The following is a 49,014-nucleotide window of genomic DNA, read 5'->3' as shown; positions in this document are numbered from 1 at the left end:
AGATCACCACGCCCGTGGTCAGCGACTCGACACCCACCACACCATCGTCAAGACCCCCCGACCAGCACAAACAGGATGAGACAAGCTCCGTGAAAGTGTCGCTCCGGGACCCGGACCCGGGGGGGGCGTGCTCCTCCCGAGGGCGGGCGCACGGTGGCCCCCGATGGGCACGCTTTCCGGGAAAGCGGGCGCATGGGGACGCCGATGGGCACGCTTTCCGTGAAAGCGGGCGCATGGGGACGCCGATGGGGACGCTTTCCGTGGAAGCGGTGGGTGGGTCGGGTGGATGGCGGGCCGGCGGGGTGGGCGATCGGATCGGGTCCGGTGCTGTCGGCGTACGGCGACCGGTCGCCCTCTACGGTGGGGTCCTGCGGACCGGCGGGCGCCGGGCGGCGGCTCCCGGGTGTGCGCCCGGATCCCGCCGGACCCGGCCGGCCCGGTCCCGGGATGACCGCCGTCCAGCACGACGAGGGACATGATGACCGCCACCGCCGCGCCCCGACCGGTTCGGGTCCTGCTCGCCGACGACCAGCCGCTGCTGCGGGCCGGGTTCCGGATGGTGCTCGGGGTCGAGGACGACCTGGACATCGTGGGTGAGGCGGGCGACGGCGTGGAGGCGGTGGAGCTGTCCCGGCGGCTGCTGCCCGACGTGGTGCTGATGGACATCCGGATGCCGCGGATGGACGGGGTGGCCGCGACCCGGGCGATCGTGGACGCCCGGCTGCCGGTGCGGGTGCTGGTGCTGACCACGTTCGAGCTGGACGAGTACGTGGTGGGCGCGTTGCGCGCCGGGGCGAGCGGCTTCCTGGCCAAGGACGTCCCGGCGGAGGATCTGGTGACCGCGATCCGCACGGTGGCGGCCGGGGAGGCGGTGGTGGCGCCGCGGATCCTGCGCCGGCTGCTGGACCGCTTCGCCGACGTGCTGCCGGACCCGGCGGCCACCCCGCCCCGGGTGCTGGACCCGCTGACCGACCGGGAGCGGGAGGTGCTGGTGCAGGTGGCGCGCGGGCTGTCCAACGCCGAGATCGCCCGGGCGCTGTCGGTCAGCGAGACCACCGTCAAGACGCACGTCGGGCACATGTTGACCAAGTTGGGGCTGCGGGACCGGGTGCAGGCGGTGGTGCTGGCGTACGAGACGGGGCTGGTGCGGCCGGGGAAATAGGTGGCGGTGCTCACGTACCGTGACCAACGGCGGCGGCGTGTGGTTGACCATGACGCGACGTGAGGTCCTACCGTCGGCGTCGCCGGCCGGTCAGGGATCACCCTGAGCCGGTCTGGGGGGCGACCCTCACCGGAAATTCGGCACGGGTTCCGCCCGGGGTCGGACGGATCCGTGGCCGGCGGCACCGAGGATGGAACTGCCGCACCGGCCAGCGGGGGCGGTGCGGATGAGCAGTCAGACGGAAGAGGTAGATGACGTGACCGCGACGGTAGGCCAGCAGGCGCAGGCCGCGGCCCGGGCGAACGACGTGTGGAAGGTGTACGGCAGCGGTGAGGCGCAGGTCATCGCGCTGCGGGGGGTGAGCGCCGAGTTCGAACGCGGCCGGTTCACCGCGATCATGGGCCCGTCCGGCTCCGGCAAGTCGACGCTGATGCACTGCCTCGCCGGCCTGGACTCGGTGACCCGGGGCACCGTGATGATCGGTGAGACGACGGTGACCGGGCTCAACGACTCGGGCCTGACGAAGCTGCGCCGGGACAAGGTGGGCTTCATCTTCCAGCAGTTCAACCTGCTGCCGACGCTCACCGCGCAGGAGAACATCCTGCTGCCGCTGTCGATCGCCGGGCGCAAGCCGGACCCGGCCTGGTACGACACGGTGATCGACACGGTCGGGCTGCGGGACCGGCTCGGGCACCGCCCGGCGCAGCTCTCCGGGGGCCAGCAGCAGCGGGTGGCGTGCGCGCGGGCGCTGGTCGCCCGACCCGAGGTGATCTTCGCGGACGAGCCGACCGGCAACCTGGACTCCCGGTCCGGCGCCGAGGTGCTCAACTTCCTGCGCAGTTCGGTGCGCGAGCACGGCCAGACCATCGTCATGGTGACCCACGACCCGACCGCCGCCGCGTACGCCGACCGGGTGGTCTTCCTCGCCGACGGGCAGATCGTCTCGGAGCTGATCGAGCCGACCGCCGACACGGTGCTGGACACGATGAAGAAGCTGGACGCGCCGGTCGAGGTGGGCAACTGATGTTCCGGGCAACGCTGAAGAGCCTGTTGGCGCGCAAGCTGCGCCTGCTGCTGTCGGGGCTGGCGGTGGTGCTCGGCGTCATGTTCGTCTCCGGCGCGTTCGTGCTCACCGACACGCTCGGCCGCTCGTTCGACGCGGTCTTCGCCGACGCCTACGCCGACGTGGACGTGAACGTGGCGGCGAAGCCGAAGGTGGCGGTCTCCGAGACCGAGGGTGAGCAGGTGGCCGCCCCGGTGCCGGCGTCGCTGGTGGAGCGCGTGCGGGCGGTGCCGGGCGCCGCGGACGTGCGGGGCGTGGTCGCCGCCGACGGCGCGCGGCTGATCGGCAGCAACGGCAAGGTGGTCACCTCGTTCGGGCCGCCGCAGCTGGGCGAGAACTGGCTGGGCGAGGGCGACCTGGTGAAGCTGCGCGAGGGGCGCGGTCCGCAGGCCGACGACGAGATCGTGGTCAACGCCGCGCTGGCGAAGGCCGCCAACGTGAAGGTCGGTGACCGGGTCGGCGTGCTGACGCTGTCGCCCAAGCAGGAGTTCACGCTGGTCGGCGTGTTCGGCTACAGCGGTGGCCGGGACTCCGTGGGCGGCGCGAACGAGGTCGCCTTCACCACGCCGGTCGCGCAGCGGCTGATGCTCGGCAAGCCGGACGTGTTCTCCACCGTCACCGCGCGGGCGGACGGCACCACGCCGGAGGCGCTGCGCGACGCGGTGTCCCGCACGGTCGGCGGCGGCTACGACGTGAAGACCGGCGACCAGCTCGCCGACGACGCCTCGGCCGGGCTGAAGGAGGGGCTGTCGTTCTTCAACAAGATCCTCCTCGGTTTCGCCGCGGTGGCGCTGCTGGTCGGCACGTTCCTGATCCTCAACACCTTCTCGATCATCGTGGCCCAGCGCACCCGGGAGCTGGCCCTGATGCGGGCCATCGGGGCCAGCGGCCGGCAGGTCATCGGCTCGGTGGTGCTGGAGGCGGTCGCGGTGGGCCTGATCGCCTCGGTGCTCGGCCTGGCCGCCGGCATCGGGGTGGGCGCGCTGCTGGCGTACCTGTTCGGGAAGCTGGCCGGTGGTCTCACGCTGGCCGGCCTGGGGGTGCCGCCGGCGGCGGTGATCGGCGCGTTCGCGGTGGGTCTGCTGATCACGGTGGTCGCGGCGCTGCTGCCGGCGTTGCGGGCCGCGCGTATCCCTCCGATCGCCGCGATGCAGGACGTGGCCACGCCGGACCGGCCGCTGACCAAGGTCACAGTGGGCGGCGCGGTGGTCACCGGGATCGGCGCGGTGCTGCTCTTCGTCGGCCTGAGCGGCAACGCCGGCGGCAACACCCTGGCGACCATCCTGGGCGGCGTGCTGTTCGCGTTCATCGGGGTGGCGCTGTTGACGCCGGTGATCAGCCGGCCGGTGGTGTCGCTGCTCGGCGCGATCTTCTCCTGGTCGGTGCCGGGCAAGCTGGGCCGGCTGAACTCGGGCCGCAACCCGCGCCGGACCGCGATCACCGCTGCCGCGCTGATGGTGGGCATCGCGCTGGTCACCGGCGTGACGGTGATCCTCGACTCGGCCAAGGGCAGCATCAGCGCGCTCGCCGAGGACACCATCAAGGCCGAGCTGGTGATCTCCGGCGCCTCGTCCGGGCCGCGCCCGGCGAGCTTCGACGCGGCGGTGCTGGAGAAGACCGCCGCGATCCCCGGCGTGCGGCTGGTCGACGGCGAGTACGGCGACATGGCCACGGTGGGCGGCAAGCGGACCTGGGTGGCGGCGTCGAGCAACGTGGCGGCGCTGGAGCGGATCTTCGGGGCGAAGGCCACCGCCGGTGACATCAGCCGGCTGGCCCCGGACCAGATGCTGCTCAGCTCGGACACCGCGACGTCCCGCAACCTGTCGGTCGGTTCGACCGTGCCGGTGCAGTTGTCCCGCGGCGAGGCCCGCACCTACACGGTCAGTGGCATCTACTCCAGTTCGCAGTTGACCAACCCGGTGGTGCTGCCGCCGCAGGCGGCCGCCGACTTCGCCATCCCGCAGCCCATCCAGGGCTTCGTGCAGCTCGCCCCCGGCACCTCGGTGGGCGCGGTGCAGCCGCAGGTCGAGCGGCTGCTGGCGGACAGCCCGGAGGTGTCGGTGGCGGACCGGGCGGCGTTCATCAAGCAGCAGACCAGCCAGCTCGACACGCCGCTGCGGATGATCCAGATCCTGTTGGCGTTGGCCATCGTGATCGCGGTGCTGGGCATCATCAACACGCTGGCGCTGTCGGTGCTGGAGCGCACCCGTGAGCTGGGCCTGCTGCGGGCGATCGGCCTGCGCCGGGCGCAGACCATGCGGATGATCACCGTCGAGGCGGTGGTGATCTCGATCTTCGGCGCGCTGCTCGGCGTGGTGGTCGGCACCGGTCTCGGCGCGGCGGTGGTCCGGGCGCTCAAGGACGAGGGCATCACCGACCTGGTCCTGCCGTGGGGCCAGATGGTGACGTTCCTGGTGCTGGCCGCGATCATCGGCGTGGTCGCGGCGGTGCTGCCGGCGATCCGCGCCGCCCGGATCAACGTGCTCGGCGCCATCGCCCACGACTGAACGCGAGGTGGGGCCCCTCCCGGTGGGAGGGGCCTCCGCCCTACCGGTTGAGCAGCGCGGCGAGCAGCTCCAGGTCCGCCGCGGTGAGGCTCTCCACCTGGTGTACGCCGTCGGTCGGCGGCAGCGGCACCTCGGCCGGTACGGCCAGCACCGCCGCGCCGGCGGCCAACGCGCTCGCCACGCCGGTCGGTGAGTCCTCGATCGCCACGCACCGCGCGATCGGCACGCCGAGCAGCCGCGCGGCGGTCAGGTACGGCTCCGGGTGCGGCTTGGCCTCGCCCACCTCGTCGCCGCAGACCACCGCGTCGAAGCTGTCCCGGCCCAGGGTCTCCAGCGCGACCTCGACCAGGGACCGGCCGCTGGAGGTGACCAGCGCGGTGGGAATGCCGGCGGCCCGGACGGCGCGCAGCAGGGCCAACGCACCGGGACGCCACCGCAGACCGGTGCGGAACAGGTCGAGGATCCGCGCGCTGATCCAGTCGGCGCTGGCCTGCGGGTCGCGGTCCGGCTGGCCCAGGTCGGCGTGCACGATCCGCATGGAGTCGGCCATCGCGGTGCCGATGATCGCGTGGCGGGCCTCGGCGGAGAGCGTGCCGCCGTAGACGGCGGCCAGCTCCTGCAACGCGACGTCCCACAGCTTCTCGCTGTCGACCAGCGTGCCGTCCATGTCGAAGAGCACGGCGGCGGGGTGTGTGCTGCTCAGCGGGGGCCTCCTTCGGTGGGCGTACCGCGCCGATCCTGCCAGCCGGACCCGGCCCGGCCGGCGGCGCCGCCGGCCGGGGTGACCTGTGGCATCAACCGAGGTCGCACGCCTTCAGCGAGTTCTCGTAGCCGGCGAAGAACTTCTCGCTGCGCTGCTCGGCGGTGCCGTGCGCGCCCTCGGCGAACCACGGCTGGTCGGGGTCGTCGCCGACCGCGAGCAGTCCTTCCCGGAACTCGTCCAGGTCGCCGTCGGCCAGCTTCAGCGTCCCGGCGCGCACGCTGTCGCCGAGGTACGCCCCGGCCATGCAGTCGGCCTGCAACTCCTGCTGGATGGTGTAGGTGTAACGGATGCCGAGCCGGGTCTGCACGCCGTGCGCGTACTCGTGGCCGAGCAGGTAGAACAGGAACGCGTCGCCGATCTGCCGGAACGCCGACACCGACCAGTTCACGTCGTAGGCGATGAAGTCGCCGGCGGAGCAGTACACCGCGTTGTTGCGCGGGAGCCCCTGCCCGCCGCAGGACACCTCGCCGGCCCGGGTGTACGGCACCACCCGCCGGATCGGCCGGAAGCGTTCCCCGGAGGAGCGGAACTGCGCGGTCCAGTACTGCTCGGCGCCGGCGACGGCGTCGGAGAAGTCCTGCTTGAACTCGGCGACGCTGGTGGTGCCGTCCGCCCGGGTGGTCTGCGCGCCGGGGGACGCCGGTCGCCCGCTGCGCTCGGGGGCAGGTTGCTGCGGCTCGCCCTGGTCGAGCCCGCCGCCCATGCAGCCGGCGGCCACCACCACTGCCACCACCAGCCCGGCGAGCGGCCCGAGCCGCCGATGTCCCGTCCTGTCCCCCACCACTACCTCCCGGCTGCCCGACCCTGTGTTCCGCGCAGTACCCGCGCGCCCACCCGCTCTCACGTGTCGGCGACGGCAAACGTTCATCAGGTGTCGACGATGGTGAACAGCAGCAGCGCCCTGCCGGGGTCGAAGCACACCTCGGCGCCGCCCGCGTCGTGGTCGGCGCTGCGGTGCCAGCGCACGCCGTCCGGCACGTACCCGGTCAGCGCCGGCCACACCTCGGGCGCCGCGCCGGTCACCGGCGTCCAGGTGTACGCGGTGGCCAGCGCGCGGGCGTCGGCCGGCGCCAGCCGCACCACCGCCTGGTAGCGCCGGTCGTTCGGGCCGGGCGCGCGGGAACAGGCGAAGCTCGGATGGTCGACCTGCCAGTGGATCTCCGGGTACGCGCCGATCCCCGGCACGTCGGCGTCGGTCCACCGCCGGTCGGTGCGGACCTTGGCCTCCTCGGCGGCGACCCGCGCCGCGCAGTCCCGTTCCTCGCCGTTCTCGGACCGGGCCAGCCAGAACACACCGCCGCAGGTGGCCAGCAGCGCGACGCCGAGCGCGGCGGCGAGCGCGAGGAACCATGATCGTCGGGTCACGCCGGCAGGGTAGCCACCGCCGGCCACCCTGGACCGCCCCCGGTACAGTCCCGGCCGTGACTCCCGACGTGGCCCACGCCAGCATCGTCTACTGGCGACGCAGCCTCTGGAACGGCATGCGCTGCGTGCCGGTGCTGATGACCCTGGACCAGGGCTGGTTGCGCGCCCGCGACCGGGTGGGCGCGGAGGTGTTCGCCGTGCCCGCCGGTCAGGTCGGCGGCCGGCTGACCCGCCTCGGCACGCTGGTGCTGACCGTCGGCGGCCGCCGCTATGCGATGGTCGGGCGGGGCGCCTCGGTCTCGCCCGATCCCAGCGCCGACCAGAAGCGGGGCTTCGCCGACTTCTGGGCGCACCGGACGCCGCCGGCCGGCGACGGTCCGGGCTTCCTCGACCAGGTCTTCAACGGCGCCGCCGCGTTCAACACCCGCGCCTGGCGGGACGCGCTGGCCCGCGCCGGCGTGCCGATGCGCTGACCGGCCCGGCGACCCGGGGCGAGCTAGTCCAGGCCGCGCATGATGTGCGGCTCGCCGTCGTCGTCGCCGAAGCAGCGGTGCAGGACCTGGGCGCGGGCCCACAGGTCGAGGCTGCTCGGTGGGCCGACCGGTGCCGACCTGGGCGACGCGGCCAGCACGGGACCCGATTCGGACGGCACCTTCGACGTCACCTCGTCGGTCATTCGGCGCCCCTTTCGTCGTACCCATGCTCGTCCCCGGCCGTCTCGGCCGCGTCAACGGGCTGTCTCGGCCGCGTCAACCGGTCGTCTCGGCCGCGTCGAGCCGACGGCGTGGGCGTGGACGCGGCGCTGCCGCCCCGTCCTTCGGTGACGGTAGCCCGCCGGGCCGGGGCGGCACAGCCGAATTCCTGACCCCGTGGCCGCCGACGTCGATGGTCACGCGATGTTCACGGAGGTCGACTGGACCTTCACTTCCACCTCTGTCTATATGGTGGGGACAGTCGCCATTCCCGTACGGATGGAGTCCCATGTCCCGCACCCTGCGCGCCACGGCCATCAGCCTCGCCGCGATCCTGGCCACCACCCTCGGCCCCGCCCGACCCGCCCCGGCGGCCGGCTACTCCGCGTCGCTCACCACCGCGGTCGCCGGCCTGACCGTCGCCTCCGAGGTCCGCACCGGCTACAGCCGCGACCTGTTCCCGCACTGGATCGACGCCGACGGCGACGGCTGCCACACCCGCAACGAGGTGCTCTACGCCGAGGCCACCACGAAGCCCACGATCAGCGGCACCTGCACGCTCTCCGGCGGCCGGTGGTACTCCTACTACGACGACGCCACCTGGACGGCCACCGGCGACCTGGACATCGACCACATGGTCCCGCTCGCCGAGGCCTGGGACTCCGGCGCCCGCACCTGGTCCACCAGCCGCCGCCAGGCGTACGCGAACGACCTGGGTGACGCGCGCGCCCTGGCCGCGGTGACCGACAACGTCAACCAGGCCAAGGGCGACCAGGACCCGGCCACCTGGCTGCCGTCGTACGCCTCGGCCCGCTGCCGCTACGTCGGCGAGTGGGTGGCGGTCAAGATCCGCTGGCGGCTCACCGTGGACAGCGCGGAGAAGAGCGCGCTGACCAGTTGGGCGAACAACTGCCCGGCCGCCACCATCTCGGTCACCTACGCGTACTGAAGCCGGGGCGCCGGGGAGGGGCTCAGACGTGCCCCTCCCCGAGCACCCGGCGCAGCAGGCCCAGCAGCGTGGCGCGGTCGGCGGCGGGCAGGTCGGCGTAGCAGCGCTCCAGCACCTCGTCGGCGACCCGGTGGCCGGCGGCCAGCACCCGCCGCCCGGCGGGCGTCAGGTGGTGCGGGATCCGCCGCCCGGGACCGGCCCGCCGCTCCACCAGCCCCTGCGTGACCAGCCGGCCGGCGAGCGCGCCGAAGGCCTGCTCGGTCTGGAACGTCGCGGCGGCGAGCTCCCGCGCGGACGCGCCGGGCGACCGGTCGACCGCCCGCAGGGCGTCCCACTGGGCCAGGGTCGTCCCGACCGCGGTCAGGCCGGCCTCCAACGCCCGGTGCTGCCGGTACTGGACCTGCTTCACGGCCCGGGCGAGCTGCTGGATCTCCTGCACGGTCCCATCCTAGCCGAAAACTCAACTAGCTTAAATAAGGTTCCTTAGTTACGGTGGGGGCATGACATTCCCCGATCTGTCGCTCACCGTCGCCGAAGCCGGCCAGGGCCGCCCCGCCCTGCTGCTGCACGGCGGCGGCGGCCCGGCCACCGTCGAACCCCTGCGCAGGCACCTCGCCCGACGCGCGCACACCATCAGCCCGGTGCACCCCGGCTGGGACGGCACCGACCGGCCCGCCTGGCTCACCGGCGTCGACGACCTCGCGTCGGCGTACCTGCGCCTCCTGCACGACCGTGGGCTGCGCGACGTGCTCGTCGTCGGCTCCTCGCTGGGCGGCTGGATCGCCGCCGAGATGGCCCTCCGGGACACCGCCGGCATCATCACCGACCTGGTCCTGGTCGACGCCGTCGGCATCGACGTGCCCGGCGAACCCATCCGGGACTTCTTCGCGCTCGACGCGCGGAGCCTGGCCGAGTACGCCTGGCACGACCCCCACCGTCTCCCGGTCGACCCGGCCGCCGCCACACCGGACCACCTCGCCCGGCAGGCGGCCAACCGCGAGACCATGCGGGTGCTGGCCGGCGACCCGTACATGCACGACCCGACGTTGCGCGGCCGGCTGAGCCGGATACGCGTTCCCGCCCTGCTGCTGTGGGGCGAGAGCGACCGCATCGTCACCCCCGCCTACGGCGCCGCCTACGCCGCGGCGCTCGGCGACGGCCGGCTCCAGGTCGTCCCGGCGGCCGGGCACCTGCCGCATCTGGAGAACCCGCAGGCCACGCTGTCCCGGCTGGACGCGTGGCTCGATCGGCGCGACGATGGCGGGTGATGAGCCGACCCGAGGAGTTGACCACCGCGCGGTTGTCGCTGCGCCGCCCCGCCCCCGCCGACGTCGACCTGGTCCACGCCCTGCACACCGACCCGCGCGCCTGCGCGCACAACCCGTCCGACCTGCTGCGCGACCGCCCCGAGGCGCGGGAGCGCCTGCAACGCTGGGACGCGCACTGGCGGCAGCACGGCGTCGGCTACTGGGTGGTGAGTCGCGACGACCGGCGGCTCGGCTTCTGCGGCGTCAAGGTCATGCGGCTGCACGACCGCGACGTGCTCAACCTGTTCTACCGCCTGGATCCGGCCGCCTGGGGGGACGGCGTGGCGAGCGAGGCGGCTACCGCGGTCGTGGCCTGGGCGACCACCCGCCGACCGGGGCTGCCGGTGGTCGCCCGGGTCCGCCCGGACAACGTCGCCTCCCGGCGGGTCGCCGAACGCGCCGGGCTGCGTCGGGCCGCCCACCTCGACACCCCCGGCGAGGACGGCCTCGACTGGATCTTCACCACCGGGGACCTGCATCCGGTACCCCGCGAGGCGTGACCGACGAACCCGACACCTCCTGGGCGGCCACCGCGCCGCCTACTGCCGACCGCGGCTGCCGGCCCGCCGGCAAGATCGTCACGGTACGGTCGGAGCCATGACCATCGCCCGTTCCGTCCTGCTGTTCCTGGTCGCCGCGCTGGCCGAGATCGGCGGCGCCTGGCTGGTCTGGCAGGGCTGGCGGGAGAACCGCGGGCTGCTCTGGATCGCGGGCGGGATCATCGCGCTCGGCCTCTACGGCTTCGTGGCCACGTTCCAGCCCGACCCGAACTTCGGCCGCATCCTCGCCGCCTACGGCGGCGTCTTCGTCGCCGGGTCGCTCGCCTGGGGCATGCTCGTCGACAAGTTCCGGCCCGACCGCTACGACCTCGTCGGCGCGGCCATCTGCCTGGTCGGCGTCGTGATCATCATGTACGCGCCGCGGGCGGGCTGACCACGATGCTGTTCGCACCCCGAACGGCGGAGCTGTCCTTCCGCCACGGCGACGACGTGCTGGTCGGCGACCTGCTCCGGCCGCCCTGGCCGGGACCGTACCCGGCGGTGGTCTTCGTCGAGGGCTCCGGCCCGGGCGGTCGCGACCAGCGGGAGTGGCAGACCCGGCTGGCCGCCGCCGGCCTGGCCAGCCTCGCCTACGACAAACCCGGCTCCGGCGCGTCCACCGGCGACTGGACCCGGCAGAGCATGACCGACCGGGCCGACGAAACCCTGGCCGCGGTGCACGCGTTACGGGCGCGGCCGGACGTGCTGCCGCAGGCCGTGGCGCTGATCGGCGGCAGCCAGGGCGGCTGAGTGGCGCCGCTGGCCGCGTCCCGCTCCCCGGCCGCGGTCGCCGCGGTGGTGAGCGTGTCCGGCCCGGCCGTCGGCGTCGTGCCGCAGGAGGAGTACCGGCTTCGACGCCAGCTTCCCGCGCGGGGCTTCACCGACGCCGACGTCCGGCAGGCGCTGGCGCTGCTGCACGAGCAGGTCGACCGGGTCCGGGCCGGTGACGACCCGACCGACGTCCACGCCGCGCAGGCCCGATGGCACGACGCGCCCTGGTACCCGCTGCTCGCCGGCACCTCGCCCGCATCGATCCGCTTCCTCGCCGGCATCGCCGACCACGACCCGCAGCCGGCGCTCGCCGCCCTGCGCTGCCCGCTACTGGCGATCTTCGGCGCCGACGACGTGCAGGTCCCGGTCGACGCCAGCGTGCGCGCCCTGGACCGGATCCTCGCCGACCACACGGTCGTGGTGTTCCCCGACGCCGACCACGGCATCCGGGTACGGGGCGTGCGGGCGCCCGGCTCCGACGAGCTCGTCGTGACCTGGCTGCGGCGCCGACTCCCCGCCGCACCGGAGCCCGACCCTCCCCGCGCCTGACCCGGCACCGTAGGAGCAGCCCACCACCAGCGCCGTCAGCACGACGCCGGCGGGATGCTCTGCTCGTACTGGAAGACGTTGTGCGGGTCGTACATCGCCTTGATCCGGCGGAGGCGCTCGACGTTCGGCCCCCAGTACGCGGTCTCCCACTCCTGCATGCCGATGTTCGGCACGTTGACGTAGGCGCCGTCCACGTAGGGGCGCAGCGCCTGGCTGAACTCCGCGATCCACGCCTGGGCAGCCGGGGTGAGGGCGTCGCCGCTGTCCGGCACACCCCGGGTTCCCCAGCCGGCGCCGGGCTCGGAGTAGAAGATCGCATCGCGGTGCGGGAACGCCGAGCCGCCGACCGGCTGCTTCGCCTGCGCGCCGACGCCGAACGCCTGGGTGAAGAAGTTGCTGGCATCGGTGGGCGCGACCGCCATGAACGAGCGGATCGTCTCGATCGCCTCGGGCGGGAATGGTCTGCGGGTGAACTGGGAGAAGAACTTCCAGTTCGCGGGCTCGTCCCGGGTCGGCACCTGGAACCCGGCGTAGATGTCACCCCACCCGCCGATCTGCACCGTGACCTGCGGGGCACCGACCGACAGGACCGGCTCCAGCAGCCTGCGCACCTGCGCCTCGGTGCCCTCGGCGAGCACACCGAACAGCAGGATCTGCGACCGGTGGATCTCCAGTTGGGAGCCGAGGCGGACGTCGGTGAACGGCGCGGTGCGCTGCCACCGGTCGAAGACTGCCCCCAGGTCGCCCAGGCCGGACCAGGCCGCCTGGAGGTACGCGACACCGCGCAGCGGGGCCACCCGGTAGGTCAGCGAGGTGACGATGCCGAAGTTGCCGTTACCCGCCCCGCGCAACGCCCACAGCAGGTCCCGGCGGTTCCGCAGATCCACCTCGATCGCCTTCGCGCCGTTCGCCCCGGACGCGACGACGATCTCCGCCCCGATCAGGTTGTCGCAGGCCATGCCGAGCCAGCGGGTCAGGAAGCCGAAACCCCCGCCCAGGGTCGCCCCGGACAGGCCCACGCTGCCCTCCGTACCGGTCGTCACCGCAAGACCCTGCTGGGCGAGCGCGGTGACCGCCTCCAACTGGTTGAGCCCGGCGCCGACGCGCGCGGTGAGCGCGGCCGGGTTGATGTCGGCCGACTTCAGCTCACTGACGTCGATCACGATGCCGTTGTCCACGTTCGACCAGCCCTCGAGGCTGTGCCGGCCACTGCGTACCCGCAGCGCGACGTCGTTCTGCCGCGACCAGGCGAGGGCATTGACCACGTCCTGGGTGTCCTGCGCGAACACGATGACCAGCGGGTTGCGGACGAACAACTCGTCCCAGCCGAGGCTCGCGGTCGGGTAGTCGGGGTCGCCGAACCGCACGATCCGGCCGGTCAGCTGCGCCGGCGGGCCCTCGGCCCAGATGGGCGCCCCGGAGCCGTCGGTGCCGGTGGCCGCCTGGGCAGGCCCGCCGAGCACGGCCGGCGCGACGACCGCCCCGGCGCCCACCGCGGCCGTCGCCTGGAGCAGCTTTCGCCGCGAGATGTCGTGCATGGTCGTGGCCTCTCGATCGGGTCGGCTTGCGCCCTCACGGTAGGACCGGACAGTTGCCCATATAACCGGAAGAGGATGTGAGAACCCTTCCGAGTGATGCCGAAGCATCGCTGGTGGGATGAAGCGGACGAGCGGCTCCCGGTCAGGCGCCGAGCGCCTCGCGATGACGACGCGGACCGGGCTGTTCTGGTCGGGCGGCCGGCCACCGCCTTGAGAAGACGATCTCGACCAGTGAAGCTACTTCCGGGACTCAGGACCCGACGCCCCGAAACGCGTGATCCACACCAGCCCGGGGATGGTGGCGACCTCCGGGCGACCGGCATACCGCCACTCCGCCGAACTGATGTGGATCAAGGGCGAGGCCCGCGACGCCCGCAGGCCGGAACACCGGTACGGCTGTCAGAGCGCCAGGTAATAGCGGACCAGGGGCAGCGCGGTCATGCCGAGACTGTCGTACAACGCCCTGGCCGAGGCGTGGAAGCCGTCGCCTCCCGTACCGATCGACACGACCTCGGCGCCAGCGTGCCTCATCGCCGCGAAGGCGTGTGTGCACAGTGCCGTACCGACGTGGTGCCGGCGTTGCTCCACCGCCACCGCGATGATGTCGATCTCACCGCTGCGCTTCTCCGGATCCGTCCGCCACGCGGCGAACCCGAGGAGCGTGTCGCCGTCCTCGGCGACGACGACGTGCCTGCCGTTGCGCGGGTCGTGCAACCCGACCCACATGTCGCGGTAGTCCGCACGCCACGTGCCGTGCTGGTTAGCCGCGACGGCGTCGCCCACGATCGACCGGAACGATTCCTCGTAGAACGGGCCGAAGGTGGCAATGGTCAGTTCCAGCAGTGGTTCCCGGTCGGGTGACCGAAACGGACGCAGATTCATGACGTCGATGCCTTCCGTCTGAGGGTGTGCCGAACAGCCCGACCTGATCGACAGGTCGGGCAACTCGCGGCTCAGATCGAGCCGCCCCTCAGAAGCGGGTACGCCCAGCGGCGAAACACGGCATGGCTCGGACCGTACCCGCTCCGCGCGCCGAGATCGTCTCCGTCGATGCCGCGCAGTTCGGCGAGCACCGCGACGTCGGCCGTGACGGCCCCCGCACGATCACCCCGGATTCCAGGCGAGCCGATTCACCACACGCATCGTGCCATCCGACGCGCGGCATCGCCCGTGCACTCTCCCTCGGGCAGCCGCTGCCTGTCTTCACTTGACGGCGACGGAGGCGAACCAATCTCTACAATGTGGTTCACGGGCCCGTAGCCTGGCCATGTGACTCGTCTAGCTGACCACGCTGTGCAGCTTGCGGGGCAATGCCTGGCCGTGGCCCTCCCTCGCAGGTGGAAGCACGTGCGCGCCGTCGGTCTGAAGGCTGAGTGCCTTGGCCGGCTGGTCGGCGATGACGCGCAACTACTCGCCGCTGCCGGCTGGCTGCATGACGTCGGCTATGCCCCGGCCGTCGCTGACACCGGCTTTCACGCGCTGGACGGCGCCCGATGGCTGCTCCGCCAGGGTTTCCCCCCACGTCTGGCGAGCCTGGTCGCTCATCACTCCTGCGCGTCGTACGAGGCCGAGGAGAGGGGGTTGAAGCCTGATCTCATGGCGGAGTTCCCCCTCGAGGAGTCACCGACGTCCGACGCTCTCTGGTTCGCCGACATGACGACAGGGCCGGACGGTCAGGACCTGACAGTGGAAGAGCGGTTGGCGGAGATCCGTGAACGGTACGGCCCGGACGACCTGGTGACCCGCTTCTGGGAGAAGGCGGAGCTGCCGCTGCTCGACGCCATCCGCCGCACGGAACAACGATTGGCCGCCTAACCGATGTATGGCTGCTGCCGGTCTTCGAGCCCGTGGTCGATCCGCAGCCGCATCGACGGGTGGATCGTGAGATCAGACAACTCGTCGTGCGCCAACCATCGCACCTCCGACGACTCGTCGCTCGGTGCGGGCCGGCCGCTGACGTAACGCGCGCGGAGGCAGATGGAGAACTGCTGCCGCACCTCGCCGTCGCTGTACTCGACCACGTGACTCGGGTTGGTGTAGATCCCGACGATGCCGGTCACCTCGACCTCGACCCCGGTCTCCTCGCGCGTCTCACGGACGGCCGCCTCGGCGATGTACTCCCCGAACTCCTGGGCACCGCCGGGCAGCGCCCACAGGTGGTTGTCGGTCCGCTGGATGAGCAGCACCCGCCCCTGCCCGTCCTGCACGAAGACCGACACCGCAGCGACGATGCTGTTCGGCTTCGGCGCGTCGGGGTTGTCGAAGTGGTCGATCCGGGTCATGGCCCTAGCCGTTCGCCGTCGACCGCTCAGGCCAGACGGCCCGTTTCTTCCCCAGCACCTGCGTGAAGCTGGCGACGTAGCCGTCGAACAACTCCCCACCGCCGATGCGGCGCAGGTGCAGCACCGGGGCGTAGGCGGCCGGCGTGCCGTAGAGGTGGGCGTTGACCAGCATCTCGTCGTCGAAGCGGTAGATGGAGTTGTAGAGGATCGTGTCGTGGTAGTAGATACCGACGTTGTCCAGGCCCCGCAGTTCCCGGTAGAACGCCAGCGCGTTGAGGATCTTGCTCGGCATGGCCGCGCCGATGTCCTCGTCGGCGCCGCGCTCGGTGATGTTCTTGCCGTCCGGATCACCGAACAGCAGGTCCACTTGGGTGCCAGCCAACGCCTTCTCGCGCAGGGTCGGCACCCATCGGTGGTTGAACTCAGGCAGGAACAAGCCGCCGTAGACCAGGACTCCGACCTGCCGGGTGGCCTTCACGAGGAGCTGCTGCCAGAGGTCCGTCGGGACGGCTCCGCGGCGCGGGTAGATGTGGACGACCTCGGACTGGCTGACCTGCACCGCTCGTTGCGTCGGCAGGGCATCCGGCCAGAGGTACGACTCGCTCTCGTCCAGCAGTGCGGCGATGGTGTGGCGGTGACGCGGGTATGGGTTCCGACCCTGCGTGATCCAACGCTCCACAGTCTTCGGATCCACGGCGAGTTTCCCGGCGAGCGAGGCTGGCGTCAGCCCCTTCTTCAGCAACCCACTGCGAAGACGGTCGTTCGGCATCGAAACCCCTGGTAGGAGAGCTGCGGACGACGTGCCGGGACGACCGAACCTACCAAGGACGTCCCCAGCCGTCCATCACCTGAGGTGAAGTCGTCGCTACAGCCCGACAGATCCTGGCGTCCGACGCGGCTACCAGCGGGCCGCCGTTCCCAGGGCCCAGGAGTAGTCGATGGAGCGTTCGAGAGGAAGACCCCGGCGTGACCAGAGGTCGGAGGTCGACCGTGGGGAGCAGATCCAGGCCGCCGAGCGGGAGGCCGCCAAGCAGCGGCTACTTGCGCAGGCCGAGGAACATCGCGTACCGGTCGAGGAGACGACCCGCGCGGTGCCGGATCGGCGGTGGCGCCGTGACGACTGACGCCCTGCCGATCGGCCGGCGAGTGGCGCACTGGCGCAGCCGGCGGAAGATGTCCCAGCAGATGTTCGCCGATCGCCTCGGCAAGTCCAAAAGCTGGGTCGACAAGGTCGAACGTGGCGTCCGGTCCCTCGACCGGGTGTCCACCCTCCACGACATCGCCACCGTGCTGCGCATCGACCCCACCGTGTTACTCGGCCGCGCCGACGCGCCAGCCGACGCGATCCACCGGCCCGCAGGCGTGACTCGGATCGCCGCAGCACTGTCGACATACGACGTCGCCCTCGGCCAGCCGGCCGGTCGACCGGTGGTGCCCGCCGACCGGATGGCCCGCACCGTCGAGCACGCCTGGACGACGTTTCAGCACGCGCGCTACCCGCAGGTGACCGCGCTCCTCCCCGAGTTGCTGGTTCAAGCGCAGCACACCCACGCGGATGAGCCCGGCCCAGGCCGCTCGCCGCTGGCGCAAGCGTATCGGGTGACGGCATCGCTGCTGACCAAGCTCGGCGCGGGTGAGCTGGCCTGGTTCGCCGCCGACCGGGCCATGGGAGTCGCCGCCGGCGACCGGGAGATGACCGCGATCGCCGCGATACAGATCAGCCAGGCGCTACGGGTGTGCGGTCGGAGCGGTGCCGCCATGTCGACGGCACTGCGCGCCGCGTACCGCGCTCCGGATGACCCGTCGCTGCGCGGAGCCTTGCTGATTCAGGCCACGCTGGCAGCGGCCCGGCGAGGGGACGACCGGAAGGTGGCAGATCTGCTCGCCGAGGCCGATGCCCTGGCCGACCGGGTGGGCGACGGTCACGACCATCACCGGACCGGCTTCGGGCCGACAGCCGTGATGCTGGCTCGGGCACACGCGGCCCTCGACCTGGGGGCCGGCCATGACGCAGTCGCCTGGCACGAGAAGGCCAGCACCCGTGACGGCTGGCGGTGGCTGGCCGCTGAGCACCGCGCTGGCCACCTCGTGCAGGCCGCCCGGGCGTACCTCCAGATCAACCAACCGGGCCGCGCGGGCCGCGCCCTGGCCGACGTCGCCCACCTCGCACCGGACGAACTGCGTCACCGGCCACACGCCCGCGCGGTGCTCTCGGAGGCGGTCCGCAGTCCCCACGCTCCGGTTACCGTCATCCATCTCGCCGCGACGCTCGGCGCAAGCTGACCACCGCTCGATCCACACCAGTTCGGGGAGGTGGCGGTATCCGGGCGAGCGGAATACCGCCACTTCGACGAAGTGGAGTGCATCATGCGCCGAGATTGGGCTACTTGGCGTTGAAGTAGTTCGCCTCCGGGTGGTGCACCACGATCGCGTCCGTGGCCTGCTCCGGCACGAGCTGGAACTCCTCCGACAACTGCACGCCGATCCGCTCCGCGCCGAGCAACTGCACGATCTTCGCCCGGTCCTCCAGGTCCGGGCAGGCCGGATAACCGAACGCGTAGCGGCAGCCGCGGTAGTCGTTGCGCAGCAGGCCGGCCAGGTCGGCCGGGTCGTCGTCGGCGATCGTGCCGCCGCCCGGCACCACCAGCTCCGACCGGATGCGACGGTGCCAGTACTCCGCCAGGGCCTCGGTGAGCTGCACCGACAGGCCGTGCACCTCCAGGTAGTCGCGGTACTCGTTCGCGGCGAACATCTTCGCCGTGTACTCGCTGATCGGCTGGCCCACGGTGACCAGCTGCAACGCCACCACGTCCAACTGGTCGCCCTTCGGGCGGAAGAAATCCGCCAGGCACAGCCGGCGCTCCTGCCGCTGCCGGGGGAACGAGAACCGGGCCCGCTCGCTGTGCCCGTTCTCGTCCAGCAGCACCAGGTCGTTGCCCTCGGAATAGGCCGGGAAGTAGCCGTACACCACGGCCGCCTCCAACACCTGGTCGGCGATCAGCCGATCCAGCCAGTAGCGCAGCCGGGGCCGACCCTCGGTCTCCACCAGCTCCTCGTACGATGGGCCCTTGCCGCCCCGGGCGCCGCGCAGCCCCCACTGGCCCAGGAACGTGGCCCGCTCGTCGAGCAGCGCCGCGTAGTCGGCCAGCGGCACACCCTTGACCACCCGGGTGCCGAGGAACGGCGGGGTGGGCACCGACACCTGCACCGCGACGTCGGAGCGCACCGAGGCGTCGTCCAGCTCGGGCAGCGCCTCGCGCACCTGCGCCCGCTGCCGCTCCCGGCGCTCCCGGCGGGCCGCCAGCGCCGCCTCCCGCTCCGGGTCGACCACCGGCGCGCCGCCCCGCTTGGCCGTCATCACGCGGTCCATCAGGGACAGTCCCTCGAACGCGTCGCGGGCGTAGTGCACCTGACCCGGGTAGATCGACCGCAGGTCGTCCTCGACGTACGCCCGGGTCAGCGCCGCCCCGCCGAGCAGCACCGGCCAGCGTTCGGCGACGCCGCGCGACGCCATCTCGGCCAGGTTCTCCTTCATGATGACCGTGCTCTTGACCAGCAGCCCGGACATGCCGATGGCGTCGGCCCGGTGCTCCTCGGCCGCGTCGAGGATCGCGTTGATCGGCTGCTTGATGCCGATGTTGACCACGTCGTAGCCGTTGTTGGACAGGATGATGTCGACCAGGTTCTTGCCGATGTCGTGCACGTCGCCCTTGACCGTGGCGAGGACGATCCGACCCTTCCCGTCGTCGTCGGCCTTCTCCATGTGCGGCTCCAGGTAGGCCACCGCGGTCTTCATCACCTCGGCGGACTGGAGCACGAACGGCAGCTGCATCTGGCCCGAGCCGAACAGCTCGCCGACCACCTTCATGCCGTCGAGCAGCAGGTCGTTGATGATGGACAGCGGCGTGCGCCCCTCGGCCATCGCGGTGTCCAGGTCGGCCTCCAGGCCGTTGCGCTCACCGTCGACGATGCGCCGCTTGAGTCGCTCCTCCAACGGCAGCGCGGCCAACTCCTCGGCCCGGGTGGCGCGCGCCGACGCCGCGTCGACACCCTCGAACGCCTCGATGAACCGCTGCACCGGGTCGTAGCCCTCGCGACGGCGGTCGTAGACCAGGTCCAGCGCCACCTCGCGCTGCTCGTCCGGGATCCGCGACATCGGCAGGATCTTGCTGGCGTGCACGATGGCCGAGGTCAGGCCGGCCTGGACGCACTCGTGCAGGAACACCGAGTTGAGCACCTGCCGGGCCGCCGGGTTGAGCCCGAACGAGACGTTCGAGATGCCGGCGGTGAAGTTCACCCCCGGATAGCGGGCGACGATCTCCCGGATCGCCTCGATGGTCTCGATGCCGTCGCGGCGCGTCTCCTCCTGCCCGGTGGCGATCGGGAACGTCAACGCGTCGATGAGGATGTCCTCCCGGCGCATCCCCCACCGGCCGGTCAGGTCGTCGATCAGCCGGCTGGCCACGCGCACCTTCCACTCCCGGGTGCGGGCCTGGCCCTCCTCGTCGATGAGCAGCGCCACCACGGCGGCGCCATGCTCCCGCACCACCGGCATGACCCGCGCGTAACGGGATTCGGGGCCGTCGCCGTCCTCGAAGTTGACGGAGTTGACCACGCATCGGCCGCCGAGCATCTCCAGCCCCGCCTCGATCACCGCCGGCTCGGTGGAGTCCAGCACGATCGGCAGCGTGGAGGCGGTGGCGAACCGGCCGGCCAGCTCCCGCATGTCCTGCGTGCCGTCGCGGCCGACGTAGTCGACGCAGAGGTCGAGCAGGTGGGAGCCGTCCCGGGCCTGGTTGCGGGCGATCTCCACACAGGCCTGCCAGTCGCCGGCGAGCATCGCCTCGCGGAACGCCTTCGAGCCGTTGGCGTTGGTGCGCTCCCCCACCATCAGGACGCTGGCGTCCTGGGCGAACGGCACGTGGTGGTAGATCGAGGAGACGCCCGCCTCCGGCTCCGGCTGCCGGGCCGACGGGCGCCGCCCGCCGAGCCGCTCCACCAGCACCCGGATGTGCTCGGGCGTGGTGCCGCAACAGCCGCCGATCAGGCCCACGCCGTAGTCGTCGACGAACTGCTCCAGCGCGTCGGCCATCTCCTCCGGACCCAGCGGGAAGTAGGCCCCGTCGGCGGTCAGCACCGGCAGGCCGGCGTTCGGCATCACCGACACCGGGATGCGCGAGTGCCGGGACAGGTAGCGCAGGTGCTCACCCATCTCGGCCGGGCCGGTGGAGCAGTTCAGCCCGATCAGGTCGACGCCGAGCGGCTCGATCGCGGTCAGCGCCGCGCCGATCTCGCTGCCCAGCAGCATGGTGCCGGTGGTCTCCACGGCCACCTGGCAGATGATCGGCACGTCCCGGCCGGCCTCGTCACGGGCCCGCTTCGAGCCGACCACCGCGGCCTTGACCTGGAGCAGGTCCTGGCAGGTCTCGATGATCAACGCGTCCGCCCCGCCGGCGATCAGACCGGCGGCGTTCTCCTGGTACGCGTCGCGCAGCGAGGCGTAGCTCGCGTGGCCCAGGGTGGGCAGCTTGGTGCCCGGTCCCATCGAGCCGAGCACGAACCGCTGCCGCTCCGGCGTCGCGTACGCGTCGGCGGCCTCGCGGGCGATCCGCGCGCCCGCCTCGGACAGCTCCCGGATGCGCTCGGCGATGCCGTACTCGGCGAGGTTGGGCAGGTTGGCGCCGAACGTGTTGGTCTCCACGCAGTCGGCACCGGCGGTCAGGTAGGCCTCGTGCACGCCACGGACCACGTCCGGCCGGGTGACGTTGAGGATCTCGTTGCAGCCCTCGAGGCCGTCGAAGTCGTCAAGCGTGAGGTCAGCGGCCTGGAGCATCGTCCCCATGGCCCCGTCGGCGATGAGGATCCGGTCCGCCAGCAGGTCGCGCAACGAAATAGCCACACGCTCAGGTTAGTGCGCCGAGCGACGCAACGGTCACTCCAATCTCGCGTTCCCACATAGTGTCGGTCGAATCACGGCGTACCTTTCATCCGGTTCGACCGGGTGGTCCGGCCGGGCGACCGGCGCGGCCGACGGGCCGGCCCCGGCGGCGACACGTAGGCTGGCGGACGTGAAGGACATCAGGGACGCGGCCGTACGACGGGGCGGCACCGCTCCCGACGAGCAGGGTGAGGTGACGGCGTGACCGAGTTCGACGGGCTGCCGGTACTGCGCTCACCGGTCGCGATCGCGGCCTTCGAGGGCTGGAACGACGCCGCGGACGCCTCCACCGCCGCCGTGGAGCATCTGGAGCAGGTCTGGCAGTCCCGGCAGGTGACCGAGCTCGACCCGGAGGACTTCTACGACTTCCAGGTGAGCCGGCCGACCATCACCATGGCCGACGGAGAGACCCGGCGGGTCGAGTGGCCCACCACCCGCTTCATGGTGGCCAGCCCGGAGGGCACCGAGCGGGACGTGGTGCTGATCCGGGGCATCGAGCCGAGCATGCGGTGGCGCACGTTCTGCGAGCAGGTGCTGGAGATCTGCCACAGCCTGGAGGTCGAGCGGGTGGTGCTGCTCGGCGCGTTGCTGGCCGACGTGCCCTACACCCGGCCGCTGCCGATCAGCGGCAGCGCGTCCGACGCCGACGCCGCCAAGCGCTACCAGCTCACCCCCACCCGCTACGACGGGCCGACCGGCATCGTCGGGGTGCTGCACGACGCGTGCACCCGGGCCGAGGTCGACGCGGTGTCGTTCTGGGTGCACGTGCCGCACTACGCCAACAACCCGCCCTGCCCGAAGGCGACCCTGGCGCTGCTGCACCGGGTCGAGGAGGTCCTCGACCTGCCGGTGCCGATGGCCGACCTGGCCGAGGAGGCCGCCGAGTGGGAGCAGCGGGTGCGCAGCGCCGCCGAGCAGGACGCCGAACTCGGCGAGTACGTGCGTGAGCTGGAGGAACGCGTCGGCGACGCCGGCATCACGCCGTTGACCGGGGACGAGATCGCGCAGGAGTTCGAGAAGTACCTGCGCCGCCGCGGCGGTTCCGCCGGGCCCACCGCGGGTTCCTGGTAGGTCGTTCGTCCGAAAGGCCGGGTCCGTCGTGGGCCCGGCCTTTTCGTGTCGTGGGGTGGCGGCGTCACGCCCGCTAGGGCATCCTAGGAACCTAGCTGTTCTGAGGAGGCGGACATGCAGATCAACCCGGGCGCGGCCGAGTTCCCGCACCGGCAGATCGCCGCGCAGCTCAAGGACCGGGTGCGTCGCGGCGACTGGGCGCCGGGCGAGCGGCTGCCGTCCATCCCGGCCATCGCCGAGATGTTCGGCGTGGCCAAGCAGACCGTGCAGCGCGCCGTCGACCAGCTGCGGGTCGAGGGCGTCCTGATCACCAAACCGGGCTCCGGTACGTACGTCCGGGGCACCCGCCGCCGGCTCAACCGCCTCGCCCGGGGCCGGTACGGCGGCTTCCGCGGCTACCACACCGACCTGGCCGCCCGATACCGCCAACAGCTCGTCTCCGTCGGTCGCGCCGCCGCCCCGCCGGAGGTCGCCGACGCGTTCGGCGTCGCCGACGGCACCGAGCTGCTCTGCCGACGGCACCTGGTCCGCACCGAGGACTCCCCGGTCGAGGTCGGCGCGTCCTGGTTCCTGCCCGCCGACACCGCCGGCAGCTCACTGGAACGGGCCGAGGCGTTCGGTCGGCCGCTCTACCAGGAGGCCGAGGAGGCGACCGGCCGCCGGTACGCCACCGCCACCGACACCATCAGCGCCCGCCAGCCCAGCCGGGAGGAGGCGGAGATCCTGCAGATCCGCCCGGACACTCCGGTGCTGCACCTGCTGCACGTGGCGTACGACGAGCGGCGCAAACCGATCGAGGTCGCCCAGGCCACCTGGCCGGGCCCGATGACCACGCTCACCGAGGAGTACCGGATCCCCGCCCCGGCCCCCGAGCCGGACCCCGACCCGGGCCTCGTCCTCGGCTGAGGCGTCCCGCCGGTGGGGGTGGTGAGAAGGGGCCCCACCTCTACCGGAGGCGTTGACCGGGGGCCCCGCCTTACACGCGGATGCCGAGGAGGGCGTCGACGGTGTCGGCGAACAGCGCGGGGGCGGCCGGGTCGTCGGCCTCGCCGGCCAGCGTGTGGGCGGCCCAGGCGTCGGCCACTGCCAGCGCGCCCGGCGTGTCGAGATCGTCGGCCAGGCGCTCGCGTACCCCGGCCAGCAACGCCTCGCCCGACGGCCCGGACGGCGCGGCGGCGGCCCGCCGCCAGCGGTCCAGCCGCTCGTGCGCCTCGGCGAGCAGCTCGTCGGTCCAGGACCGGTCGCTGCGGTAGTGGCCGGCGAGCAGGGCCAGCCGCACCGCCATCGGGTCGACCCGGTCGGCGCGCAGCCGGGACACGAAGACCAGGTTGCCCTTGGACTTCGACATCTTCTCGCCGTCCAGGCCGATCATGCCGGCGTGCACGTAGTGGTCGGCGAAGGGCGCGGCGCCGGTCAGCCGCTCGGCGTGCGCGGCGGAGCACTCGTGGTGCGGGAAGATCAGGTCGTTGCCGCCGCCCTGCACCGAGATCCGGTCGCCGAGCAGGTTCAACGCGATGACCGCGCACTCGATGTGCCAGCCGGGACGGCCGGGGCCCAACTCACCACCGGGCCAGGACGGCTCGCCCTCGCGGGCGCCGCGCCACAGCAGCGGGTCGAGCGGGTCCCGCTTGCCGGCGCGGTCCGGGTCGCCGCCGCGCTCCGGGAAGATCTCCCGCATCTCGGCGCGGGACAGGTTGGACTCGTAGCCGAACGCGGGGGCCGCGGCGATGTCGAAGTAGACGTCGCCGGTGCCGTCGTCGAGCCGGTAGGCGGCGCCGTCCTTGAGCAGGACGAGCACCTTGTCGGCGATGTCCGGGATCGACTCGACCGCGCCGACGTAGTGCGCCGGCGGGATCATCCGCAGCGCCTCCATGTCCTCGCGGAACAGCGCCGTCTCCCGCATGGCCAGGACCTTCCAGTCCTCGCCGTCGCGCTCGGCGCGCTCCAGCAGCGGGTCGTCGATGTCGGTGACGTTCTGCACGTAGCGCACGGTCAGGCCGGCGTCGCGCCACATCCGCTGCACCAGGTCGAAGGTGATCATGGTGGCGGCGTGCCCGAGGTGGGTGGCGTCGTACGGGGTGATGCCGCAGACGTACAGGGAGGCGACGCCGTCGGGCCGGGAGGGGTGGGTGCCCTGCCGCGCCGAGTCGTACAACCTCAGCCGTGCGCCCTCACCCGGCAGCCGTGGCACCTCGTGTCCCGCCCAAGACTCCATGACCGCCAGCCTAACGATCCGTCAGGCGCTCGGCTGCCACCCCTCGGGTGATCAACACGACAACGGTTCACATGGGCGGCCACGGCATGGCCGGCCACTCCTCCGGCGGCAGCGGGAACCGGCCGGCGTCCCGCAGGCGCTCCACCCGGGCCGCGACCGCCGTGACCTCGCCGAGGGTGAGATGCTCGGCCAGCTCCTCGCCCAACGCGCCGCCGAGCCGGCCGGCCAGCGCGTCGAGCATCTCCATCGCGTCCGGTGGGAGCAGGCGGCCCGCCCAGCCCCACAGCACCGTGCGCAGCTTCTCCTCCACGTGGAAGCTGACGCCGTGATCCACACCGTAGACGCGGTCGTCGGCACCGACGAGCACGTGCCCGCCCTTACGGTCGGCGTTGTTGATCACCGCGTCGAGGACGGCCAGCCGGGCCAGCCGCGGGTCGTCGGCGTGCGCGAGCGCGTAGGCGGCCCCGTCGTCGTCGCGGGCCGCGGCGATCGGGAACCAGCGCGGCGGCACCGACTCGGCCGGCACGAAGCCGACCAGCGGCTCCGCGTCGGCCGGCTCGTCGATCCAGAGCTGACAGGAGCCGGGACCGAACGGGCCGTCGCGCAGCACGGTCGGCGGCACCAGGTCCCACCCGGTGGCCCGGGAGACCAGGTAGGCGGCCACCTCGCGGCCGGCGAGCGTGCCGTCCGGGAAGTCCCAGAGCGGGCGCTCACCGCGGACCGGCTTGTAGACACAGTGCGCGGTGACCTCGCCCAGGGCGATGACCCCGCGCAGGGTGGTGTTGGAGGCGTCGACCAGCCGCCCCTCCAGGGTCAGCTCACCGTCGGTGAGCAGCCGCAACGCCTCCGCGCCGCCCTGTCGGGGCTGCAACTCCGACGAGGTCACCGGTGATAGCCGTTGTGCCGGGGGCAGAGGTGACCGGCCGGGTCGAGCGGCTGACCGCAGAGCGGGCAGGGTGGGCGGCCGGCGTTGACCACCCGCTTGGCGCGCTCGATGAACTCGCGGGTCGCCTCCGGGGTCAGCCGCACCCGGAGCCGGTCGAGGTCGTCGTCGGGCTCGTCCGGCTCCTCGTCGACCTCGATCTCGTCGTCGTCCGTGTCGCCCAGCTCGACCTCGGCCTCCGCCTCACCCACGGCGATCGCCTCGATCACCACGGTGGCGGTGTCCACGTCGAAGGCCAGGCCGAGGGTGCCGACCCGGAACTCCTCGTCGACCGGGGTGTCGAGCGGCTCGTTGTCACCCAACACCACCGGAGCGGCCTCCGGCAGCTTCACCCCGAACCGGCGCTGCGCCTCGGAGAGCAACTCCTCCAGCTTCTCGGCGAGCAGCGACACCTGGACCTTCTCCAGCGCGACGCTGACCAGCCGGCCGCCGCCACGCGCCTGGAGGAAGAACGTGCGCTCCCCCGGCGGGCCGACCGTTCCGGCGACGAACCGCTCCGGCGGCTCGAACGCGTGCACCTGGTGCGTCATACCCACGACCCTATCCGGAGCGCGGAAGCACCGCGCAGCCCACCGACGCCGAATCCGCCCAGAGCGAACGCGCCGCGCCGCGCCGCCGGCTCACCGGACCGCCCCCGCGCCACCACCCACCGCGGCATTCGACTCGGTGGCCCGGACCGCCCGCCGGCGCCGCTTGCGCGGCGGCGGGACCAGCGCCGACAGGTCGCCGCCGGTGTCGTTGAGCCGCACCAGGAACGGCCGCAGCGGCGTGTAGCGGATCGCCGTCACCGACGCCGGGTCGGCCACGATCCGCTGAAAAAGATCCAGGTGTACGCCGAGCGCGTCGGCCACGATGGCCTTGATCACGTCACCGTGGCTGCACGCCAGCCAGACCGCCTCGGGCCCGTGCTCGGCGGTGACCCGCGCGTCCCACGCCCGTGCCGCCGCGACCGCCCGCGCGGACATCGCCGCCATCGACTCCCCCTCCGGGAAGGCGGCGGCGCTGGGGTGTTGCTGGACCACCGGCCAGAGCGGCTCCTTCGCCAGCTTCTTCAGCGCCTGCCCCTCCCAGGTGCCGTAGCCGCACTCGATCAGCCCCTCCTCGACCACCGGCTCGACGCCGGGCAACGCCAGGTCGAGGGTCTGCCGGCAACGGATCAGCGGGCTGCTCACCACCGCCGCGAGCGGCAACCCGGCGAGCCGCCCGCCGACCGCGGCGGCCTGGGCGCGGCCGGTGTCGTCCAGCTCGACCGGTTGCCGGCCGGCCAGGCCACCGTCGGCGTTCGAGGTCGTCCGGCCGTGTCGCAAGAGCAGAAGGGTCGCCACGCTGACCACCCTAGGCCGTGCCACCTCGTCGACCGGCCCCGCCACCACGGGGGACCGACACGGTCCAGCGCCGATCCACCGCCCGGCGACCCACTCCCCGTTGATCGGCTAGCCAGCGACCAGCAACCGGCGATGACCAGCGACGGGCGACGGCGTCAACCGGACGAGTTCTGCGCCTCACGTTCCACCCGCGGCCTGGTCGTGATGTGGGTAGGTGGTGGCCGTCCGCCGGCCGGCCCGCATCCACCACACGAGATGGACCATCCATTAAGTGGGACGTGGGTAGATCTTGGTACGAGAAGGCCCCTCCGGGGCCATTTCGCACCAAGATCTCATCCGGCCAATGCGTGCGGGAAGCCCGGGTGGGCCGTTTGTCCGGTTCGCGGGCGCCCGGCGGGCGGAATGGGCGTGGGGGCTCGGGCGTTGTAACGGGTGCACGACCGAGCAGCGACCAAGCCCCGGGAATGACGGCGGGGCGCCGGTCGTTGCACATGGTTCCGCCGCCACGACGAGGCCCCCGCCCCGTGGCCCGGCCGGATCCCCCGAGACGAGCGCCTGACGGTGCCACGCACCCCACCCGGTGCGTCGACCCCCGAACGGAGCCCCCATGAACACCATGCTGCGCAAGAGCATCCTCGGTATCGCCGGTCTGACCGTCGCCGGTGGCCTGGCCGCCGGCCCGCTCAACCACCAGGACACCACGCCCACCCCGCGCGAGAGCGCGGTGGCCGTGCAGAGCACGCTCGACACCGCCGCGCTGATGCCGCACGGCGTCCAGGGCGCCCAGTCCCGCATCGACCTCGACGACGAGCAGACCGCCAACGCCAAGGCGATCATCGCCGCCACGAAGAAGGCCGGCATGGACGAGCGCGCCGCGGTCGTCTCCATCGCCACCAGCCTCCAGGAGTCGAAGCTGGAGAACCTCGGCCACCTCGGTGACCGCAACGACCACGACTCGCAGGGCCTGTTCCAGCAGCGCCCGTCCTCCGGCTGGGGCACGGTCGAGCAGATCACCGACCCCGAGTACGCCACCACGGCGTTCCTCAAGGGCCTCAAGCAGGTCGACGGCTGGCGGGACATGCCGCTGACCCAGGCCGCCCAGACCGTCCAGGTCAGCGCCTACCCCGACCACTACGCCCAGTGGGAGCAGCAGGCCGCCGACCTCGTGGCCCAGCACTGGAACAGCTGACACCGCGAAGGCCGGCACCCCGACCCGGGGTGCCGGCCTTCGGCGTACCGCCCCGGGATCAGGTGGCGCTGATCGTGCCGGTGAGCAGCAGGCAGAGCACCAGCGTGCCGAGCGCCACCCGGTAGATCACGAACAGGTAGAGCGTGTGGTGCGCGACGTAGCGCAGCAGCCAGGCGATGGCCGCGTACCCGATGGCGAACGCGATCAGCGTGGCCACCACCATCTGCGCCACGCTCGGCGCGGCGGTGCCCGGCGCGGACGGCTCGAAGACGTCCGGCAGGCTGAACACGCCGGAGATCACCACGGCGGGGATGGCCAGCAGGAACGAGTAGCGGGCCGCGGTCTCCCGGGTGAGGTTGAGGAACAGGCCGACGGTCAGCGTGCCGCCGGACCGGGAGACACCCGGGATGAGCGCCATGGCCTGCCCCAGACCCATCGCCACGCCGTCCCGCAGCCGGAAGTTCTCCAGCGTGCGGGTCTGCCGCCCCCAGTACTCGGCGAACGCGAGCACCAGGGCGAAGAAGATCAACGTGAAGGAGATCAGGTAGAGGTTCCGGCCGGCGGTGCGGATCTGGTCCTTGAACAGCAGCCCGAGGATCCCGATCGGGATCGTGCCGACGATGACGTACCAGCCCATCCGGTAGTCGAGGCTGGAGCGCACCGAACGGTCCACCAGGCCCAGGCACCAGGTCCGGACGATCCGCCAGATGTCCTTGAAGAAGTAGATCAGCACGGCGGCCTCGGTGCCGAGCTGGGTGACCGCGGTGAACGACGCGCCCGCGTCCCGGCCGAAGAAGATGGCCGAGGTGATCCGCAGGTGCCCGGACGACGACACCGGCAGGAACTCCGTCAGCCCCTGGACGACGCCCAGGACGATGGCCTCGATCCAGGTCACTCGCCGACCCCGGCCAGGTCGAGGGCCTCGGCGACGGTGCGCAGCGTCTGCACGCCGCTGTCCCGGTCGGCCACGAACAGCGTCACCGACAGCGTGGTCACGCCCGCGGCGGCGTACTCCCGCATCCGCTCGGCGATGCGCTCCTTCGGGCCGAGCAGCGAGGTGCGGTCGATGAACTCCATCGGCACCGCGGCGGCCGCATCACGCTGCCGCTTGGCCAGGTAGAGATCCTGCACCTCGCGGGCCGCGTCGCCGTAGCCCATCCGGGTGGCGAGCTGGTTGTAGAAGTTCTGCTGCCGGCTGCCCATCCCGCCCACGTAGAGCGCGGCGTACCAGCGGACCAGCTCGGCGCAGGTGGCGACGTCGTCGCCGACCACCACCGGAACGGACGGGACCACGTCGAAGCCGGCCAGCTCCTTGCCGGCGGCGGCCCGCCCGGCCCGGACCGAGGCGAGCTGCTCCTCGGCGAACTCCGGCGCGTAGAAGACGGCCAGCCAGCCGTCGGCGATCTCGCCGGCCAGCTCCAGGTTCTTCGGGCCGACCGCGGCCAGGTAGATCGGGATGTGCGCGCGCGGCGGGTGGAAGCCCAGCCGCAGCGCCTTGCCCGGACCGTCCGGCAGCGGCAGCGTGTAGTGCTCGCCGTCGTAGGCGACCTCCTTGCGGGCCACCGCGAGCTTGACGATGTCGACGTACTCCCGGGTGCGGGCCAGCGGCTTGGCGAACCGCACGCCGTGCCAGCCCTCGGAGACCTGCGGCCCGGAGACGCCCAGGCCGAGCCGGAACCGGCCGCCGGAGAGCGCGTCGATGGTGGTGGCGGTCATCGCGGTCATCGCCGGGGTGCGGGCGGGGATCTGCATGACCGCGGAGCCGAGGTCGATCCGCTCCGTCTGCCCGGCCATCCAGGCCAGCATGCTGGGCGAGTCGGAGCCGTAGGCCTCCGCGGCCCACACCACCGAGTAGCCGAGCCGGTCGGCCTCCTGGGCGAGCGCCAGGTGGTCGGCGGGCGTGCTCCACGCCGTCTGGTATCCGAGGCTGAGCCCGAGTCGCATGATCCTCCCACCGTCCGCACCACAGGTCGCATCAGGTTACGCAATGCCGGTGGCGGCACCGACGACCGGCTCGCCCCGAACACGTCACACCACCGTGCGGTCGCGCCGGAAGTTGACTGCGGCGAGGATGTCCGTGACGCCGGCTTCGAAATAAGGTTCACGCATGCAACAGCGACCGCTCGGCCGAAGCGGGCTGGCGGTTTCGCGGCTCGCGCTCGGCACCATGACCTGGGGACGGGACACCGACGCCGACGACGCGGCCGCCCAGCTGAAGAGCTACCTCGACGCGGGCGGCAACCTCGTCGACACCGCCGACGTGTACGCCGACGGCGACGCCGAGTCGGTGATCGGCTCCCTGCTGGGCAGCCTGGTGGACCGCGACGAGCTGCTCATCGCCACCAAGGCCGGGCTGCGGCCGGGCAGCGGCCGCCGCCGGGACGGCTCCCGCGGGCACCTGCTGCGCACGCTGGACGCGTCGCTGCGCCGGCTCGGCACCGACCACGTCGACCTGTGGCAGGTGCACGGGTACGACCCGGACACGCCCCTGGAGGAGACGCTCGCGGCGCTGGACCACGCCGTGTCCAGCGGCAAGGCCCGCTACGTGGGGGTGTCGAACTTCGCCGGCTGGCAGACCGCCCGGGCCGCCGCCTGGCAGGCCGCCTGGCCGGGGCGCGCCCCGGTGGTCGCCGCCCAGGTGGAGTACTCGCTGCTGGAGCGCGGCATCGAACGCGAGGTGCTGCCGGCCTGCGCCGGGATGGGGCTGGGCGTGCTGCCCTGGTCGCCACTGGGCCGGGGAGTGCTCACCGGCAAGTACCGCAACGGCCGCCCGGCGGACTCGCGGGCGGTGTCGCCGCACTTCGAGCGCTTCGTCGGCACCTACCTGGAGCCGCGCTGCTCCAGCATCGTGGAGGCGGTGGCCATCGCCGCCGGCGGGCTCGGCGTGTCGCCGCTGGAGGTGGCGCTGGCCTGGGTCCGGGACCGGCCGGGCGTGACCGCGCCGATCCTCGGCGCCCGCACGGTCGGGCAGCTCCTCGGCGCGCTCCAGGTGGAGCGGATGACGCTGCCGGACGAGATCGTCACGGCGCTGGACGACGTCTCCGCGGTGCCGGTCGGATATCCGGAACGGGACGGCTGACCGGCCGCCGGGACGGCGGCGCCGACCGGGCCGCGGCGCCCGCGGCGCGATCCGGGTCACCCTGAGGGGGTGGCGGAGGGCCGGCGAGCTGGGCAGCATAGAGGTCATGGACTACGAGTACGCGCCGCTGCGGTTGCCGTCGAACGTCGATCGGCTGACCGCCGCGGCGCAGCTGGCGATCCAGGCGGAGTTCTCCGGTTGGGAGTTGGCCCGGGTGCGGCTCTACCGGGACGGCACGCGGCAGGTGATGCTGCGACGCCGGGTGGTGAACAAGCCGCAGCCCGGCCTGTCGTACTGAGACGGGTTCGCCCCGGGGCCGCGCCGTGCGGTGCGGCCCCGGGGCGACCACGGCCTAGTGGGCGTGGTCGTGCTCCTCGTCGAGTTCCAGGAACGGGTGCTCGTCGAGCCGGCCGACCAGCCGGTCGTCGACGGCCGGCTGGAACGGGCCGACCGGGTCGTCGTCGTCGAACGACTCCAGGTCGACCGGGGTGCCGACCTCGCTGACCATGACCACGCCGTCGAGCGGCTCCAGCTCGGGCACGTCGAGGGCGGACAGCGAGCCGTCGCCGCTCTGCAGCAGCTCCAGCACCGCCTCGCCGACACCCTCGACCGGCGCCGGCTCGTCCTCCTCGGGGGTGCCCTCGCGACGGGCCGCCTCGGCGACCCGGAGCAGGGCGGCGACGCTGGGCACCCGGTAGTCGCGGCGCTGCCGCACCGAGATCACCCGGGGGTGCGGGTCGGTGGGCTCGCCGCCCTCGACCGCGCCGAAGCGCTCGTCGGCCTCGTCCGGGTCGATCGACTCGACGTCCCAGGGCGTCACCTCGCCGAACGCGTCGAGCAACTGCTCGTCGTAGGCGAACGAGGCGTTGTTCAACGCGACGTACGCCTGCCAGACGGCGTCGTCGTCGATCCGGCCCTGGGCGGCCCGAACGGCGGCCAGGTGGGCGCGGGCCGCGTCGATCACCCGCTCGAGGGCGGCGTCCAGCTCACCGTGCTGGTCGGTCATGTGAGGCAGTCCCTTCGCGATGGGGGCAGGTTCCGCGCCGACGGCGCCGCGGCGGGCGCGGTCAGCAGTTGCGGAGGAAGCGGTCGAGAACCCGCACGCCGAACTGTAGTCCGTCCAGCGGGACCCGCTCGTCGATGCCGTGGAACAGGCCGGAGAAATTGAGGTCGGCCGGCAGCCGCAGCGGCGCGAACCCGAAACAGCGGATGCCGAGCTGGGAGAACGCCTTCGCGTCGGTGCCGCCGGAGAGCATGTACGGCACCGGGTGCGCGCCGGGGTCCTCGGCGCGCAGCGCGGCCGACATCTGCGCCACCAGGTCGCCGTCGAACGTGGTCTCCAGGGCCGGCTGGCGCTGGACGTACTCGATGGCGATGTCCGGGCCGACCAGCTCGCGCAGCTGCCGCTCCAGCTCCTCGCTCTGCCCGGGCAGGCTGCGGCAGTCGATGGTGGCGGTGGCCCGGCCGGGGATGACGTTGTCCTTGTAGCCGGCGGCGAGCCGGGTCGGGTTGGCGGTGTTGCGGATCGTCGCGCCGATGATGTTCGCGATCGGGCCGAGCTTGGCGATCGCGGTCTCCGGGTCGTCCGGGTCGATCTCGATGCCGAGCACGTCGGCGACCTCGGCCAGGAACGCCCGGACGGTGTCGGTCATCACCACCGGGAACCGGTGCCGGCCGATCCGGGCGACCGCCTCGGCGAGCGCCGTCACCGCGTTGTCGTCGTGCACCATCGAGCCGTGGCCGGGCCGCCCCTTGGCGTGCAGGCGCAGCCAGTCGATGCCCTTCTCGGCGGTCTCGATCAGGTAGAGCCGGCGGGACTCGTCGACCGAGTAGGAGAAGCCACCGACCTCGCCGATCGCCTCGGTGCAGCCGTCGAACAGGTCGCGGTGGTGCTGGGCCAGGAAGTGCGCGCCGTAGTCGCTGCCGGCCTCCTCGTCGGCGGTGAAGGCGAGCACGATGTCGCGGCGGGGCCGGACGCCGGCGCGCTGCCAGTCGCGGACCACGGCCAGCACCATGGCGTCGAAGTCCTTCATGTCGATCGCGCCGCGGCCCCACAGGTAGCCGTCGCGGATCTCGCCGGAGAACGGGTGCACCGACCACTCGTCGGGGTCGGCGGGCACCACGTCGAGGTGGCCGTGCACCAGCAGCGCGTCCCGGCCGGGTTCGGTGCCGGGGATCCGGGCGACCAGGTTGGCCCGCCCGGGTGCCGACTCGTGGATCTCGGCGGCCACGCCGACCTCGGCGAGTTTCTCCGCGACGTACTCCGCGGCGCGCCGCTCCCCCGCGCTGGTGTCGTTGTCCCCGGTGTTGGTGGTGTCGATGCGCAGCAGGTCCCGGCAGAGGTCCACGACCTCGTCGGTGGGCTCGGGTGGGGCGGAGGTCGTCATCGCTTCCTTATACCAGCCGGCGGCGTCGCGACGGCCGGCGCGGTGCGGGCCGGTTTCGCGGGACGCGCGGCAGGGTACCGCCGACCATCGATTCCGGTCACCACGAGGAGGGCACCATGACCGTCCCCCTGCCGCCGCTTCCACCCGCCGCCGACGACCGGTACCGGCCGGGTGGGCGGAGCCTGGCCGACCTCGTGGACGCCGAGCACCGCACGCTGCTCGACCTGGCCGACCGGGTGACCGACACCGGGCTGGACCCGGCCGGCCGCCGTCAGGTGCTGGACGTGCTGACCGCCGCGGTGTCGCGGCACCTCTCCGCCGAGGAGCAGTACCTGTTCCCGGCCGCCCGGGCCGCGGTGCCGGAGAGCGCCGAGCTGGTCACCCGGGAGATCGAGGCGGACGCCGCGCTGCTGACCGCGTTGAAGGGGCTGTCCGGCCCGGACGACGCGGCGCTGGCCGACGTGGCGGAGCGGGTACGCCGGCACGTCAGCCGCGTCGCCGCGCTGGTCACGCCGCTGCGCGAGGTGGCCAGCGACGCCGAGTTGATCCGGCTGGGCAACCGGTGGGAGATCGCGGAGGAGGCGGCGCCCACCCGGCCGCACCCGGGCACCCCGGCCACCCCGCCCTGGAACAAGATCGTCGAGCCGGCGGTGGGGGTGCTGGACAAGGTGCGCGACGCGGTCACCGGGCGGCGTACCCGCCTGGCCGACCTGGAGCACCGCCGGGACGCCTGAGCCGATCCACCCCTTCCCGGACACCCGTTCGTGGTCCTACCGTCACCCTATGAATCTGGAGCTGCGACACCTGCGGGTGGTCTGCGCGATCGCCGAGACGGGGAGCGTCACCAAGGCGGCCTCCCTGCTCGGGTTGGCCCAGCCGGCGCTGACCGCCCAGCTCCAGCGGATCGAGCGGGTGCTCGGCGGGCCGCTGTTCGAGCGGGACCGCCGGGGCGCCCGGCCCACCGCGCTGGGTGAGCTGGTGCTGGACCGGGCCCGGGTGCTGCTGCCGGCGATGAAGGGCCTGCAGGACGAGGCGGCCCGGCTGGCCGGCGCGGGTGACCCGCTGCGCCGCTACCGGTTCGGCGGGGTGAACAGCCCGATCCTGGGCCGGCTGGTGCACCGGCTCGCCGCCGAACGGTCCGACGCGCAGATCTCCACGTACGCGTCCTGGTCGGTGGACGAGCTGGCCCAGATGGTGGCCGGCGGTCGACTCGACTTCGCCCTGACCGGCGTGTGCGGGGACGCCGCGCCGTCGCCGGTGTTCGGGCTGAGCTGGCGGGAGGTGGCCGTCGACCCGGTCTTCGTGCTGCTGCCGCAGTCCCATCCGCTGGCCGGCCGCGACGAGGTCGACCTGCTCGACCTGCGGCGTGAGCAGTGGGTGGCCGCGCCGGGGGACGGCTGCTTCGGCGACTGCTTCGCCGCCGCCTGCGCGCGCGCCGGCTTCACCCCCCGCAAGGTGTACGAGGCGGACGTGCGGGCCGCGCTCGACCTGGTGGACGCGGGCACCGCGGTGGCGCTGTGCCAGGCCACCTTCCGCCCGGTTGCGGGGCTGGTCACCCGCCGGCTGGCCGGGGTGCCGCTGCGCTGGCGGCTGCTGTTCGGCTGGCATCCGGAGGCGCCGGCCGCGGCGGTGGCCGAGCCGGTGCTGGAGACCGCGGTGGCGGCGTACACCGACGCGCTGGCCAACCATCCGGACTATCTGGCCTGGTTGCTGGCCCATCCGGACTTCGGCGTGCAGCCCCAGCGCGCCGGCGGGGTGCGAACCGCCTGAACACGGGTATCACCGGCGGCATGACTGATCTGTATCCGGCCGCCGACCAGCGGGAGCTGCTGCGCCGGGCGGCCGCCGCGGCCGCCGACCTGGAGGCGTTCCTGCGTCGGCTGCCCGAGGTGCCGGACCCGGCGGACATCACCGAGTACGCCGACCTGCTCAGCCGCGAGGAGCGGGCCCGGGCGGACCGGCAGGCCGCGGCCGACGCCGCCGGCCTGCGCCTGCCCAGCGTGGAGTCCGAGTAGCCCGGCATGCCCGAAGGTGCGGTCGGAAACCGGGCGTGTCGACTCCGGACAGAGCGTTCGGTCGCGCGCGTTATACCGCAGAGGCATAATTATGACTGCGAGGCATATCGCTCTCGACCCATCCGCCTCCTGCCGTCGTCACCTGCCGTGACGAAGCCGGCGACCCGCCGACCACTGCTCAGCGTTCCACCAGTACGTCGTGGCCGAGGTCGAGCAGCGCGTGCCGCCACTCGTCGTCGGCGGCGCCCCGGTCCGGCCGGTCCGCGCTGAGCTCCCGGATGCGGGCGATCGCGTCGCGCATCACCTCGATGTCCTCCGGGGTCAGGTCCACCTTGCGCTTGCGCAGCACGGCGAGGATCTGCCGGCCGGGCTCGGGCAGGTCGAGGTCGGGGCCGGGGCCGAACGCCTCCTCCCCCGACCCGCGGGTCAGCAGCCACTGTCGTAGCTGTTCGGAGGGGACGTTCACCTCGGCGTGGAAGTCGTCCCAGATGATCTCGACCTCGGGGTCGAGTCGCGCCTCGCGTACCATCACGCCTCCTTTCCCGGCGGCGGCCCGGACGGTTCCGGCTCGCCCTCGCCGCGCGGTGTCTGCGGGGTCAGTCCCTCCGGTGGCACCCGGACGCGGGACGGGTTCGCGGTCGGTGGCGCCTCGATCGGTTCACCGGCCGCGGTGTCCTCCCGGGTCTCCTCGGGTTCGGTCATGTCCGCCCTCCGATCCTCGCGCGACGGGCCGTCCCTCACCGGGGATGGGAGGTGGTGGCGGCCGAGTAGCCGCGCTCGCCGGCGGACACGTCGAGGACGAGCTGGTCGTCGCGGGCGTCCACGGTGACCTTCTGACCGGGTGAGATCTCGTTCTCCAGCAGCATCCGGGACAGTCGGTTGTCGAGTTCACGCTGGATCACCCGGCGCAGCGGGCGGGCGCCGAACTCCGGCTGGTAGCCGTGCTCGGCGAGCCAGTCGACGCCGGCGGCGCTGATCTCGACCTGGATGTCCTGGGCGTGCAGCCGGCGGCGGGTCTCCTCCAGCAGCAGGCCGGTGATCTCCCGGAGCTGCTCGGCCTCGAGTCGCTGGAAGATGATCACCTCGTCGATCCGGTTGAGGAACTCCGGGCGGAAGTTCTCCTGCAACCGGCGCATCAGCCGTTCCCGCAGCTCGGTGGACTCCTGCTCGCCCGGCTCGCCGGTGGCGAAGCCGACCGTGCGCTGGGTGCCGGTGATCAGCTCCGAACCGAGGTTGCTGGTCATGATCAGGACGGTGTTCTTGAAGTTCACGGTCCGGCCCTGGCTGTCGGTGAGCCGGCCGTCGTCGAGCACCTGGAGCAGGATGTTGAACACATCGGGGTGCGCCTTCTCGATCTCGTCGAGCAGCACCACCGCGTACGGGCGGCGGCGGACCGCCTCGGTGAGCTGGCCGGCCTCCTCGTAGCCGACGTAGCCGGGCGGGGCGCCGACCAGCCGGCTGACGGTGTGCCGCTCCTGGAACTCGCTCATGTCCACCCGGACCATCCGGTCCGCCTCGCCGAAGAGCGCCTCGGCGAGCGCGCGGGCCAGCTCGGTCTTGCCGACGCCGGTGGGGCCGAGGAACAGGAAGCTGCCCATCGGCCGGTTCGGGTCGGCCAGGCCGGTACGCGACCGGCGGACCGCCTCGGCGACCGCGCCGACCGCGTCGTCCTGCCCGATCACCTTCTGGTGCAGGTGCCCCTCCAGGCGCAGCAGCCGGTCGCGTTCCTCCTCGGTGAGCTGGGTGACCGGGATGCCGGTGGCGCGCGAGACCACCTCGGCGATCTCCTTCGGACCGACCTCCGGCACGTGGTTGGGCCCCTCGTCGCCGCGGGCACGTCGGATCTGGTCCTCCAGCTCGGCGAGCTTGTCGCGCAGCGAGGAGGCACGTTCGTACTGCTCGTCGGAGACCGCCTGCTCCTTGTTCCGGCGTACCTCGTCGAGCTGCTGTTCCAGGTCGCGCACGTCGGAGGCGGGGGTCCGGGTGCGCAGCCGTACCCGCGCGCCGGCCTGGTCGATCAGGTCGATCGCCTTGTCGGGCAGGAACCGGTCGGTGACGTACCGGTCGGAGAGTTCGGCGGCCGCGACCAGCGCCTCGTCGGTGAACCGGACCTGGTGGTGCGCCTCGTAGCGGTCGCGCAGGCCGCGCAGGATGGCGACGGTGTCCTCGACGGTCGGCTCGGGCACCAGCACCGGCTGGAACCGGCGGGCCAGGGCGGCGTCCTTCTCGATGGTGCGCCGGTACTCGTCCAGCGTGGTCGCGCCGATCACCCGCAACTCGCCGCGGGCGAGCGCCGGTTTGAGCATGTTGGACGCGTCCATCCCACCCTCGCTGCCGGCGCCGCCGGCCCCGACCAGGGTGTGGATCTCGTCCAGGAAGATGATCAGTTCCTCCCGGTGGGCCCGGATCTCGTCGATCACCTTCTTCAGCCGTTCCTCGAAGTCCCCCCGGTAGCGGGTGCCGGCGACCAGGCCGGACAGGTCGAGCTGGATGACCCGCTTGCCGATCAGCGTCTGCGGCACGTCGCCGTCGCAGATCCGCTCCGCCAGCCCCTCCACGATGGCGGTCTTCCCGACGCCGGCCTCACCGATCAGCACCGGGTTGTTCTTGGTCCGCCGGGACAGGATCTCCACCGCCTGCTCGATCTCGTCGGCCCGGCCGATCACCGGGTCGATCTGGTCCATCCGGGCCAGCTCGGTGAGGTCCTGGCCGTACTGGTCGAGGGTGGGGGTGCCCCGGTCCGGGCGCGGGCCGCCGGCGGCGCCGCGTTCGGCGCTGGCCGCCTGCAACGACTCCGGCTGGATCCGACCGGCGGCCAGCATCCGGCCGGCCGGCGACTCGGGGTTGAGCGGCAGCGCCATCAGGATGTGCTCGGGGCCGATGTAGTTGGCGCCCATGGCGCGGGAGAGCTGGTGGGCGTCGAGCAGCGCGCGTTTCGCGGCGGGCGTGAGCGACAGGTTCGGCGGCACCTCGCCGCCGGGTGCGCCGCCCTCGGCGCGCCCGCCCAGCGCGTTGACCAGCGCGTCCGGGTCGGCCCCGGCGCGGCGGACCAGGTCCCGCAGCGGCTCACGCTGCAACGCCGCCCAGAGCAGGTGGTCGGTGTCCAGGTCGGTGCTGTGCTTCTGGGCGGCCCGCCGGGCCGCGTCGGCGAGCATCTCCCGGGCGTCGGCGGTCATCAGGCGGGTGATGTCCACCCGGTGGGCCGGCCGGCGTCCCCCCTCGCCCCGACCGAAGTACCGGGCCAGGAACTCGTCCCACGGGTCGTTGCCGAAGTCGCCGGGTCCCATCATGTTCGTCCTCCGCAGTCGGTCGGCACGACCGGGACGCGGCACGCGCGGCACGGTCGGCGGTGGCTACCCGGCGGTGTGCGCGACAAACGCCCGCGGATGGCAGGGTGGACGCATGGAGAGCAGACCGCTGCTGGTGGTGGACGGCGCGAACGTGGTGGGCTCCCGGCCGGACGGCTGGTGGCGTGACCGGGCCGGGGCGGCGGTGCGGTTGCGCGACGCGCTGGCCCCGCTGGCCGGCGCCGGCGTGCCGCCGGAGCTGCCGCCGCCGGTGCAGGTGGTGCTGGTGGTGGAGGGCGCGGCCCGGCACGTGGCGCCGGCGCCCGGGGTCGACGTGGTGTCCGCGGCCGGCTCCGGCGACGACACCGTGGTGGAGCTGGTCGCCGCCGCGCCGGACCGGCGGCGGCTGGTGGTCACCGCGGACCGGGAGCTGCGGGCCCGGGTGAGCGCGCTCGGCGCGGAGGTACGCGGCCCGCGCTGGCTGGGTCGCTGAGAACGCCTCGCCGCGGTCCCGTCAACGGGACTGCAGCGCTCGCCGACGGGACCGGTGGACCCACGTCGCGCCGGCCTTCGCGCACGTCAGAGCCCTAATCGGACACCCGGGCCGGAACCACGCGAGGGTGGATGTTCGCCCACCGGGTGGGATGGGTTGTAATGGAGATCTCCCTTGCCCCCAGGAGGTCCCCGTGGCGAGCGTCGCCGAGCTGAAGGCCGCCATCGATGTCGCTCTCCAGCAGATCGGTGACGGCCAGACAGCGGTGCAGGCGGCCGGCGAGAAGCTGGCCGAGGCGCAGCAGACCCTGGCCGGCGCGTTGGAGGGCAGCGGCCACGAGACCGTCGAGGCGGCCCAGGCCTCGCTGACCCAGGCCAGCCAGGAGCTGGAGGAGTGCCTCGCCGCGACGCTGGTGGCGGTGGAGCAGGCACAGCTCTACGTCGCGACGCTCTGAAGGGGCGGCCGTGTCCATCGTCGAGGACATCGGCGCGCAGGTCCGCGCCGCCGCCGAGGAGCTGCCGCTGGCGCAGCTCGCCGCCGCGCTGGAGAAGCTCGGCCAGGCGCAGGAACGGCTGCGCTGGGTGCGCCAGGAGTCGGCCGACCCGATGGGCGTGCCGGAGCTGACCGCGGCCACCGAGCACGCCGAGACCGCCGGCTACGCGCTGCGCGTGGCGCAGGAGCAGCTCAGCGCGTACCTGGCCGCGATCGGGCTGGCCGCCGACGGCGCGCCGACCGCGACGTCGGGCGAGCGGCGACCGCGGCACGACGTGCCACGCGGCGAGGCGCCGCCCGCGCCCGGCGCGTCCCCCGAGCCGGGCGAGCAGCCGGCGGTACGCCGTTGGTGGGCGGTCCGGGTGGCGGAGCTGACCGGCGGGCGGGAGGGCGCGCCGGACGAGCCGGACGAGCGGGTCGAGAACGCCCACGAGCTGCTGCGCCGGGTGGTGGTCGGCATCCGCTCCGGCGACCGGGACCGGCTGCACGCCGAGCTGCGCCGGGCCCACGCCGACGTCGGGCTGGGGCTGGCCGCGATCGCCCCGCCGATGCTGCGCGAGCTGGCCGGCGAGCTGCTCGGCCACCCGCCCCGCGCGGACGACCTGACCCGGCTGCGCCGCGAGCTGGACGGGCGGGTCCGCGACCTGCTGCCCGGGCTGCCGCCGCCGGTGCTGGACACGCTGCTCACCCGGATCTGCCGGATGCCGCCGCCGCGCCGCGACGACGGGTCGGAGCAGCCGCACGCGGCCGACCCGGCGGTCACCGCCGGGGTGCTCACCGGCGTGCTGCTCGACCGGCTCGGCCGGGACCTGCCGAAGGACACCGAGGAACGGGAGCCGTCGCGTGGCTGACGTCCGCGCCCAACTGGTGACGCGGGTCCGGGGGATGCTCTCCGAGGCCCTGGGCGCCACCCGGCACCGGCTCGCCGCCGCCGACGCGGAGCTGGCCGCCGGGCGGGAGCGGCTGGCGCGCACCCGGCGGGCCGCCGCGGCGGTGCCCGACCGGGTCGGCGCGGCCCGCGACCGGCGGCTCGCCGAGATCGACGCCCGGCACACCGCCCGCCTGGCCGAGCTGGCGCGCCGCGCCGCCGCCGCGGCCGAACGGGAGGCGCCGGGCGCGGCGTCCGCGCCCTGGGACCGCTGGGCGGCCACGCCCGCCGGCCGGGCCGAGCCGCCGGGCGCGGTCCGGATCGGCACGGTACGCATCCCCGGCGCCGAACCGGTGCCGGCGCTGGTCCCGCTGCTCGACGCCGGGCACGCGCACCTGGCCGGCGGCGACCGGGACGGCCTGGCCTCGGTGGTGCCCGCGCTGCTGCTGCGCTCCGTCGGCCGGGCCGACCCCGGCGCGGTGCGGCTCTACGGCTACGACCCGGAGCACCTGGGCGGCGGCCTGGCCGGGTTCGCGCCGCTCGGCACCGCCGGCCTGCTCACCTCCGTCGGCCCGGGCGGGCTGGGCCGGCTGCTGGACGACCTGGTCGAGCAGATCCGCCGGATCAACGCCACGGTGCTGGCCGGCGAGTACGCGTCCCTGCGCGAACTGGCCACCGCGACCGGCCGGCGACCGGAGCCGTGGCGGGTGGCGGTGCTGCTCGGCGGCGACGAGCTGTCCCGGCACGAGCGCGGCCAGCTCGACCGCGTGGTCCGCACCGGGGCGGCGTGCGGGGTGCACCTGGTGGTCCGCGGCATCGACCTGCCCGACGACCCGACCGTCACCCGGATCGTGGTGGACCCGGACGACGCGCGCATCGCCGGCCTGCCGGTGGTGCTCGACACGCCCCCACCGCCCACCCTGGTCACCGAGACCTGCCGGACGGTCGCCTCCCGGGTTGCCGCCGGGCCGCCGCCGACGCCCTTCACCGATCTGCTGCCCCCGCCCGACGACTACTGGCAGGAGGACTCGGCGCACGGGCTCACCGCGCCGATCGGCGAGGGCCCGCACGGGCGGCCGGTGCTGCTGACGCTTGGCGACTACCCGCCGCACGCGCTGATCGGCGGCCCGTCCGGCACCGGCAAGACGAACCTGATCTTCGCCTGGATCGGCGCGCTCGCCGCCCGCTACTCCCCCGCCGAGCTGGAGTTCTATCTGCTCGACTTCAAGGAGGGGGTGTCCTTCGCCCGGTTCGCCCAGGGCCGACGCGACCCGAGCTGGCTGCCGCACATGCGGCTGGTCGGGATCAACGTCAACACCGACCGCGAGTTCGGCCTGGCGCTGCTGCGGTTCCTCGCCGAGGAGCTGCGCCGCCGGGCCGACGCGGCGAAGAAGCACGAGGTCACCAAGCTGGCCGAGCTGCGCGCGGTGGACCCGACCGGGCACTGGCCGCGCATCGTCGCGGTGGTCGACGAGTTCCAGGCGCTGCTCGCCGGCCGGGACGTGGTCGCCCGGGAGGCCGCCGACCTGCTGGAGGACCTGGCCCGGCGGGGCCGCTCGCAGGGCATCCACCTGGTGCTCGCCTCCCAGGACGTCCGTGGCATCGAGGCGCTGTGGGGCCGGCCCGCGCTGGTCGCCCAGTTCACCCTGCGCATCGCGTTGCCGAAGGCGCTGCGCATCCTGGCCGAACGCAACGACGCCGCGCAGTCGCTGCCCCGCCACCACGCCGTGGTCAACGCCGAGTCCGGCCTGACCGAGGGCAACGAGGTGGCCCGCATCCCGTCGGCCAGCGACTGGGAGACCTGGAGCGAGCTGCAGCACCGGCTGTGGCGGATGCGCCCGCAGGACGCCGCGCCGGCCCGGCTCTTCGACGGCGACGCGATCCCCCGGCTGGCCGAGGCGCCGGACTTCCGCGCCCTGACCGCGCCCGAGCAGGGTGCGCCGCGCAACCCGGTGGCGTTGCTCGGCGAGATCATCGACGTGCAGTCCCGATCGGCGTCGCTGCGACTGCCCCGCGCACCGGGCCGCAACCTGGCCGTGCTGGGCACCCGGGTGGACGAGGCCTGCGCGGTGCTCGACGCCGCCGCCCGCTCGCTGGCCCGGCAGTACCCGCCCGGCGCCGCCCGGTTCTCCATCGCCTGCCTCGACCCGGACGCCGACCCGGCCGCCCGCGCGCTCTACGAGGACCTGGCCGGCGACGCCTCCTGGTACGACGAGGAGACGGTGTCCGAGCTGATGGCCGAGGTGGTTGACGGGCTGGCCGCGCCGGGCACCCCGCGTACCCCGCACTTCCTGCTGCTGTACGCGGTGGACGCGGCGGCCGGCGCGCTGGCCGGCAAGGCCGGCACCCGGACCGGGCTGGAGCAGCTACGCCGCATCCTGCACGACGGGCCGGAGCGACGGACCCACGTGCTGGCCTGGTGGCGCGGCGTGGCCCGGATGCGGGCCGACCTGGGCGGCGCCGGCGCCCGCACGGACCAGATCGGCGCCTGGGTGGCGCTCGACGTGCAGGGCGGCGAGCTGGGCTCGTCGCTCTACCCGGGCAGCGGCGGGCCGGACTGGTATCCCCGGCCGTGGCGCGGTCTCTACTTCGACCGCGCAGTGCACCGCACCGGACAGGTGATCATCCCTTATGGTCCGTCCCGATGAACGAACCGGTCTCCAGTGAGACGTACACCGCCCAGATCCGCCGCCTCGCCGAGTTGACCGCCCGGGTGGCCGCCCAGCGGGCCGAGGCGCACACCTGGTACGCCCAACAGGTCGCCGCCGCCGAGCGGGCGGTGGCCGAGGCGGGCGAGCAGGTCCGGCTCGCCGAGGCGGAGCTGGCCGAGGCGCAGCGCATGGTGGACCGGGTGGACGGCGAGGTGACCCACCTGTGGGCGCAGCTGCGCGCCCGGCTCGGCGGCGGCACCCGTCGCCTGGGCGACCCGCCCGGGCCGGTACGCGGTGCCGCCGGTGACCCGGTGCCGCTGCTGCGCGGCGTGCGGGAGCTGCTGGACCGCACCGGCACGCCGGGTGAGCTGCCCGGCTCGGTGAACCCGCTGCTGATCGCGTGCGGGGTGGGCGGCGCGCTGGTGGCGTACCTGCTGGGGATCGGGGCGCGGGCGCTGGGCGCCGGCTCGGGCGGTGACCTGGCGGTCGGCCTGCCGGTGCTGGCGCTGGTGGTGACGCTGCTCGGCCCGCTGGTCGGGTTGGCGCCGGCCCGGCTGCTGGCCGACCGCCGGCACGCGGTGCTGACCCCCCGCCCGATGATCATGGTGGCTGCCAGCGGCCTGGCGACGACGCTGCTCCTGCTGACGGTCACCTACACCCGCTGACCCCGCCCCGAGTCAGGCGGGGACCAGGACGGCCTCCTTGAGGAGGCGGCGGGTGAGGACCAGGCGGTCGGCGTCGTCGTCCAGGCCGGGCAGGTCGCCGACGCGGGTGGCCGCACCGGTGAGCAGCGCGCGCAGCGCCGGCTCGCAGGTGCCGGGCAGCGTGAGCGTGCGGTCGGTCAGGCGCAGCGCGACGCTGCCGTCCCGGGTCGGGGCGAGCTGCCAGCGCAGGCCGCCGCGCAGCGCGACCCGGCTGTCCGGGTCGAGCCGGGCCAGCGCCTCGGCCTGGGCCAGCGGGCGGATCGGGGCCGGTCGGGCGGCCGGCCACACCCGGGACCGCAGCCGCGCGGCCACCGCCGCCGGGGCGGCCCGCAGCAGCCATTCGCGCAGCGCCTCGACGGTCTCGGTGAGCTCCGGCTCGATCGCGTCCGGGTCGGCCAGGTCGAGGCCGAACGGCAGGCCGGCGCGCAGCCGGGCGTCCTCGGCGGCCAGGGCCAGCAGCTCCTCCACCATGGCGTACCGGGTCAGCGCCCGGATCCCCACGGTCAGGTGCAGCGAGCTGGACTCCTGCGCCTGGGCGCTGTGCAGCCAGCCGCGCGGCAGGTAGAGCGCGTCGCCCGGTTCGAGCACCACGTCCAGCGCGGGCCGGCCGTCGGCGGTGGCGGCGACCTCGTCGGCCCGGCCGCCCCACGGCTGGCGCTCCAGCGGGTCGGCGAGCACCGGCGGGTGGATGCGCCAGTGCTTGCGACCGTCGACCTGAAGCACGAACACGTCGTGGGTGTCGTAGTGGGTGGCGAAGCCCTGGCTGCCGGCCGGCGTCAGGTAGGCGTTGACCTGCAACGGCTGGGCCAGCGCGGCGCCCAGGTCGCGGGCCAGGTCGACGATCGCCGGCCAGGTGCGGTGCAGGCCCTGGAGGACCAGCGTGGCGCCGTCGGCGTAGAGCGCCAGCACCTTCTCGTCCAGCACCTGGTCGCCGATCTCGGCGCCGGCGCCACCGCCGCCGGTGTACCGCGCCGCCGGCACGAGCTGGCCGTCCTTGGCCACCCGCAGGAACGGGGTACGCAGGCCGCGCCGGCTCAGCAGCTCGTCGGCGTCGGCGGGGCTGAGCAGGTCGGTGAAGCCGTCCGGGTTGGGTAGCTCGGCGGCCCGGGACAGCAGCGGGCTGCGCCCCCAGTGGTCGGCGGCGAACTTGGCCGGCTCGACCGCCACGCACCGGGCCAACGCCGCGGCTGCGGAGGAGGACGGACCCGCCGGGTGGCCGTGGCCACCCGGCGGGTCGACGTGCGTCATGCTCATCGCTCAGGCGCTGCCGTCGGCGCCACCATCGTGCTGGCCGGGGGTCGCGCCACCGTCGGCCGGGCCCTCCGCGCCGCCGTCCGCCCCGCCGTCGTGCTGACCCGGGGTCGCGCCACCGTCGGCCGGACCCTCCGCGCCGCCGTCCGCGCCACCGTCGTGCTGACCCGGGGTCGCGCCACCGTCGGCCGGACCCTCCGCGCCGCCGTCCGCCCCGCCGTCGTGCTGACCCGGGGTGGCACCGCCGTCGGCCGGGCCCTCCAGGCCGCTGCCGCCGCTGGTCTGGATGTCGTCGTCGTTCAGTGCCATGGGTGCTCCCTCGGTGTGCCGCCCCACGTGTTCCCGGGGGCCGTGTGCAGCGGGTGGTACCCCACGTCCGATCGTCTCTAACCACACCGTAGACGCCCGGACCCGGGCGCACTGACGGTTCGCGCTCCGAAGGCGGTCGGTGCCAGGATGGCCGCAGGGAGACGCGAGGAGGTACGCACGTGGCGCAACCGGAACCGCTCACCCCGCTCGCCGAGGACTGGCAGCGGGCGCTGGCCGTGGTGGCCCACCCCGACGACCTGGAGTTCGGCGCCGCCGCGGCGGTGGCCCGCTGGACGCGGCAGGGCAAGGAGGTGACCTACTGCCTGCTCACCAGCGGCGAGGCGGGCATCGACGGGATACCGCCGGAGCGCAGCCGGGTGCTGCGCGAGGAGGAGCAGCGGGCCTCCGCCGCCGTGGTCGGGGTGTCCGCCGTGGAGTTCCTCGGCCTCCCCGACGGCCTGCTGGAGTACGGTGTGCCGCTGCGCCGCGCCATCGCCGCGGTGGTCCGCCGGCACCGGCCGGACGTGGTGCTCACCAACAACTTCCGGGAGACCTGGGACGGCGGTGACACGCTGAACCAGGCCGACCACATCGCCTGCGGCCGGGCCACGCTGGACGCGGTCCGCGACGCCGGCAACCGGTGGGTCTTCCCGGAGCACCTGACCGACGGCACGCAGCCGTGGTCCCGGGTCCGCGAGGTGTGGGCGGCCTGCTCGCCGGCGGCCCGGCACGGCGTGGACGTGACGGCCAGCTTCGAGGCGGGGGTGGCGTCGCTGCGGGCGCACGGGGCCTACCTGAGCGGGCTCGGTGACGGCAGCTTCGACGCGGAGGAGTTCCTCGAGGGAATGGCCCGGCCGGCCGGGACCCGGCTCGGCGTGCGGTACGGCGCCGCGTTCGAGGTGTTCCGGATCGACCTGGCGTGAGGCGGGGGCGCTCGCCGGACCGGTCTCCCGGACGCCGGCGGCCCGCCCCGCCGAGGGGGCGGGACGGACCGGGGTGGGGCCGGCTCAGGGAATGAGCTGATCCAGGCCCTGCGGCATGGTCGACTTCACGTCCTGCCACTCGCCCTGCGTGACGTGCCGACGCAGCGTGTCCAGCACCACCCGCACCACCCGCTGCGGGCCGCCCTCGACGTCGTACGGGAAGCCCTGGCGGACCTCGTAGAGGAAGTCGTCGCGGTTGAGCTTGACCGGCACGTTCTCCGGCTGCCAGCCGTCGAAGTAGATGCCACGCAGCAGCACCGGCAACTGCTGGGCGAACTCGGCGCTCTCCGACACCGGCATCCGGTCCCGCAGCAGGTGCAGCACGGTCCGCAACGCCGCGTAGGACTGGTTGCGTCGATCCGGCGGCCAGCCGTACGCCGACTCGATCTCCTTCAGGATCACGTTCGTCTTGTCCATGGAGGACTCGAACGCGGACATCAACTGCTCAGCCATCCGGCTCACCCCCGAGTGTCGGTCTCCCAGCGTCGGTCGTCGGCGCGTCGCGGCGGCCCGCTGGGCCCCCGCCACAGCCGGATCGGGCTGAACCCGCCGGGCCGGCCGCCCCGCTCCCGTGGCACGTCGGCGTTGCCGACCACGTGCAGCACGCCGCCGCGGCGTCGATCCGCCACCACCCGTACGGTCATGACCCCACCTCCTTGTCGCGGCGCGCGGGCCGGCGGGTCCGCGCGCACCGTCCATGCTGCGGGGCGACCGGGTGAGCCGGCCTCACCCGGAGCGGGTGAGCGCGCTCAGCGCGCCAGCAGACCGGCGAGCGTGGCGGGGTGCGCTGCCGGGCGTGGTAGGACAGCCGGCGCTCCGGCGTGTCGGCGTCGGCCGGGTACCAGCCGGAGTCGAGCAGCGTCCGGTCGGTCCACGACGCGGTGCCCACGCTGATCTCACCCACGGCACCGACCGGCTACCGGGACGGGCTCAGGCCGCCCGCCGCTCCCGGGTCTGCTTGCAGGCCACGCAGGAGGTGGCGGACGGGAAGATCTCCAGCCGCTCCACCGGGATCGGCGCGGAGCAGCCCTCGCAGAAGCCGTACGTGCCCTCGTCGAGTCGGGCCAGCGCGCGCTCGAACTGGGCCCGCCGGTCCAGGATGGTGCGCAGCAGGGACTGGGCGGTGTCCCGCTCGGCGGTCTTGGTGCCGCTGTCGGCCTGGTCGTCGCCGGCGGTGTCGCCGACCTCGACCAGCCGCAGCACCTGGCTCTGCAGCACGGCCTGGTCGTACTCCGCGGTCAGCTCGTCGTACCGGGACCGCAGCGACTGCCGGATCTGGTCGACCTCCGCCTGGGAGCGGCCCGTGGCTGTCGTGTCGTGGACGAGCATCGCTGCCTGCCTTTCCTGCGGCCTCGGACCGGCCCTCCGGCGATGCCGCCGGCCCGGTCCGAAGGTGAAGGCACGGGCGAGATCGCCCGTGCTCTGTGAGCCGGGCGATTACCCCTGCCCCCGACGCGCCAAACCGGAGTTTTCCTGTCACTTTCCGGTGAGTTCGGACCCCCTGGTCAGGCCCGTTCCACAAGCGCCGGGTGGCGCGGGTCGTCGGCGCGGACCACCACGTCGGCGAAGGAGGCCGGGTCGACCTCGTCGGCGTAGCGGGCGAACGCCGGCAGCGTCCAGCGCCACGCCGGGTCGGTGCGCCGGACCAGCGCCGCCGGGGAGAGCACCAGGTGCACGGCGACGTCGAACGCCAGCGTGCCGCCGAGCAGCAACGCGCCACTGACCAGGACCACCCCGCCGGCCGGCAGTTCCTGGTACGCGGCCCGGCTGGCCCGGTCCGCGTCGGCGTCCCAGAGCGACGGCAGCACCCGGCCGGTGCCGTCCGGGCCGGCCGGATCGAGCACCTCGCGACGCAGCCCGGGCTCGTCGAGCCAGCCCTCGTAGTACGCGTCCGGGTTGGTGCGGCCCTGCTCCAGGCGGACCGAGGCGGGGCGGAGGAAGTCGGCGGCGCGGACGTGCAACGCCGGCCGGCCGGCGGCGCGCAGCGGGTCGACGAGCGCGGCGGCGAGGGCGTCCGGTGCGGCGGCGGGCGGCCCGTCGACGGCCACCCGCAACCGGCCGGACGCCTCGGTGCGGGCGAGGCGTCCGGTCAGCTCGGCGACGAGCCGGTCGGGGCTGATCGGGCGGACGCGCATCCGTCCATCCTGCCCGGCCGGTGGCGGCGGCTCGCACGGGTCCGCGTCCGGGCTCCGTCCGGCGGGCACGGCGGCTCACCACGGGTTCGCGGCCGGGCGGTCGGGGCTCCGTCCGGGGCGCGAGCGGCGGGTGACGGGCGCGGTGGTCAGCCGGTGCGGTCGATGGTCACCCGGGCGTCGTCGGCGAGCCGG

55 protein-coding genes and 1 pseudogene (1 of these 56 only partly in view) are annotated in these 49,014 nt (G+C 73.5%); 27 read left to right on the top strand and 29 right to left on the bottom strand.

Annotated elements, in window-relative coordinates; translation table 11 throughout:
* Positions 1-478: 478 nt before the first annotated feature.
* The 3 genes from ACH495_RS26880 to ACH495_RS26870 all read left to right on the top strand — a co-directional run bounded on the left by ACH495_RS26880 (position 479) and on the right by ACH495_RS26870 (position 4,732).
* Positions 479-1,162, top strand: a complete 684-nt coding sequence (locus ACH495_RS26880) for a response regulator (protein ID WP_396860481.1) — start codon at positions 479-481, stop codon at positions 1,160-1,162.
* 256 nt (positions 1,163-1,418) lie between these two features.
* Entirely contained in the window at positions 1,419-2,186 is a 768-nt protein-coding gene (locus tag ACH495_RS26875) for an ABC transporter ATP-binding protein (RefSeq protein ID WP_396860480.1), read from the top strand.
* A complete protein-coding gene (locus ACH495_RS26870; RefSeq protein WP_396860479.1) occupies positions 2,186-4,732 on the top strand; it encodes an ABC transporter permease in 2,547 nt (848 codons plus the stop codon). The genes ACH495_RS26875 and ACH495_RS26870 overlap by 1 nt, the downstream gene beginning before the upstream one ends.
* A gap of 40 nt (positions 4,733-4,772) precedes the next feature.
* Here the strand turns inward: ACH495_RS26870 and ACH495_RS26865 are convergent, their stop codons facing one another.
* From ACH495_RS26865 to ACH495_RS26855, 3 genes are all read right to left on the bottom strand, one after another.
* Positions 4,773-5,411, bottom strand: coding sequence for an HAD family hydrolase (locus tag ACH495_RS26865; RefSeq protein WP_396860478.1), 639 nt, complete (start codon positions 5,409-5,411; stop codon positions 4,773-4,775).
* A 115-nt stretch (positions 5,412-5,526) separates the two neighbouring features.
* The gene (locus ACH495_RS26860; RefSeq protein ID WP_396860477.1) at positions 5,527-6,276 is read right to left on the bottom strand and encodes a neutral zinc metallopeptidase; all 750 of its coding nucleotides are present in this window, start codon (positions 6,274-6,276) and stop codon (positions 5,527-5,529) included.
* An 86-nt stretch (positions 6,277-6,362) separates the two neighbouring features.
* Entirely contained in the window at positions 6,363-6,860 is a 498-nt protein-coding gene (locus ACH495_RS26855; RefSeq protein ID WP_396860476.1) for a hypothetical protein, read from the bottom strand.
* 56 nt (positions 6,861-6,916) lie between these two features.
* On the opposite strand from ACH495_RS26855, the gene ACH495_RS26850 reads away from it, so the two are divergent.
* Positions 6,917-7,333: a hypothetical protein gene (locus ACH495_RS26850; protein ID WP_396860475.1), complete on the top strand. Its 417-nt coding sequence runs from the start codon at positions 6,917-6,919 to the stop codon at positions 7,331-7,333.
* A 23-nt stretch (positions 7,334-7,356) separates the two neighbouring features.
* Here the strand turns inward: ACH495_RS26850 and ACH495_RS26845 are convergent, their stop codons facing one another.
* Entirely contained in the window at positions 7,357-7,536 is a 180-nt protein-coding gene (locus ACH495_RS26845; RefSeq protein WP_396860474.1) for a hypothetical protein, read from the bottom strand.
* Between the two features lie 305 nt (positions 7,537-7,841).
* On the opposite strand from ACH495_RS26845, the gene ACH495_RS26840 reads away from it, so the two are divergent.
* Positions 7,842-8,501 (top strand): DUF1524 domain-containing protein, encoded by a 660-nt coding sequence (locus ACH495_RS26840; RefSeq protein WP_396860473.1) that lies wholly within the window; start codon positions 7,842-7,844, stop codon positions 8,499-8,501.
* 22 nt (positions 8,502-8,523) lie between these two features.
* Here the strand turns inward: ACH495_RS26840 and ACH495_RS26835 are convergent, their stop codons facing one another.
* Complete coding sequence (locus ACH495_RS26835) at positions 8,524-8,940, bottom strand: MarR family winged helix-turn-helix transcriptional regulator (protein WP_396860472.1); 417 nt, start codon at positions 8,938-8,940, stop codon at positions 8,524-8,526.
* Positions 8,941-9,001: 61 nt separating this feature from the next.
* On the opposite strand from ACH495_RS26835, the gene ACH495_RS26830 reads away from it, so the two are divergent.
* From ACH495_RS26830 to ACH495_RS26810, 5 genes are all read left to right on the top strand, one after another.
* Complete coding sequence (locus tag ACH495_RS26830) at positions 9,002-9,769, top strand: alpha/beta fold hydrolase (protein ID WP_396860471.1); 768 nt, start codon at positions 9,002-9,004, stop codon at positions 9,767-9,769.
* Positions 9,769-10,308 (top strand): GNAT family N-acetyltransferase, encoded by a 540-nt coding sequence (locus ACH495_RS26825; RefSeq protein ID WP_396860470.1) that lies wholly within the window; start codon positions 9,769-9,771, stop codon positions 10,306-10,308. Before ACH495_RS26830 ends, ACH495_RS26825 begins: the two co-directional genes overlap by 1 nt.
* 97 nt (positions 10,309-10,405) lie before the next feature.
* Positions 10,406-10,741 carry a YnfA family protein gene (locus ACH495_RS26820; RefSeq protein WP_396860469.1) on the top strand — a complete coding sequence of 112 codons (336 nt, stop codon included), beginning with the start codon at positions 10,406-10,408 and terminating at the stop codon, positions 10,739-10,741.
* A 5-nt stretch (positions 10,742-10,746) separates the two neighbouring features.
* Complete coding sequence (locus ACH495_RS26815; protein ID WP_396860468.1) at positions 10,747-11,097, top strand: alpha/beta hydrolase family protein; 351 nt, start codon at positions 10,747-10,749, stop codon at positions 11,095-11,097.
* Entirely contained in the window at positions 11,098-11,667 is a 570-nt protein-coding gene (locus ACH495_RS26810) for an alpha/beta hydrolase family protein (RefSeq protein ID WP_396860467.1), read from the top strand.
* A gap of 35 nt (positions 11,668-11,702) precedes the next feature.
* Here the strand turns inward: ACH495_RS26810 and ACH495_RS26805 are convergent, their stop codons facing one another.
* Positions 11,703-13,205, bottom strand: a complete 1,503-nt coding sequence (locus ACH495_RS26805; RefSeq protein WP_396860466.1) for an FAD-binding oxidoreductase — start codon at positions 13,203-13,205, stop codon at positions 11,703-11,705.
* A 399-nt stretch (positions 13,206-13,604) separates the two neighbouring features.
* Complete coding sequence (locus tag ACH495_RS26800; protein WP_396860465.1) at positions 13,605-14,150, bottom strand: GNAT family N-acetyltransferase; 546 nt, start codon at positions 14,148-14,150, stop codon at positions 13,605-13,607.
* 402 nt (positions 14,151-14,552) lie between these two features.
* Between ACH495_RS26800 and ACH495_RS26795 the strand changes: the two genes are divergently transcribed.
* Positions 14,553-15,020 (top strand): HD domain-containing protein, encoded by a 468-nt coding sequence (locus tag ACH495_RS26795; RefSeq protein WP_396860464.1) that lies wholly within the window; start codon positions 14,553-14,555, stop codon positions 15,018-15,020.
* Here ACH495_RS26795 and ACH495_RS26790 read toward each other — a convergent pair.
* Positions 15,017-15,487: an NUDIX hydrolase gene (locus ACH495_RS26790; protein ID WP_396860463.1), complete on the bottom strand. Its 471-nt coding sequence runs from the start codon at positions 15,485-15,487 to the stop codon at positions 15,017-15,019. The genes ACH495_RS26795 and ACH495_RS26790 overlap by 4 nt on opposite strands.
* A 4-nt stretch (positions 15,488-15,491) precedes the next feature.
* Complete coding sequence (locus ACH495_RS26785) at positions 15,492-16,256, bottom strand: XRE family transcriptional regulator (protein ID WP_396860462.1); 765 nt, start codon at positions 16,254-16,256, stop codon at positions 15,492-15,494.
* A 169-nt stretch (positions 16,257-16,425) separates the two neighbouring features.
* Between ACH495_RS26785 and ACH495_RS26780 the strand changes: the two genes are divergently transcribed.
* Positions 16,426-16,611: a hypothetical protein gene (locus tag ACH495_RS26780; protein WP_396860461.1), complete on the top strand. Its 186-nt coding sequence runs from the start codon at positions 16,426-16,428 to the stop codon at positions 16,609-16,611.
* Positions 16,601-17,770, top strand: coding sequence for a helix-turn-helix domain-containing protein (locus ACH495_RS26775; protein WP_396860460.1), 1,170 nt, complete (start codon positions 16,601-16,603; stop codon positions 17,768-17,770). Before ACH495_RS26780 ends, ACH495_RS26775 begins: the two co-directional genes overlap by 11 nt.
* Before the next feature lie 100 nt (positions 17,771-17,870).
* Here ACH495_RS26775 and metH read toward each other — a convergent pair whose 3' ends face one another.
* Positions 17,871-21,386 (bottom strand): methionine synthase, encoded by a 3,516-nt coding sequence (gene metH / locus ACH495_RS26770; protein WP_396860459.1) that lies wholly within the window; start codon positions 21,384-21,386, stop codon positions 17,871-17,873.
* Positions 21,387-21,626: 240 nt separating this feature from the next.
* On the opposite strand from metH, the gene ACH495_RS26765 reads away from it, so the two are divergent.
* Together ACH495_RS26765 and ACH495_RS26760 are read left to right on the top strand one after the other, a co-directional pair.
* On the top strand, positions 21,627-22,496 hold the full coding sequence (locus ACH495_RS26765) for a PAC2 family protein (RefSeq protein ID WP_089157832.1): 870 nt from the start codon (positions 21,627-21,629) through the stop codon (positions 22,494-22,496).
* A 114-nt stretch (positions 22,497-22,610) separates the two neighbouring features.
* Positions 22,611-23,402: a GntR family transcriptional regulator gene (locus ACH495_RS26760; RefSeq protein ID WP_396860458.1), complete on the top strand. Its 792-nt coding sequence runs from the start codon at positions 22,611-22,613 to the stop codon at positions 23,400-23,402.
* A gap of 70 nt (positions 23,403-23,472) precedes the next feature.
* Here ACH495_RS26760 and mshC read toward each other — a convergent pair whose 3' ends face one another.
* The 4 genes from mshC to ACH495_RS26740 all read right to left on the bottom strand — a co-directional run bounded on the left by mshC (position 23,473) and on the right by ACH495_RS26740 (position 26,988).
* Positions 23,473-24,711, bottom strand: coding sequence for a cysteine--1-D-myo-inosityl 2-amino-2-deoxy-alpha-D-glucopyranoside ligase (mshC, locus tag ACH495_RS26755; RefSeq protein WP_396860457.1), 1,239 nt, complete (start codon positions 24,709-24,711; stop codon positions 23,473-23,475).
* Positions 24,712-24,778: 67 nt separating this feature from the next.
* Positions 24,779-25,597 carry an SCO1664 family protein gene (locus ACH495_RS26750; protein ID WP_396860456.1) on the bottom strand — a complete coding sequence of 273 codons (819 nt, stop codon included), beginning with the start codon at positions 25,595-25,597 and terminating at the stop codon, positions 24,779-24,781.
* Positions 25,594-26,184 (bottom strand): DUF3090 domain-containing protein, encoded by a 591-nt coding sequence (locus ACH495_RS26745; RefSeq protein WP_396860455.1) that lies wholly within the window; start codon positions 26,182-26,184, stop codon positions 25,594-25,596. Before ACH495_RS26745 ends, ACH495_RS26750 begins: the two co-directional genes overlap by 4 nt.
* A 90-nt stretch (positions 26,185-26,274) precedes the next feature.
* The gene (locus ACH495_RS26740) at positions 26,275-26,988 is read right to left on the bottom strand and encodes an MSMEG_4193 family putative phosphomutase (protein ID WP_396860454.1); all 714 of its coding nucleotides are present in this window, start codon (positions 26,986-26,988) and stop codon (positions 26,275-26,277) included.
* A 598-nt stretch (positions 26,989-27,586) separates the two neighbouring features.
* Between ACH495_RS26740 and ACH495_RS26735 the strand changes: the two genes are divergently transcribed.
* Entirely contained in the window at positions 27,587-28,168 is a 582-nt protein-coding gene (locus ACH495_RS26735) for a hypothetical protein (RefSeq protein WP_396860453.1), read from the top strand.
* Between the two features lie 58 nt (positions 28,169-28,226).
* Here ACH495_RS26735 and ACH495_RS26730 read toward each other — a convergent pair whose 3' ends face one another.
* The gene (locus ACH495_RS26730) at positions 28,227-29,063 is read right to left on the bottom strand and encodes an undecaprenyl-diphosphate phosphatase (RefSeq protein WP_396860452.1); all 837 of its coding nucleotides are present in this window, start codon (positions 29,061-29,063) and stop codon (positions 28,227-28,229) included.
* Complete coding sequence (locus ACH495_RS26725) at positions 29,060-30,112, bottom strand: LLM class F420-dependent oxidoreductase (protein WP_396860451.1); 1,053 nt, start codon at positions 30,110-30,112, stop codon at positions 29,060-29,062. The genes ACH495_RS26730 and ACH495_RS26725 overlap by 4 nt, the downstream gene beginning before the upstream one ends.
* A 163-nt stretch (positions 30,113-30,275) precedes the next feature.
* Here ACH495_RS26725 and ACH495_RS26720 point away from each other — a divergent pair, with 163 nt between their 5' ends.
* Complete coding sequence (locus ACH495_RS26720; protein ID WP_396860450.1) at positions 30,276-31,247, top strand: aldo/keto reductase; 972 nt, start codon at positions 30,276-30,278, stop codon at positions 31,245-31,247.
* A gap of 106 nt (positions 31,248-31,353) precedes the next feature.
* Positions 31,354-31,545, top strand: coding sequence for a DUF5703 family protein (locus ACH495_RS26715; protein WP_107155556.1), 192 nt, complete (start codon positions 31,354-31,356; stop codon positions 31,543-31,545).
* 54 nt (positions 31,546-31,599) lie between these two features.
* Here the strand turns inward: ACH495_RS26715 and ACH495_RS26710 are convergent, their stop codons facing one another.
* Entirely contained in the window at positions 31,600-32,253 is a 654-nt protein-coding gene (locus tag ACH495_RS26710) for a hypothetical protein (RefSeq protein WP_396860449.1), read from the bottom strand.
* Positions 32,254-32,314: 61 nt separating this feature from the next.
* Complete coding sequence (locus tag ACH495_RS26705) at positions 32,315-33,634, bottom strand: M20/M25/M40 family metallo-hydrolase (protein WP_396860448.1); 1,320 nt, start codon at positions 33,632-33,634, stop codon at positions 32,315-32,317.
* 116 nt (positions 33,635-33,750) lie between these two features.
* Here ACH495_RS26705 and ACH495_RS26700 point away from each other — a divergent pair, with 116 nt between their 5' ends.
* From ACH495_RS26700 to ACH495_RS26690, 3 genes are read left to right on the top strand one after another with little or no spacing between them, the layout of a single operon-like run.
* A complete protein-coding gene (locus tag ACH495_RS26700; protein WP_396860447.1) occupies positions 33,751-34,368 on the top strand; it encodes a hemerythrin domain-containing protein in 618 nt (205 codons plus the stop codon).
* Between the two features lie 49 nt (positions 34,369-34,417).
* Positions 34,418-35,404 carry a LysR substrate-binding domain-containing protein gene (locus ACH495_RS26695; protein ID WP_396860446.1) on the top strand — a complete coding sequence of 329 codons (987 nt, stop codon included), beginning with the start codon at positions 34,418-34,420 and terminating at the stop codon, positions 35,402-35,404.
* Positions 35,405-35,424: 20 nt separating this feature from the next.
* Entirely contained in the window at positions 35,425-35,649 is a 225-nt protein-coding gene (locus ACH495_RS26690) for a hypothetical protein (RefSeq protein WP_396860445.1), read from the top strand.
* A 178-nt stretch (positions 35,650-35,827) separates the two neighbouring features.
* On the opposite strand, the gene ACH495_RS26685 is transcribed toward ACH495_RS26690, so the two are convergent.
* The 3 genes from ACH495_RS26685 to ACH495_RS26675 are packed head-to-tail and all read right to left on the bottom strand — an operon-like array spanning position 35,828 to position 38,939.
* Entirely contained in the window at positions 35,828-36,178 is a 351-nt protein-coding gene (locus ACH495_RS26685) for a DUF3140 domain-containing protein (protein ID WP_396860444.1), read from the bottom strand.
* A complete protein-coding gene (locus tag ACH495_RS26680) occupies positions 36,178-36,351 on the bottom strand; it encodes a hypothetical protein (RefSeq protein WP_396860443.1) in 174 nt (57 codons plus the stop codon). Before ACH495_RS26680 ends, ACH495_RS26685 begins: the two co-directional genes overlap by 1 nt.
* Before the next feature lie 35 nt (positions 36,352-36,386).
* On the bottom strand, positions 36,387-38,939 hold the full coding sequence (locus ACH495_RS26675; protein WP_396860442.1) for an ATP-dependent Clp protease ATP-binding subunit: 2,553 nt from the start codon (positions 38,937-38,939) through the stop codon (positions 36,387-36,389).
* Between the two features lie 112 nt (positions 38,940-39,051).
* On the opposite strand from ACH495_RS26675, the gene ACH495_RS26670 reads away from it, so the two are divergent.
* The 5 genes from ACH495_RS26670 to ACH495_RS26650 all read left to right on the top strand — a co-directional run bounded on the left by ACH495_RS26670 (position 39,052) and on the right by ACH495_RS26650 (position 44,105).
* Positions 39,052-39,429 (top strand): hypothetical protein, encoded by a 378-nt coding sequence (locus ACH495_RS26670; protein ID WP_396860441.1) that lies wholly within the window; start codon positions 39,052-39,054, stop codon positions 39,427-39,429.
* 193 nt (positions 39,430-39,622) lie between these two features.
* Positions 39,623-39,883 carry a hypothetical protein gene (locus tag ACH495_RS26665; RefSeq protein WP_030504016.1) on the top strand — a complete coding sequence of 87 codons (261 nt, stop codon included), beginning with the start codon at positions 39,623-39,625 and terminating at the stop codon, positions 39,881-39,883.
* Positions 39,884-39,893: 10 nt separating this feature from the next.
* Positions 39,894-40,772 (top strand): hypothetical protein, encoded by an 879-nt coding sequence (locus tag ACH495_RS26660; protein ID WP_396860440.1) that lies wholly within the window; start codon positions 39,894-39,896, stop codon positions 40,770-40,772.
* The gene (locus ACH495_RS26655) at positions 40,765-43,437 is read left to right on the top strand and encodes an FtsK/SpoIIIE domain-containing protein (RefSeq protein ID WP_396860439.1); all 2,673 of its coding nucleotides are present in this window, start codon (positions 40,765-40,767) and stop codon (positions 43,435-43,437) included. Before ACH495_RS26660 ends, ACH495_RS26655 begins: the two co-directional genes overlap by 8 nt.
* The gene (locus ACH495_RS26650) at positions 43,434-44,105 is read left to right on the top strand and encodes a hypothetical protein (RefSeq protein ID WP_396860438.1); all 672 of its coding nucleotides are present in this window, start codon (positions 43,434-43,436) and stop codon (positions 44,103-44,105) included. The genes ACH495_RS26655 and ACH495_RS26650 overlap by 4 nt, the downstream gene beginning before the upstream one ends.
* Positions 44,106-44,117: 12 nt before the next feature.
* On the opposite strand, the gene ACH495_RS26645 is transcribed toward ACH495_RS26650, so the two are convergent.
* Together ACH495_RS26645 and ACH495_RS26640 are read right to left on the bottom strand one after the other, a co-directional pair.
* Entirely contained in the window at positions 44,118-45,392 is a 1,275-nt protein-coding gene (locus ACH495_RS26645; protein WP_396860489.1) for a cupin domain-containing protein, read from the bottom strand.
* 9 nt (positions 45,393-45,401) lie between these two features.
* Complete coding sequence (locus ACH495_RS26640; protein WP_107155543.1) at positions 45,402-45,704, bottom strand: hypothetical protein; 303 nt, start codon at positions 45,702-45,704, stop codon at positions 45,402-45,404.
* A 179-nt stretch (positions 45,705-45,883) separates the two neighbouring features.
* On the opposite strand from ACH495_RS26640, the gene ACH495_RS26635 reads away from it, so the two are divergent.
* Positions 45,884-46,627 carry a PIG-L deacetylase family protein gene (locus tag ACH495_RS26635; RefSeq protein WP_396860437.1) on the top strand — a complete coding sequence of 248 codons (744 nt, stop codon included), beginning with the start codon at positions 45,884-45,886 and terminating at the stop codon, positions 46,625-46,627.
* Between the two features lie 84 nt (positions 46,628-46,711).
* Here ACH495_RS26635 and ACH495_RS26630 read toward each other — a convergent pair whose 3' ends face one another.
* The 6 genes and pseudogenes from ACH495_RS26630 to ACH495_RS26605 form a co-directional block, all read right to left on the bottom strand.
* Entirely contained in the window at positions 46,712-47,140 is a 429-nt protein-coding gene (locus ACH495_RS26630; RefSeq protein ID WP_396860436.1) for a DUF2267 domain-containing protein, read from the bottom strand.
* Between the two features lie 5 nt (positions 47,141-47,145).
* Entirely contained in the window at positions 47,146-47,331 is a 186-nt protein-coding gene (locus ACH495_RS26625; RefSeq protein ID WP_396860435.1) for a hypothetical protein, read from the bottom strand.
* Between the two features lie 143 nt (positions 47,332-47,474).
* A pseudogene (locus ACH495_RS26620) lies at positions 47,475-47,591 on the bottom strand (DUF72 domain-containing protein); the annotation flags it as partial.
* A 26-nt stretch (positions 47,592-47,617) separates the two neighbouring features.
* On the bottom strand, positions 47,618-48,016 hold the full coding sequence (locus tag ACH495_RS26615) for a TraR/DksA family transcriptional regulator (protein WP_396860434.1): 399 nt from the start codon (positions 48,014-48,016) through the stop codon (positions 47,618-47,620).
* A 176-nt stretch (positions 48,017-48,192) separates the two neighbouring features.
* Entirely contained in the window at positions 48,193-48,822 is a 630-nt protein-coding gene (locus ACH495_RS26610) for a uridine kinase (protein ID WP_396860433.1), read from the bottom strand.
* Between the two features lie 146 nt (positions 48,823-48,968).
* On the bottom strand, positions 48,969-49,014 hold the 3' portion of the coding sequence (locus ACH495_RS26605) for a winged helix-turn-helix domain-containing protein (RefSeq protein ID WP_396860432.1). Its footprint extends 560 nt past the window's final position; the window shows 46 of its 606 coding nt (coding positions 561-606); the start codon falls outside the window, past its right edge; its stop codon occupies positions 48,969-48,971.

Source organism: Micromonospora sp. NPDC018662, from assembly GCF_044391475.1.
In the GTDB taxonomy this organism is placed as follows: Bacteria; Actinomycetota; Actinomycetes; order Mycobacteriales; family Micromonosporaceae; genus Micromonospora.
The sequence above is the reverse complement of the archived record's forward strand: the minus strand, read 5'-3'. Positions and strand labels throughout refer to the sequence as shown.

Coding starts and splice junctions, on each gene's coding strand:
- ACH495_RS26825 (WP_396860470.1), top strand. CDS start 9,769: ATGAGCCGACCCGAGGAGTTGACCACCGCGCGGTTGTCGCTGCGCCGC.
- ACH495_RS26615 (WP_396860434.1), bottom strand. CDS start 48,016: ATGCTCGTCCACGACACGACAGCCACGGGCCGCTCCCAGGCGGAGGTC.
- ACH495_RS26705 (WP_396860448.1), bottom strand. CDS start 33,634: ATGACGACCTCCGCCCCACCCGAGCCCACCGACGAGGTCGTGGACCTC.
- ACH495_RS26720 (WP_396860450.1), top strand. CDS start 30,276: ATGCAACAGCGACCGCTCGGCCGAAGCGGGCTGGCGGTTTCGCGGCTC.
- ACH495_RS26830 (WP_396860471.1), top strand. CDS start 9,002: ATGACATTCCCCGATCTGTCGCTCACCGTCGCCGAAGCCGGCCAGGGC.
- ACH495_RS26745 (WP_396860455.1), bottom strand. CDS start 26,184: ATGACGCACCAGGTGCACGCGTTCGAGCCGCCGGAGCGGTTCGTCGCC.
- ACH495_RS26700 (WP_396860447.1), top strand. CDS start 33,751: ATGACCGTCCCCCTGCCGCCGCTTCCACCCGCCGCCGACGACCGGTAC.
- ACH495_RS26650 (WP_396860438.1), top strand. CDS start 43,434: ATGAACGAACCGGTCTCCAGTGAGACGTACACCGCCCAGATCCGCCGC.
- ACH495_RS26725 (WP_396860451.1), bottom strand. CDS start 30,112: ATGCGACTCGGGCTCAGCCTCGGATACCAGACGGCGTGGAGCACGCCC.
- ACH495_RS26625 (WP_396860435.1), bottom strand. CDS start 47,331: ATGACCGTACGGGTGGTGGCGGATCGACGCCGCGGCGGCGTGCTGCAC.
- ACH495_RS26790 (WP_396860463.1), bottom strand. CDS start 15,487: ATGACCCGGATCGACCACTTCGACAACCCCGACGCGCCGAAGCCGAAC.
- ACH495_RS26680 (WP_396860443.1), bottom strand. CDS start 36,351: ATGACCGAACCCGAGGAGACCCGGGAGGACACCGCGGCCGGTGAACCG.
- ACH495_RS26690 (WP_396860445.1), top strand. CDS start 35,425: ATGACTGATCTGTATCCGGCCGCCGACCAGCGGGAGCTGCTGCGCCGG.
- ACH495_RS26710 (WP_396860449.1), bottom strand. CDS start 32,253: ATGACCGACCAGCACGGTGAGCTGGACGCCGCCCTCGAGCGGGTGATC.
- ACH495_RS26645 (WP_396860489.1), bottom strand. CDS start 45,392: ATGACGCACGTCGACCCGCCGGGTGGCCACGGCCACCCGGCGGGTCCG.
- ACH495_RS26870 (WP_396860479.1), top strand. CDS start 2,186: ATGTTCCGGGCAACGCTGAAGAGCCTGTTGGCGCGCAAGCTGCGCCTG.
- ACH495_RS26610 (WP_396860433.1), bottom strand. CDS start 48,822: ATGCGCGTCCGCCCGATCAGCCCCGACCGGCTCGTCGCCGAGCTGACC.
- ACH495_RS26760 (WP_396860458.1), top strand. CDS start 22,611: ATGCAGATCAACCCGGGCGCGGCCGAGTTCCCGCACCGGCAGATCGCC.
- ACH495_RS26715 (WP_107155556.1), top strand. CDS start 31,354: ATGGACTACGAGTACGCGCCGCTGCGGTTGCCGTCGAACGTCGATCGG.
- mshC (WP_396860457.1), bottom strand. CDS start 24,711: ATGGAGTCTTGGGCGGGACACGAGGTGCCACGGCTGCCGGGTGAGGGC.
- ACH495_RS26805 (WP_396860466.1), bottom strand. CDS start 13,205: ATGCACGACATCTCGCGGCGAAAGCTGCTCCAGGCGACGGCCGCGGTG.
- ACH495_RS26640 (WP_107155543.1), bottom strand. CDS start 45,704: ATGGCACTGAACGACGACGACATCCAGACCAGCGGCGGCAGCGGCCTG.
- ACH495_RS26630 (WP_396860436.1), bottom strand. CDS start 47,140: ATGGCTGAGCAGTTGATGTCCGCGTTCGAGTCCTCCATGGACAAGACG.
- ACH495_RS26685 (WP_396860444.1), bottom strand. CDS start 36,178: ATGGTACGCGAGGCGCGACTCGACCCCGAGGTCGAGATCATCTGGGAC.
- ACH495_RS26675 (WP_396860442.1), bottom strand. CDS start 38,939: ATGATGGGACCCGGCGACTTCGGCAACGACCCGTGGGACGAGTTCCTG.
- ACH495_RS26785 (WP_396860462.1), bottom strand. CDS start 16,256: ATGCCGAACGACCGTCTTCGCAGTGGGTTGCTGAAGAAGGGGCTGACG.
- ACH495_RS26845 (WP_396860474.1), bottom strand. CDS start 7,536: ATGACCGACGAGGTGACGTCGAAGGTGCCGTCCGAATCGGGTCCCGTG.
- ACH495_RS26815 (WP_396860468.1), top strand. CDS start 10,747: ATGCTGTTCGCACCCCGAACGGCGGAGCTGTCCTTCCGCCACGGCGAC.
- ACH495_RS26880 (WP_396860481.1), top strand. CDS start 479: ATGACCGCCACCGCCGCGCCCCGACCGGTTCGGGTCCTGCTCGCCGAC.
- ACH495_RS26670 (WP_396860441.1), top strand. CDS start 39,052: ATGGAGAGCAGACCGCTGCTGGTGGTGGACGGCGCGAACGTGGTGGGC.
- ACH495_RS26695 (WP_396860446.1), top strand. CDS start 34,418: ATGAATCTGGAGCTGCGACACCTGCGGGTGGTCTGCGCGATCGCCGAG.
- ACH495_RS26780 (WP_396860461.1), top strand. CDS start 16,426: ATGGAGCGTTCGAGAGGAAGACCCCGGCGTGACCAGAGGTCGGAGGTC.
- ACH495_RS26735 (WP_396860453.1), top strand. CDS start 27,587: ATGAACACCATGCTGCGCAAGAGCATCCTCGGTATCGCCGGTCTGACC.
- ACH495_RS26840 (WP_396860473.1), top strand. CDS start 7,842: ATGTCCCGCACCCTGCGCGCCACGGCCATCAGCCTCGCCGCGATCCTG.
- ACH495_RS26820 (WP_396860469.1), top strand. CDS start 10,406: ATGACCATCGCCCGTTCCGTCCTGCTGTTCCTGGTCGCCGCGCTGGCC.